We start from the raw sequence: 57,671 nt of genomic DNA on the forward strand, positions 1-57,671 counted from the left end.
ACTCCGCGAAGTGTCGCTACAGAGAATGGATTCGTAATGTCGGCTACAATAAACCCAATGACCTTGCTTTTTCTTACTTTCAATCCTTGAGCGAGCTGACTCGGACGATAATGCAGTTCCTCAATGGCTTTCTTGATTTTTTTTACCTTATCAGCAGAAATTTCATTTGTTCTGCCATTGATATATCTAGATACAGTTGATTTTGAAACACCTGCATAAGCTGCCACTTCGTTGATGGTGACTTTCGTTTGCTTTTTCTCTTTCATTCAAAAAACTCCCACAATCGATATCTTCTCATTTGTTTCGAAACCGATTTCAAATAACTTAAAAAGAGCATATCATAATTTCATGCATTTCAGAAGATTTTTTTGCATGAAGAGGGCAAAAAAATCATCTAAATAAATAAAAAGAAAACGATTTCAAAATAACGGTTGACGGCGTTCTCTTTTTACTCTAGAATTTTCCTTGAAACCGATACCAAATAAAACATCAATATTTTGTTTCAGATGGAAAGGGAGGCTTATCTCAAATGGAAAATCGTTATGCTGTACACCCTGAGCAGGTCAAACGTTTTACAACAGAGGAACTTCGTCGTCATTTTCATATTCCTACGCTATTCGTCAGTGGTGAATTAAAGCTCTACTATTCGCATGAGGATCGCGTGGTGATTGGCGGAGTCAAGCCGGCAGCAGAGCCGCTCAAATTAGATGCCGGAGACTTTTTACGTACGGAATATTTCCTTGAAAGACGAGAGATCGGCATTGTAAATGTCGGCGGTCAAGGAACGGTCACTGTCGATGGTGAAGCCTTTGTACTGGAGCACAAAGATTTCTTATATATTGGGCTTGGACACGAAGATGTACAGTTTGCTAGTTCATCAGGCGAAGAGGCCAAGTTCTATCTTGTATCAGCCACGGCTCATCAAGCTTACCCTACACAAAAAGCAGCCATCGCTGAATTAACACCGAATCACTTAGGAGAAGCGTCTGCTTCAAACGTACGAAACCTGTATCAAGTCATCCACGCAAACGGCATCCAAAGCTGTCAGCTCATGATGGGAATCACTCAGCTGGAAACCAATAACACGTGGAATACGATGCCCGCTCATATTCATGATCGGCGTATGGAAGTGTACTTATATCTTGATATCGAAGAAGATGCTCGTGTCTTTCATTTTATGGGAGAGCCATCTGAAACAAGACATCTCGTTGTCGCAAATGAGGAAGCGGTCATTTCTCCTGCCTGGTCCATTCATTCAGGCTCGGGTACAGCGAATTATTCATTTATTTGGGCGATGGCGGGCGAGAACTATACGTTCAAAGATATGGACTTTGTCCCAATGGACCAGCTGAGGTAATGTGATGACGACGACATCCTATGTAGCGTCCCTCTTTTCTCTTGAAGGTAAAACAGCCCTTGTGACAGGTCCAGGAACCGGCATTGGGCAGGGCATTGCTGTGGCGCTTGCCCGATCAGGCGCAGATATCATCGGCACATACCACCACACACCGCTTGAGGAAACGAAAGCGCTTGTCGAACAGGCAGGCCGCTCGTTTCATGCGGTTCAGGTTGACTTTTCCGATCCTCAAACGGCAAAGCAGGCTGTCAATGCCATGTTAAAAAAGCATACGATCGATATTTTAATCAATAATGCTGGAACCATTAAAAGAGAGCAGGTCGCTCATTATTCAGAGGAAGATTGGCATACGGTCATGGATGTGAATATCAATAGTCTCTTTTTCCTCACTCAAAGGGTTGGACAGCAGATGCTGAAAAATGGGCAAGGGAAAATCGTCAATATCGCCTCCCTTCTATCGTTTCAAGGCGGCGTCTTTGTCCCTGCTTATACAGCGAGTAAGCATGCTGTCGCGGGGCTGACGAAAGCTTTTGCAAACGAATGGGCGAATCAGCATATTCAGGTGAATGCGATCGCTCCTGGTTACATCGCGACCAATAACACGCAAGCCATTCGAGACGATGAAAATCGAAATGAAGAGATCCTCAAACGGATCCCCGCCGGGCGCTGGGGTAAGCCTGAGGATCTAGCCGGCGCTGCTGTTTTCCTTAGCTCACCAGCCTCTGATTATATGAACGGTCATATTTTAGCTGTTGATGGCGGCTGGCTTGCGAGATAAACAGACGAGAGAATTCCTATTTGCAGGGATTCTCTTTTTTTCTATTTGCATAATTCTCCTCATTCCGAGTCACTCTATAAAAAACATGACATGAGGGTGAGGTATTATGAAAAGTCGTATTGAACAAGATATAGCGTCCGTCATCAAGCGCGTCAAAAGCTTTGCCGGGAAAAGTGATGATATCGTGTTCCACTCTTTTTCATTTGGCCCTTCTGCTATCTCTGCATGTCTCATGTACGTTGAAGGACTCACAGAATTTGAGATGCTTTCCAAGCAAATCATTTCACCCATGCAAAAGGAACTGAACATCACCGAGGTTGATTCTACTACGCTTCCGTCCCTGTCTAAAACGTTCTTTGGCATTCAAAATGACGTGCTGGAAGATATGAACCTTGCCATCGAGCAGTTATATAACGGCAGGGCTATTTTATTTGTAAATGGGGCAACACAAGCGCTTGCGCTCCAAACGAATCTTTTTCAATTTAGAGAAGTAGAAGAGCCGCAATCGGAAGTCCTTGTAAGAGGGCCGCGGATCGGTTTTATTGAAAATCTTGAAAAAAACACAGCTTTAATCCGTGAGCGGGCAAATGACCCTAACCTTGTCATTCAAAAGGTAAATGTAGGTACTCGCAATAAAAAGTCTGCTGCCCTTGTGTACGTTCGTGATATTGTTGATCCCAAATTAGTAGAAGATGTTCTATCACGCATGACCGAAATCAAAATGGATGACATCCCTGAAACCGGCTATATTGAACAGCTGATTGAGGACAGCCACATCTCCATTTTTCCGCAGATTCAAAATACAGAACGTCCTGACCGGGTGATTGCATCTGTGCTTGAAGGCAAAGTCTCCATTTTGCTCGACGGCACACCTTTTGCCCTCATCATGCCTATGACACTTACAGCCTTGATGCAATCACCGGAGGATTATTATCAAAGATGGACAAGTGCGACTCTTTTGCGCCTACTCCGTTATTTTGCCGTACTGTTAACGATTTTTTTACCAGGGCTCTACATCGCTCTTGTCTCATATCACCCCGGTTTATTACCAACACGAATGGCAATCACCATCGCAGGCAGCCGGCAGAATGTTCCGTTTCCTCCTGTTGTCGAGGCGATTCTTATGTCTTTTACGATTGAGCTGCTGCGAGAAGCTGGACTTCGGCTTCCTAGAGCCATCGGGCAGACAATTGGGCTCATTGGCGGCGTCATCATTGGTCAGGCGGCTGTCCAAGCCAATATCGTCAGTGCCTTAATGGTGATTATTGTGTCGCTGACCGCCTTGGCCGATTTCACTGCCCCTTCGTATGACTTTAGTTTCCCGCTGCGCATCTTGCGCTTTATGGCCATTTTCAGTTCAGCGATGTTTGGGTTATATGGCTTGATCATGTGTTATTTATTTGTGCTTTGTCACCTGATGCAATTAAAGACCTTTGGTTTTGACTATTTCACACCTGTTTTGTCTTCACCGTTTTCAGATTTAAAGGATACGTACGTACGTTTACCAATTGGGCTATTTAAATCGAGACCGAAAACAGCAAAAATAAAAAATCTCAAAAGACAAGGAGATTAAACGATGTACAGAGCTGAGAAGCTATCATTGTTACAAGTCACCATTCTGTGCAGCTCTACAATGATAGGCGCTGGAATTTTAACTATTCCACGCAGTTCTGCCAATTCAGGGTTCCCTGATGGCTGGATCATTGTATTAATACAGGGAGTCATCTTTGCTTTCGTTGCTTTTTTGTTAGGATGGATTGCTGAAAAGAATGCACCAGACACCATTTTTGAGTCAAATACTAAAGGAGCCGGTGCAATCTTTGGCACGTTCTTTAATTTAATGCTGATTGCCTATTTACTAGGCATTGTCGGCTTTGAAGCGCGTGTTCTCGGAGAGGTTGTTCAGTTTTTCCTGCTGCAATCGACTCCCATGGCAGTGATTGTGATGATTTTTCTTCTTGTGGCGATCTATCATTTGAAAAGTGGTATCTTTCCAATAGTGAAAATGGTGACATACATATATCCGATGACGATGATCATTTATATTGGGCTCATGCTGTTTAGTTTGAAAATATTCGATTTTGATTACTTACGCCCGGTGATGGCGAACGGGTTTAAAGATTTCAGTAATTTGTTCTCTCAAACATTTATTCAATTTACAGGCTTTGAGGTCATTTTGTTTGTTGTACCACTCATTTATAAAGACAAATGGTCGAAGGCGAAATGGGCCGCTGCGATCGGGGTCGGAATTACCTCACTTATCTACTCTCTCACGCTCTTTATTGTGATTGGTTCCATGACCGTTGGAGAAACGAAATCCCTCACCTGGCCCACTGTCTCACTCATTCAAGCACTAGAACTTGAAGGGGTCTTCATTGAACGATTTGATATTTTTTTACTGACGATCTGGACTTGCCAGCAGTTCATTTGTATGCTTGGCTTTTTCCAATTTGCGATTAAAGGCTGTCACACGGTCTTTAAGACAACCAGTATTACGAGACTGCTATGGCTGCTGTTTTTAATTACCTCTGCACTCTCCCTTTTTCCGAAAAATATCAATGAAGTCTTTTACTACTCTACTTTACTCGGCTACTCATTGTTCGCGGTTTTAGCCATTCCTTTTATTACAGCTGTTCTGTTGATGATACGTAAAAAATGGGGAGGTCGTTCTGCATGAGAAGAAGGCGTTTGTTGTTATTTTTTTTGTCCTGCTGTCTTTTCCTTCTATCAGCAGGGTGCTGGGATTTAAAGGATATTGAAAAATTATCATTTGTGCGCGGCATTGGCATTGACGAGGAAGATCAGAAAGGAGTCAAGCTCACCTACCAAAACCTGGTTCCGAAGATGGGTGGGACACAAGAGGCTGATTCTCCTGGCCATGTGAATGTCGTCTCAAAAGGGAAAAATGTGCTGGAGGCTGTCAGTAATGTCGCCTTAAAGGACCCGCCGATCTATAGTGATCATCTAAAAATTTTCTTGTTCGGCAAAAATCAGGCAGAGCATCACGATATTCAAGGAACGCTCAACCACTTTATACGAGATGATGAGGTTCGGCGAAGCAGCTACCTTCTCGTGTCACGAGATGATGCGTCAAAAGTGATCAACCAAAAATTGAAATCACAGCAAAAGGTTCCGGTTGAACATATCTTTGAAACATCCAAAAACCGAAGCTTTAACGGAAAGATTTTGCTGCCAACCCGTATTGGCCGGGCATCTGATTACTTCCAGATGGGCGCTAGCTTCCTTGTCCAAAGTGTAGATGCGATAGACGGTGAACTGATTTATGATGGAGCAGGAATCATTGATGGAAAAACACGAAAGCTGATCGGCTTCATCCCTGCGAAGGATGTCCAATCTTTAAATTGGGTGATGGACCGAATTTCAGGCGGCGTTGTACCTGCCACCTACAAAGACTTTCCGATCACGTATGAAATTAAGAAATCAAAAACCAAGATTGAACCCTATCTGAAGGATGGACATATTTCCTTTAAAATTAATGTCAACACCCAAGGAAAGCTCTCTGAAGATCAGTACCCTGCAGAAAATTCATACGATGAGCAGTACATCAAAAGATATGAGCTTCTTTTTGCGAATAAAATCAAACAGCGAATTCAAAAAGCAGTCCATCATGTGCAAAAAGAGGTGGGCGTTGATCCCATATTTTTAAGCCGGCAGTTTCGTATTAAATACCCTGACTATTGGGAAAAGCATCGAAACGAATGGGATACGCTCTTTCAAGAAGCGGATATCGAATATGATGTCAAAGTCAGCATTTTAAACTTTGGGGCAGAAGGCGCAACAAAAAGCTTCAAATGGTAATGCAAAAGGCGGTTATCTCGAAGGGGAGCCGCCTTTTTTACGCACGACAATTAAAAGCTGATATAGGGTCACTTGATCAGACAACGCTTTTGTTTGAAAGCCAAGTGACGCTCCTACTCTCGCCACCTCGTCAAAAAACAATTGGACGTTCTGATCAATCTGAACATTGATGCGCTGCTCGATCACCCGTTCAAACAAATGGTTTGGGAAAAGCGCACGCATCGTGTTTGGTGTGAAGAACCTCAGATGGGTTCGGTCTAAAATCCCTACATCTTGATACGTAAAATCCCCTGTCATTAACGGGAGAAGCACCTCCGCATGCATCATGTTTGGCAGGCAGCAAATGATCACGCCGCCCGGTTTTAAAGATGCGTGCGCTTGTTCAATGATGTTCCAAGGATCTGACACATGCTCTAAAACATCAGAAAAAATGATGGCATCAAAAAAGGCCTCTTTCTCTAACCATGGGTACTCATCCGCTTTTGCCTCGATGACTTCTTCGTAATATGCCTTTGCGATTGCTGCTTTTAATGGATCGGCCTCTACCCCGTACATGTCAACAGACTGCCGATTCATTAGTTCAAGCCCTGTGGCCCCTGCGCCGCATCCCACATCAAGTACACATGCAGCGTCTTCAGGCAGCAGAGCCGCAAAGTACGGATGGGGGGTCATCAGATTGAGATCAATGCCCCATTTATCTAAAAACCGAAGCCTGTTCTCAGCAAACAGTGTAGAGATGTTCGTTTCTTGATTCGCACGAAAGGTTGCATGACCGTGATGATGCACAAATGAATCGTGGACGATTTGCAGCTGATATCCCTTGAGCAAGGATCTCAAACAAAGATCGTCATCCTCAAATGATCCATACACGAACCGCTCATCAAATAACCCCACCTCTTCAATGAGCTCTCTTTTCACCAGCAGACAAAACCCCACAAGCCGATGTACATATGTTCTCTGACCTTTTCTCGCAGCCGTATAATTTTTCGCAAAGGCTGGGAGCTCCTTCACATCTGTATACGATGGCTCGACCATTTGAGGACCGCTCACATAATTGGAGACAGGTCCTACCATCCCAATACGTTCTGATGCAAATAACGCCTCTTTTAATGGAGAAAGCCAGTTTTCCGTTACGATCGTGTCGTTATTTAAAAAGAGAATGGTATCCCCTGTCGCTTTTTTCGCTCCTTGATTACAGCCCTTTGCAAAGCCTCGATTTTCTGCATTTTCTATGAAAATCACATCGTTCAGCTCTCTCACATATTCCTTCGTCCCGTCGGTTGACGCATTATCAACGATGATGAGTTCATATTGGTCACTTCGGGTATGCTGCTTGATGCTGTCGATACATTTTTTTGTTAAATGCAGTTCATTGTACGTCAGCATGACAATGCTCGTTTTCCCTTTCATCTCATTTCCACCTTTCGCTCGCCTGTTCCATATGTATGTCATATGCAGCACGTTCAGAAGATGAGAGATTGTCCTTTCTTGATTAAACGTTTGTTTAACAAAGAAAAACCAGCTGCATGCGGGCAGCTGGTCGTTGTTCACACCGTTTTTCCTTCCTCACCTGTGACGGCACGGTTCCTCTTTTTTAAATCTTCTTCAATTTCTTCAAGACTTTTCCCTTTCGTTTCAGTCACCATATATTTCACAAACAAGAAGGCGCCTACGCCGATGACCGCGTAAATGAGAAAAAGATTACTGATACCCATCGCGCTTAATAGAGCTGGGAATGTAAGCGAGATGATTAAATTCCCTGTATGAAGGAGGAAAGTAGAGACGCCTGTACCGATTCCTCTTACATGTACCGGGAACAGCTCCGGAAGCATCACCCAAACGACTGGACCCCAGCTGACAGCAAAGATGACGATGAAGAGTCCTAAACAAATAATGGTTGTCCATCCTGCAGCTGTTGACCCCTCGAAAAATCGATTGACCACTGACAGGACAATTAAACTTAGGACCATGCCAGCATTTCCAAATAAGAGCAGCGCTTTACGCCCTACACGGTCAATGATTTTAATCGCCACAAACGTCATGACGACATTCACTGCCCCAATTCCGACGGTTCCTAAAATTGCCGCTGAATTACCAAAGCCAACGCTTGTGAATGTTTTTGGTGCATAGTAAATAATCGTATTGGTTCCGATAAACTGCTGCAGAAAGGCAAGACCGACACCAGCAATTAATGCTGGGCGTACCCATGGCTCAAATAATTCCTTAAAACCGCCTTTTTCTTCACTTTCTGCCTGTTGAATATCTGAAATTTCTTCTTCAACTTCTTGCTTACTCTTTCTGAGTTTAGATAATATCTCTTTCGCACGGTCTGCCTGTCCATGGACAAACAGCCAGCGGGGACTTTCCGGCATAAACAAAATCCCACATAATAAAAGCACAGAAGGCACGACCGCAATTCCAAGCATCAGGCGCCATGCCTCTGCATCCGCTAAAGCGTAGTTCACAATATAGGCGAGAAGAATACCAAATGTGATCATGAGCTGGTTTAATGAGGACAGTGCACCTCGAGATTCCTTTGGAGCAAGTTCAGATAAATATAATGGAACAATCGTTGTCGAGCACCCGACAGCAAGCCCTAGCACAATTCGGAATAAGACCATCACTTCCGTATTCGGAGCAAGGGCTGTACCAAATCCACCGATAATAAACAAAATCGCTGCGGCGATGATGGCTTTTTTCCGCCCGAATTGGTCTGTCAGCTTTCCAGATAGAGAGGAACCGAGCATCGCCCCGATTAAAATCGAGCTGACAACAAGTCCCTCTGTAAACGCGTTTAACCCTAAATCCTCTTTCATAAATAAGATGGCGCCAGAAATGACACCTGTATCATAGCCATATAAGGCGCCGCCAAGTGCGCCGAAGAAATAAAGCCATCCATTCCGATTTTTCATGTTCATAACCCCTCTTTTGTTCTGTATGTACTGGATGTTTCTCTATGGAAAATCATTTTCCTCACTTCCTGTCATTTCAAACATTTCAATGTTTTATGACAAATATATTTCATTTGAAGTATCATTGAAACTTTTTACGATAAGGAAACGTCAATTAAACGTTAGTGAAAAAAATGTCGCACTATATCCCGTTTTAAGGTATATTTGTTTTAGTTTGTAAGCAAGAAGAAGGACATCTTTACTATAAAAATCATAGCGAGGGTTTAAAATATATGGATCAATCAAGAACTAAACGCAAAGGAAAAAAGCGTTTAAAGCCATGGGTGAAAGTCACTCTGTTTATATTCGGTATTCTTTTACTGACAACCGCTTCTGTCACAGGCTATGCCTACTACAAAGTGACAAATGCTGCCAAAAAGGCGCAAGTATCTCTGGATCGCGGTGCACAATCTGTGAAACGGATTGAAGCATTCGATCCTGGGAAAGACAGCTTTTCTGTCTTGCTGCTTGGCATTGACAGCAGACCGGGCGAAACAGTGAAACAAGCACGAAGCGATGCGATGGTCTTAGCAACAGTCAATCGTACAAATAAAACCGTAAAATTATTAAGCATTCCAAGGGACTCATATGTGAATATTCCAGGGCATGGCTATGACAAAATTACACATGCACACGCATTTGGTGGTGCAGATTTAACCTTAAGTACAGTCGAAGATTTACTAGATATTCCGGTTGATTTTGTGATCCAAAGTAATTTCAAAGCATTTAAAGAGATCGTCAATGAACTAAACGGAGTCTCTATTAACGTCAAGGATGAATATGTGGTCAAACAGGTTCTAAAAGATACAAAGGGCAAGGTACAGCTTCAAACAGGAACTCATACACTAGACGGTGATCAAGCTCTCGCATATGTGAGAACAAGAAAGGCAGATAGTGATTTAATGCGCGGACAGCGTCAAATGGAAGTATTAAAAGCCATTTTTGATAAATCAAAATCGTTAACGTCTATTCCGTCATATGACAATATCATTGATACACTTGGTGAGAATGTCTCAACCAATCTTTCAATGAAAGAGCTAGTCGGGCTGTTCCCGCTTCTGACGTCATTGAAATCGGTCGATACCATTCAGCTTAAAGGCTCTGATTACCAGCCAAACGGGGTTTATTATTACCAATTGGATCAAAACCAGCTAAACGAAGTGAAGACTGAATTGAAGAAGCAGCTTGAATTATCATAAACAGAAAGCGTCCCTAAGGGGGCGCTTTTCTACTTGTTGACGATGATGTTGATTTTAGCCCTTTGTTTTATTCTCTTGATCATTCGGTCATTTTTGTTTAGCCTTGATAGAGAGGAACAACCATCCTATTGCTCATGAGAATGAAGGAAATCGTACATACTTTGAAGAGGCTATTGCATGCATGAAGGAGGATTTGACAGCGATGAAAAAAATGATTGCGATTGATTTAGACGGTACACTTTTAAATACAAAAAGTGAAATATCTGCTCAAAACCGGGAGGCATTGATTCGTGCGAAGGAATCGGGATATATTGTCACCATCTGTACAGGGCGGGCGACTTTTGATGTAAAGGAACTGCTTGGCAATTTGGACATCCCCATTATTGCAGCAAACGGCGGAACCGTTCATACCGAAGGATACGAACTTTTCAGCCGTATCACACTTGACCAAGAAGCAGGAAAACGAGCGGCTAAGGCATTAGTAGAACGAAACATTTACTTTGAGGTCTATACGGACGATGCGCTCCTCTCTCCTTTTGATGGAAAAGAGAAGCTGAAAGCAGAATTTGATGTCATCAAAAGTGCGAACCCAAATGAGGATGTAGCTGATTTATGGGAAGGAGCGATGACTCAATTCAAACAATTTGGCATCAAACCAGTAGATGATATTCGCCAGATTTTTGAGTCGAATGAAGCGACCTATAAATTACTCTGCTTCTCTTTTGATATGAACAAGCTACAGGAAGCACGAGATCTTCTCGCGGAAATGCCTGAGCTTTCATTGACCTCTTCTGGAAAACATATCATTGAGGTACTGCCAAAAGAGTCTGGGAAAGGACATGCTCTCAAAAAGCTCGCAGCTCATTATGGCGTAGACCGCTCACATATTTATGCGATTGGCGACAGCCCCAACGATCTATCCATGTTTGAGGAAGCAAGCCACCGCATTGCAATGGGGAATGCCGTAGATGTTATTAAAGAAAAGAGCACCTACATCACAAAAGGCAATCATGAAGACGGTGTTGCTTACTTTATTGATCTGCTTTTACAAAATCAATTCCACGAAAAAAAGACGCTAGTCTGATCAGCGCCTAGAGAGAAGTCTAGAAGTCCGATACGAGCGTGGATCGGGCTTTTTCTTTATTTTTTGATTCTAACAGCCGTCTCATACTTATTCTTCCAGTACGTACTTGTTTTCATATTCGTAAGCACGACACCATTTGAGACGGTCACATGAATGACTTGATTTGACCCTGCATAAATCGCCGGCACCAATGACGTTCCACTAAAGAAAACGAGATCTCCCGGCTTCAGCTCCGAACGTTTCACAGGCGTACCTGTCTTGACTTGACCTGACGCATAGCGAGGCAGATCAATACCAAGCACTTCTCGATACACGTATTGTGTGAACCCTGCTGTGTCAAATCCCTCTTCTGGATTCGTCCCGCCTTTGACATAAGGGACTTCCCCAATATACGTTGCCGCTTTTGATACAACCGGATCTTCTTTTGATAATTTCAGGTCCGTTAATCGTTTCGCACCTGTCCATTTCTCGCGCCAATACGATTCAGACAAATAAGAAATCGTGACACTTTCCGAACGGCTCGCATGAATAAAACGATCGCCCCCAATATACATCCCTACATGAGAAATACCTCGCTTATATGTGTTGCTAAAAAAGACAAAATCCCCTGGACGTATATCCGCTAATGCCACTTTTTCTCCAACCATCCACTGCTGTTCAGCACTTCGAGGTAAATAAATCCCTAGTGATTTTTCAAATAAATATTGTAAAAAGCCTGAACAATCAAAGCCAACCTTAGGGTCTGCTGCACCAAATACATAAGGAATACCTAAATATTTCATCGCATCTTTCACAAGACGGTCATCAGAGATTTCCGGTGTACCGGGCAGTCGTTTGACTGCATAAAATCGGTCTGTCCAGTATTTGCTTTTGCTGACATCTGTTTTCACCACACCTTGACTGAGCGTGATGTGGATGATCTGATCGTTACCAGCGTACAACGCCACATGTGTCGGGATATCCTTTGTTTCTTCAAGGCTGCGGAAATATACAAGGTCACCGGGCTGCGCTTTGTCCCATGATACCTTTTCCCCAATCTGATACTGGTCGATCACCTTCCGCGGCAAATCAAATGCTCCTGATGTCTTGTACACATATTGAATCAATCCAGATGCGTCAAAGCCCGTTTTTGGATCGGTTCCTCCTTTATGATAAGGTGTTCCGATCAGCTTTTCCGCTTGCTCCAAAGGAGACGCTGTTTGAGCAGATACTTCTGATTGAGACATGAACATCAGCCCTACGAGCGCACACCCACCAATCAATATTTCTTTCCATTTCATGATCTTTCCCCTCCTTTCTTCTATAGTTTCGGCATGACACCTTTCATTTTACACCTTTTTTCGACAAAAAAGAGCACGCAATGCGCGCCCTCTATGCTCTTTAAAATTATTTACTTGCTTCCGTTTTTGACTGCTTTTGCTGTTCGATTTTCTGCATTTCAACCGAGATCTTTTGTTTTTCATGATCTGTGAGGCTGTCACTAAATTTAAAAGCAGACATAAAGACAAAGACTAAAATTAACGCAACAAACGGCCAGCTTGCTTTTAGGAATTTCATTTCTTCTCTTTCCCTCCGTTTTCTTTTAAGTGTTTAACTTTATCAGCGTGATCTACTTCAAAGAAAATGTGTCCGTCTTTTTCTTTCCAATCCGCATTCGTACCATTTGTCAGCATACGGATAATGGATTTTGATTCAAAAGATCCTGCTTTAACCGGAGCAGGTGTTGCTTCCTTGATGTACATTGGGACAACTTCAAATGTCGCTTTTCCATCTTCATTCAGATGATACTGAACAAGTGCAGAATCACGTGTTCTTGACCAGCCTTGGTCAAAAATAAAGTTCCCTAAGCTATAGAAGATCGCCGTACCGTTATAGACTTCCATTGGCTCAAGAACGTGCGGATGAGCACCGATAATGATATCAGCACCAGCTTTTGACATCGCTCTTGCCAATTCTCTTTGTCTATCGTTTACCTCATTGTTGTACTCCTGTCCCCAGTGAGCATGAACAACGACGATATCTGCCTTTTCAGCAGCCTGCGAGATCATCGGAATAAAGATAGATGGATCGGCTGGCAAGATACCCGCCTGGCGATTCGTTGCTTTAAAATCTTTCCCATACACATCAGTAAAACCAAGTGTAGCGATTTTGACACCATTTACTTCTTTGTACGAAATGTTCTGCTTCGCATCCTGAAGGTTACGGCCTGCGCCTGTATAATCCATGCCAGCATGTTCAAAGGCATCAATCGTATTGTTCAGCCCTTTTTCACCATAGTCTGCCGCATGGTTATTCGCAAAGTTTAATACAGAGAAATTCAAATCCTTCAATGCTTTGACAGAATCTTCGTCTGTTTTCAAATGAATATTCTTTTGTGCCGCTTGTTCTTTATCTGATGCGACTGGATGCTCAAAGTTACCTGTCACATAATCTGACACATCAAAATATGGCTTGGCGTAGCGAAAGAGATGCTGTTTTCCATAGCGGTCTGTTACTTTCTCTACGTTTCTTCCAAACATAATGTCACCGACAAACGAAGCGGTCAGGATGTTTTCTGGATTCTTTTGTACAGTTGGCACTTGTGCTTTCCCGATAAACGTAAATAGAAATGTACAAGCAATGACGATCGGTAAAGCAATCAGTACGTGTTTATTCGTCTTTTTCTTTTGGTTCTTTGTGATTTTCAGCAGCTTTTCCTGAAAGCTCAATTTTTTATTCATCATTGGACACACCTTATCTTAAAATAGATAGTAAACATACATGATGGCAAATGTTGCACCACTTAGAAGTAACGTGCTTCCAAGGGTAATCGTAAGACCCTGCTTTTGAATCGTATTTGCAATCAATCCAGGAACGATAATACCGATTCCGCGGAATTCTGCTATTTCAAATGGGACCACTGGATAGAAGAAATCAAATACAAGCTTTAAGGCGATCCCTGTAATTAGCATCGCAGCAAACTTTCTGCGTCCGTATAAAATCATAAATTTCGATAGACCAAAGCGAACGATGACATACGTAAGCAAGCTGACAGATAAGACGACTAAAATAAAGACTGGCTGGTTAAATACAAGCGCCAGATAACCTGGGACAACAAGTCCAGCTGGTACGATTCCTGTTTTTTCTGCAAAGATTAAACTAAGTAGAACACCTAAAATTAACGAGATATAAAGATCTGATCCGAACATTTTCTATATTTCCTCCTAGCTGACAAGCTGCTTAATTTTGTATTCTTGAATTTTTTCGATTAACGGTTCAGCGGCACCATGAATATTGCCGACTCCATAAACCACTCGATTATGAAGCTTTTTCTCAAGCATATTCATAATTTCTTCTGTAGATTGATATTCAAGGTTGTGTAAGTGGTCAGCCGGAATTTTCCCATCCTCATATGCCTTCACAATTGGATCTGTTGTTTCACCAATCAAGACAAGATCACTTGCTTCAATATAAGGAAGTACATCCTCCGCAAACTGGATCGTTCTATCTACACGATCCGCACGGCAGTTCATGATAATAATCGGTTCATCTGTTGGATATCCAATCTCTTTCACACGCTTCCAAATGTTCAATGTAGATGATGCGTCATTTGCCGCAAAACCATTTACAAAGTGTCCAGGTGTTTTCGCGTCCATTAATGGAAGAATTCTCATCGCTCCTGGATCAGGTGGCGCATTTAACATTCCTCTGAATGCTGTATCTTCATCAATTCCTAATGCCTGTGCAACACCAAGTGCAAGTGAGGCATTATCTGGGAAGACCATGTACTCAAATTTCCGTAAATACTCATCAGAAATCTTGGAATTATCTGCAACAATGACTTCTGTGTTGCGTTTTTTCGCAATCTCTTTAAAGAATTCCGTATATTCACTATCCGTAATAACCAAGTGTCCATTGTAAGGAATTGTCGCTGTAAAGGCTTCTGCTATTTCATCAAGTGTCGGCCCCATTACGTCCATATGATCTTCAAGAACGTTTACGATCACGCCAATATTCGCTTGAAGCAGCTCTTCCTGAAAGATAATTTGGTAATCTGGATTTACTGCCATACATTCACTGACGATGGCATTTGCTCCTCTTTCAACGGTTTCTCTCATAACTTCCTTCTGCTCACCGATATTTGGTCCTTGCGGTTTCCTTTTAATCGGTTTCTCCTCTGGCGTATCCCAATAAATCATTCTTGCATCTGTTCCCGTTGTTTTGCCGACAGTTTTATAACCTGCCTCCATTAAGATACCGGTTGTCAATCTTGTAACGGTAGACTTTCCGCGAATACCATTAATATTGACGCGCACCGGCAAGGCATCGATATTTTTCTGGTGACGCTTCTTTTCAATAAAGCCAATCCCTAACATGATGACACAGGCTATAACGATTAACCACATCGCTTATCTACATCTCCTTTTTTTATGAGTGTGATATGTAAATTCAATCAACAGTATATATGTTCAGCATAAAATCACAATCGGTATTATGTAACATAATCTTTCACTTCCTCGTATGCCAAATTCCTCTAATCAGAAGGCGGATTTGCCTAGCTCTTCTTTAAATGAAAAGGCCAAAAGGCGGACAAAAATTGGTATGAATTTCAGCTTCAATCAAGAGAAAGCGTTACCATCAAGCATCGGAAAATCTTTTGTCCTTTTCTCCCTAAATTTTTTGACAATTATTAAGATGTATTTTGAATCAATGTTTTAAAGCCCTTTAAACTCTATAACATCAGTCATATCAGTGCTTTAAATGAATAGTGCGTGTTTTGGAATGTTTTCGATTTTTGAAGGAACAGGTTAGAAAGTCATCCTCATCGGTCAGAATGCTACGCGTTGACCTATGACAAAGGTCACCTCTAAAAAAATCAAGTCATATGCTTATTTTCGGGTCACAAAAAATTGGGATAAGATGTAAACTATTGATCATTTCGGAATACCTGCTTTTTACGATATTCGCTCCTTATGACCTAAACAATGAAACATTATTCATTTGTTTTTATCAAGATTCATCATTTCTTAACATTTTTAATATGATTTTAGTTGAAAGTTGTCAATTCATGTCATGCTTTCCCCAAAGATGACGAATAAAATCAGCTTCTCCGCTTACACTAAGGTTAAAAAATCTGTGAGAGGAGGCTAAAGATGCCAAACAGCAATGAGCAAACACGGTTGCATTTTTTATCAGGCAGCTTCGAGGAAAAAATCCGAATTCTGAAAAAGACATTTCAGCAAAGCGGGGATTTTGAATACCGAGAGTTAATGGTGAATGAAACGAAATCTGTCCTGTTTTTTATTAAAACAAGAGTAGATGAAGGCAAACTAAATGATTTCATTATCGGCAACTTGTTAGGTCCTCCTGGAAAGCAGGAATATACGAAATCTCTCAGCACACTCGAAACAGGTGACTTGACGCTGATCACTGACAGTATTATTGCTGGAAGCATTGCGTTTCTTGATGAAAATTCCTCACAGATCAAATTGTTTTCTGTCGGTCAGCCGCCGCTGCGCTCTATTTCTGAACCTTCATCTGAAAGTATTATTGCTGGAGCACATGACGGATTTGTTGAAAGTCTTGATACCAACATCTACTTACTGCGTTCGCATTTAAATGATCGAAAGCTCGCCATTCAGTATCATAAGATTGGTACAAAATCTGAAACAAAGCTTGCGACTGTTTATATATCTGATATCGCTAATCAAGAAAAGGTAGAAGAGGTAAACAAACGGATTTCTTCTATTAAAGTAGACACGCTGCTAAGTCCTGGCTCTATTGTTGAGGCGATTGAGGATGATTCATTTTCTATTTTCCCGCAGCTTATTGATACAGAGCGCCCTGATAAGGTGAGATCTGCAATCCTTGAAGGGCGAATTGTGGTGATGATGGATGGCAGTCCGATGGCCATCATTCTTCCTGTCACCTTCTTTAGCTTCTTTCAATCACCTGATGATTATAATAGCCGCTGGATTCCGGCTACGTTTATCCGTGTTCTCCGCTATCTTGCCTGTATCATCGCAGTCATTTTGCCATCTTTTTATATCGCTGTCATTGGCTTTCATTATGAGGTCGTCCCAGATGAATTAGCCATAACGATGAAAAATTCAATTATCGGTATCCCATTTCCTCCTTTGATAGAAGCGATGCTAATGGAAATCACCATTGAACTCATTCGTGAGGCAGGGGTGCGTCTACCTAGACCAATTGGTCAAACCATTGGTATCGTAGGTGGTTTGGTCATTGGGGATGCTGTTGTACAAGCAGGACTCATCTCAAATGTTCTTGTCATCGTGGTCGCCGTGACCGCTGTCGCTTCCTTTGTCCTTCCATCATTTGAAATGACGGCCACCATTAGGATGCTGCGTTTCCCGCTCATGTTCATGGCATCAATGTTTGGTTTTATTGGCATTTCATTTGGATTATCCATCATTCTCATGAATTTATGCCGCCTTGAATCACTAGGGGTACCATACTTATCACCTGTTACTCCATTTAACTGGCAGGATTTAAAAGATACTGTAATCCGCCTCCCAATGTGGATGTACAAAAATCGCCCTGTTTATTTAAATCCGCAAAAGAAAAAGCAAATTGAACATTTGAGAGGATGGAAAAAGAAAAATGAAAAATAAAATATCTCCACCTCAAGCTGTCTTTTTTCTCATTCAATCTCAAATTGGTGTCGGTATTTTATCGCTCCCCCACTTTTTGATGAAAGACATGGGACACGATGGCTGGATGGCGATCATTGTCGCCTGTTTTTTTATCCAAATCATCAATACAATTTTCATTTACATCATTCATAAATATCCAGAAACATCATTCTTCCAAGCATTAATTGATGTATTTGGTCAATGGATTGGGAAATTACTGATTGCACTGTATATACTGTATTTTGCCTCCGTCTGTATTGTCGTTTTATCCATTTTCACCAGAATTATTGGTATGTGGGTTCTGCCGCTGACGCCAAACTGGGTCATCAATCTATTACTCATTACTTCCATTGTTTATATTGCGAAGGAGCAAATTACAGCCATTGTCAGGTTTAACTTTATCTTAACTCCCCTTCTCCTTTTGCTTTCCTTGCTGATGTTCTATTCATTAAAAGGGACCAATATCGATTATCTGATGCCTTTTTTTCAAACAGACATTTCTCAGTTTCAGCTTGGGCTGAAGGACGTCGTCCTATCGATGAATGGATTTGAGATGATCCTTATTCTTTCTCCCTTTATGAAAGGCACTATTAAGGAACGGTATAAAATCATGACCATTTCAAATATATGCACGACGCTTTACTACCTATTTATTACATTGATTTGTTTTATGTTTTTTAGTCCAATTGAGCTTGATGTGATTCCCAACCCTGTTCTTTACTTATTAAAAACCATTTCCTTCGGTATCATTGAGCGGACAGATTTAATTTTTCTTAGCTTCTGGGTGTTTATTATTCTTGCCACATTGAGTAACTATCTGTACTTTTGTGCAAATGGCATTTCCAGTTTACTGAAGAAAAAGGATCACAAAAAATATGTTTATTGTTTCGCCATTCTGATATATGCGTCTAGCTGTTTTTTGGCAGTCGATAACTTTCGCATTCAGCGTTTCAATGATTTTACAACGATTGCTCAGTATTCGTTCATTTACACACTTCCAGCATTCATGGCGATCGTTATCTTTATCAAACAACGTAAAAAGAAGGTGAAATCACATGCGTCATAAATATGTCCTGACTCTCCTCATGTGCGTGTCTCTCACCATGATGCCTGGCTGCTGGGATCAAAACCTATTAAAAAACATCTCCCTTGTCCTTACTTCCGCCATTGATCAAGGGGAAGATGATAACGCAAAAGTATCGATTACCTACCGAAAAGTACAACAGTCTCAAAGTATGCAGCAAGGAAGTTCAGGTACTTATTCAACCACTGTACTGACAACCAATGCTCCAACTTTACGTAAAGCGGGAACAGACTTCGGCCGAATGGTTGACCAAAAGATTGATATGTCAAAAATGAGGATTTTACTGATCGGTGATGAATTCTCTCAAAATCAACTTCTTCCCTACTTAGACATGTTCTATCGCGATCCGAAAAGTCCTTTGCTTGCCAATTTAGCCGTTGTGAAAGGCGGTTCAAGTATTGATGTGATCAACAAATTACTAAAAGAACAGCTCATTGTCAGTGACTATTTAAACAATCTCATTACAACTGCCTCAAGAGGTTCACAAGTGACCGCTGGAAATATTCAAAGCATACGCTCAAAGATGCTCCAAACAGGAGAAGACTTTACCCTGCCTTTAATTGTATTTGATCAGTCTAAACAACTAATCAAAGTAGCAGGTGTGGCTTTATTCGATAATGAGAAAAAAACTGGTGAGCTTTATGGTCAAGATGCCATGCTTCTCAATCTCATGAATAATAAAATCGGGAAATATGCAAATTTCACTAAAAAGATCAGAAATGATATGGAGTTGAAGGGAAATAACTATATTACCATCCAAGTCACCGACTTAAAACGAGATATTCGTATTCTCAATTCTGATCATCGAAACGTGACAATTGGGCTAGATTTCGAATTCAAAACAGCTGTCGTTGAATATCCGAAAGACAATTTAGATAGTACGAAAAAGATCGATGAACTAAACAAACGATTATCAGCTATTTTCACAAAGGAAGCAGAAAAAGTAATCTCTGTTTTGCAGAAATCAAACTCCGACGTGTTAAGTCTTGGAAGAAAGTATCGCGTTAAAAATTATGATGAATATGTAAAAATGAATTGGAAAACTGATTATCCAAATGTAAAAATCATCCCAAAAATCAAAGTGAATATTACAGAAACAGGGATTACTAGTTAATAAAAGGAAGATAGCATCTTTCTTTTATTTTTTTATTTTTTTAAGATTGTCATTTTAATGCTTTCATGATAATCTATCTGTGTAAACGGTTACACATTCACGAAGGGAGGCACTCCATTGGCTACAATTAAAGATGTTGCAAAAGCTGCACAAGTGTCTGTTGCCACTGTTTCACGCGTGCTTAACGATACTGGATATGTCCATAAAGATACGAAAACCCGCGTGACACAAGCGATGCAGGAGCTGAACTACTTTCCCAATGAAGTGGCTAGATCCCTTTTCAAAAGAGAATCACGCTTAATCGGTTTGATTTTACCTGATATTACGAATCCCTTCTTCCCTCAGCTCGCTAGAGGCGTTGAGGACGAAATTCATGCGCATGGTTTTCGATTATTATTCGGAAACAGTGATGAAGATCGAGAGAAGGAAATGGCCTATTTACAAACCTTTAAACAAAATCAAGTGGTCGGTGTCATCGCTGTCACAAACGAACCTGAATCAGATATATACAATGATGATGAATTACCGGTTGTGTTCTTAGATCGAACCGTTCCACATGCACCTTCTGTGTTTGCAGATGCTGCAGCTGGCGGGAAAATGGCCGCAATGGAATTAATCAGACGCGGCAGCCGGCAGATCACACTGCTAAAAGGACCTGCCCACCTTCAAACAGCGAGGCAGCGATTCAAGGGCGCACTCGATGTACTGACGGAAAAAGGAGTCGACTTTCATGTGATGTCTAATGCTTCATTTTCCTTTCAAGAAGCCCGCAAGAGCGCCAAGGCTCTTTTCCAGCTGTACCCTGAAACAGATGGCATCATTGCCAGCAATGACATCGTCGCAACAGCGGTCATACACGAAGCGCTTCGGATCGGAAAAGCCATTCCAGATGATGTTCAAATCATTGGGTTTGATGATATTCCGCAAAGCGAGCTGCTCTTCCCTTCCTTATCTACGATTAGGCAGCCTGCCTATGAGATGGGAAAAGAAGCGGCACAGCTGTTAATCAAAGCGATTCAGAAACAACCTATAGATCAACCAGTTATCCAAATGCCCGTCTCTTTTATTGAACGAGAGACCACAAGAAAGGTGGATTCACAATGAGTCATATTGTCGTAGTAGGAAGCTGTTCTATGGATTTAGTCGTCACATCGGATAAACGGCCAAATGCCGGTGAAACGGTGTTAGGCGAATCATTTAAAACCGTCCCAGGGGGAAAAGGCGCCAATCAAGCAGTCGCAAGTGCCAGACTCGGTGCAGATGTATACATGGTCGGCCGAGTCGGTGATGATGCTTATGGTCAGGATATTGTCAGCAATCTACAAGATCAAGGGGTCCGCACCCCATATATGAAACCGGTTACCGAAATGGAAAGCGGCACCGCTCATATCATTTTAGCAGAAGGTGATAACAGCATTGTCGTGGTCAAAGGAGCAAATGACGAGGTCACTCCTGACTATGTTAGAGAGGCACTTTCTACAATAGATGATATTGGGATAGTTCTCGTTCAGCAGGAAATACCTGAAGAAACAGTCGAAGCTGTCTGCTCCATTTGCAGCGACAAAGAAATCCCTGTGATTTTAAACCCTGCACCTGCCCGCAAAGTATCGCAGCAGGTTTTAGACCAGGCTGCCTATATTACACCGAATGAGCACGAAGCTGTTCTCATGTTTGATGGACTCCCAATTGAAGACGCCTTGCGTCAATACCCTAACAAATTACTCATCACAGAAGGGAAAAATGGGGTTCGATTTTTTGACGGATTGAAAGAAGTGCTAGTTCCAGGCTTTCCTGTTGAAGCAGTTGATACAACAGGAGCAGGCGATACCTTTAACGGAGCCTTGGCTGTAGCCTTAACAGAGGGCAAATCTCTCTATGACGCACTTGCCTATGCCAACCTTGCAGCATCAATGTCTGTCACAAAGTTCGGTGCACAAGGCGGCATGCCAACAAGAGAAGAACTGGAGAAAAAGAAATGAAAAAAAACGGCATCTTAAACAGTCATATCGCCAAGGTACTTGCTGACCTTGGTCATACAGATACAATCGTCATCGCAGACTGCGGTCTTCCTATTCCAGAAGGTCCAGTCAAAATCGACCTGGCGTTATCAATCGGCACACCGTCCTTTCAGGAGGTCACCTCCCTCCTTCTTCAGGAAATGGCGGTTGAACACATTACTGTGGCTAGTGAAATCAAAGAAGCCAATGAGCGAGATCATCTATTTCTAAAGAGAGCGTTCTCACAGCCATTACATGATGTAGACCACGAGACGTTCAAAAACATGACCAAGCAGGCAAAAGCAGTCATTCGCACGGGTGAAGCCACCCCATACGCAAACTGCATTCTTCATGCCGGTGTCATCTTTTAAAAGGAGGAGCCAGATATGAACATTGAGATGCATAACATCCATAAGGCCTTTGGAAAAAACACCGTTCTTTCCGGGGTCTCCTTTGACCTCGTCACAGGTGAGGTCCACGCGCTCATGGGCGAAAATGGCGCGGGAAAATCAACTTTAATGAACCTGCTCACAGGTCTTTATTCATTAGATCAAGGAACGATTCAAATCGACGGAAAAGAAACCGCTTTCAAAAATCCGAAGGAAGCGGAACAACACGGCATCGCCTTTATTCATCAGGAGCTCAACATATGGCCGGATATGACCGTCTTGGAAAACCTATTCATCGGGAAAGAAATCTATACGAAGTTTGGATTGCTAGACACAAAGAAAATGAAGGTTCTTGCCCAAAGCCAGCTGGACCGATTGTCTGTGAACCTCTCGCTTGATCAAGAGGCAGGCAGCTGCTCTGTTGGACAAAAACAGATGATTGAGATTGCAAAGGCATTAATGACTGATGCGAAGGTGATCATCATGGATGAGCCAACAGCAGCTCTAACAGACCGTGAGATTGAAAAGCTCTTTCAGGTCATTGAATCTCTCAAAAAAGAAGGCGTATCCATTGTCTATATTTCTCACCGTATGGAGGAAATCTTTGCGATCTGTGACCGGATTACAATCATGCGCGATGGGAAAACAGTCGATACGAAAGCCATACCTGAAACGAATTTCCATGAGGTCGTTAAAAAAATGGTCGGCCGCGAATTAACAGATCGATACCCTGAGAGATTACCTTCTCTAGGAGATATTGTCCTTGAGGTGAAGCAAGCGACAAGAAAAGGACAATTCCATGATATCAGTTTCTCAGTCAAAGCTGGAGAAATCGTCGGTGTTGCAGGCTTAATGGGCGCTGGCAGAACCGAAATGATGCGGTCGCTGTTTGGTCTTGATCCTCTTGATCAAGGTGAAATCTGGGTCCATGGGAAAAAGGCTGTCATTAAAAAACCAAGTGATGCCGTCAAGCTCGGCATCGGCTTTATCACAGAGGATCGCAAAGATGAAGGACTCATGCTGGATGCATCCATCCGAGAAAACATTGGACTGCCAAACTTAGAAAGCTTCTCTCCAAAAGGACTGATTGATAAGAAAAACGAACAGGATTTTGTCGCCCTGCTCATCAAAAGACTGACAATTAAAACGGCTTCCTCTGAAATTTCTGCTCGAAGTCTCTCTGGTGGAAATCAGCAAAAAGTCGTCATCGCCAAATGGATCGGCATCCAGCCGAAGGTCTTAATTTTAGATGAACCGACAAGAGGTGTCGATGTCGGAGCGAAACGAGAAATCTACCAGTTAATGAATGAACTGACTGATCGAGGTGTTGCCATTTTAATGGTCTCCTCTGAGCTCCCAGAAATTCTAGGGATGAGCGATCGAGTGCTTGTCATTCATGAAGGAACCATCAGCGGAGAATTAAATAAATCAGACGCAACACAAGAACGAATTATGACACTAGCTACAGGAGGGAAGTAACATGAAACCACTTACTTCAAATGGACGATTTGACAACATCATGCAAAAGCTTGGGCCATTCTTAGGACTCATCATCCTTGTCGCCATTGTTTCTATTTTAAACCCAGCCTTTTTAGAGCCATTAAACATCTTAAACTTACTGAGACAAATCTCCATTAATGCCCTCATTGCCTTTGGAATGACGTTTGTTATTTTAACCGGAGGAATTGATTTGTCTGTCGGTGCCATTTTAGCACTTTCTAGTGCTCTGACTGCCGGATTTATCGTGTCTGGTATGGACCCGATTTTAGCTATTATCGTTGGCTGTATCATCGGCGCTATTCTTGGGATGGTCAACGGTCTTTTAATTACAAAAGGAAAAATGGCTCCTTTTATCGCAACACTTGCCACGATGACCATTTTTAGAGGATTAACACTTGTTTATACAGACGGAAACCCGATTACAGGACTCGGTTCTAACTATGCCTTTCAGTTATTCGGCCGCGGGTATTTCTTAGGCATTCCTGTTCCAGCAATCACGATGCTTCTCACCTTTATCGTACTTTGGGTGCTGCTTCATAAAACACCTTTCGGCAGAAGAACGTATGCCATCGGCGGAAATGAAAAAGCTGCGCTCATTTCAGGAATCAAAGTACCGCGCGTAAAAATTATGATCTATTCACTGGCAGGTTTCATGTCTGCTTTAGCGGGTGCCATTTTGACCTCTCGCCTAAACTCAGCTCAGCCAACAGCTGGCACATCCTATGAGCTTGATGCGATTGCTGCTGTTGTACTTGGCGGGACAAGCCTGTCTGGCGGAAGAGGGCGAATTGTCGGCACACTGATCGGGGTGCTCATCATCGGTGTCTTGAACAATGGTATGAACTTACTTGGTGTATCATCATTCTATCAATCTGTTGTGAAAGGGATTGTCATCTTGATTGCAGTCCTACTAGACAGAAAGAAATCTGCTTAAGGAGGCAGCTGCTATGAAAAAATATCTCATTCTCATTCTGACTCTCTCATTATTCATGCTTTCTGCCTGCTCGCTAGAACCGCCAGAGTGGGCCAAATCAACAAAAGATGGAAAGAAAAAAGACATCAAAATCGGGCTCTCGATCTCGACCTTAAATAATCCATTTTTCGTTTCTCTCAAAAATGGTGTGACGAAAGAAGCGAAAAAGCTTGGCATCGAAGTGGTCATTGCAGATGCACAAAATGATTCAGCTAAACAAACCAGTGACGTAGAAGATTTAATTCAGCAAGGGGTTGACGCATTACTCATCAACCCAGCGGATTCATCTGCTATCTCAACCGCTGTCGAATCAGCGAATGCTTCAGATATTCCTGTCATCACATTAGACCGTTCAGCAGAAAGCGGTAAGGTAGAAGCACTGGTCGCCTCAGATAACGTCAAAGGCGGCGAAATGGCAGCTAACTTTATCATCGACAAGGTCGGTAAAGGAGCAAAAGTCGCTGAACTAGAAGGTGTACCAGGCGCTTCCGCTACACGTGAGCGCGGAAAAGGATTCCATCAAATAGCGGATAAAGATCTAAAAGTGACAGCAAAACAAGCGGCTGACTTCGACCGGACAAAAGGACTGAATGTCATGGAAAACCTCCTTCAAGGAAACCCTGACATCAAAGCCGTTTTTGCCCATAATGATGAAATGGCACTTGGCGCTCTAGAGGCGATTCAAAGCTCTGGAAAAGACATTCTCGTCGTTGGCTTTGACGGAAACGAAGATGCACTCAACTCGATCAAAGCAGGAAAACTATCTGCCACAGTCGCCCAGCAGCCAGAGCTGATCGGGAAACTGGCAGTCGGCGCTGCAAACGACGTCCTAAAAGGGAAAAAAGTAGAAAAGAACATCGCAGCTCCACTGAAACTAGAACAGAAAAAATAAACACAAAACCCCCGATAGCTCTCGGGGGTTTTTCCTATTATTCCGGTCTTTTCAACACAAATGACGTCCCTAAATGGGCGTAATCATTTCCCGCTAAACGGGCGACTGGCTTTAGTTCATGAGTCGAAACATATCCTTTTTCTGCATCATACACATCCTCATCTAAATGCGCACACACAACCCGGCCAATGATATGATCGACCGTGATCTCTCCTTCATCATTTTGAAAGGTAAGATGCTTTTCAAGCTGACATTCAAAGCGAATACGTGCTTCCTGAATTCCCGGCACTGACACGACATGGCTCTTCACTTGATGAAGACCGGTTCGATCCAGCTCACTCTCTTCCTGTGGCAGCGTAGCAGCTGTTTCGTTTATATCTTCTATTATCGCTTCATCACTCACATGGACCACAAATTCTCCCCTGTCAATCATATGCTGCGCTGTATCTTTCATCTGACCTTCGCGTCGTCCGATAGAAACTGCGAGGAGCGGCGGGTGTCCGCTGATGACATTAAAGAAACTAAATGGTGCGGCATTGACGACATCATCTTTAGACAGACTTGTAATAAACGCAATCGGTCGTGGAACAATAGAGCCCGATAATAATTTATATGCTTCTTTTCTTGACAGCTGATCCATTTGCAACGTAATCAATTCAGACACACCTCCTTTTAGCGTAACGACATCATACCATACCCCTTTTTCTATGCCTCTGATTCCGGCTCGGTGCGATGCAGGATATGGTGGACAAGATGAAATAAAGCAGGATTATGATTCTCTCGTCTATAGGAAATCGTCCATTCCGCCAGAAGCTGTTCACCTTCAATGGACCGATATACAACATCTAGATTAAATAAACGCCGGGCTGATTTTGGAATGACCGCAATACCGATACCAGCTGTGACAAGGCCAATCACCATTTGATATTCCGCTGCTTCCTGCACAATATTCGGAGAAAATCCGTACTTTTCACATAGCAGGACAAAGTGTTGATAAAGGGACGGCCATGATTCCTTTGATAAAGAAATGATCGGTTCATGACGGATATCTTCGATCGTGACCGCCTCTTTTTTCGCCAGCGGATGATTTTTCGGAATCGCAAAAATACATTCACTTTGCTTCATCAAACGGCTGACAAGTTCTTCATGCGGAGATGTAGGATGTAAAAAACCGATATCAATCTCCCCATTTAAAAGCGCCCCTAGCTGCTGCGGAACAGAAAGCTGCTTCAGCTCAATACTGACAGAGGGATACAGCTCTCTGAATTCGCGTACAACTGGCGGCAGAATATCATACGTCGCTGTTCCAACAAACCCTATGATGATTTTCCCCAGCTCTCCTCTTGCTGTATGCCGTGCATGATCAACGGCTTTATCAAGCTGCTGCAGCACACCACGCACCTCATGTAAAAAGACCTTTCCAGCAGCTGTTAACTCCACCACTCGCTTCGACCGGTGAAACAAAGGAAACCCCAATTCTTCTTCAAACTGCTTAATTTGCTGACTAAGTGGAGGCTGTGTCATATTCAACCGTGCGGCTGCTCTGCCAAAATGCAGCTCCTCCGCTACTGTGACAAAATACTGCAAATGTCTCAGTTCCATCCTTTCACTCCTCGCGCACTTATTCGTGAAACATATTAAAACCACGTTAAACATATATTGGAAAATTTTCTTTTTGAAATGTATAGTAAATCATATCATGAAAATATATTTTCATAAAAAATTTTACTTGCCGAAAGGAGTGCGGGGTAAATGAATTCTCAAGCACAACCCCTAACAAGACGAGGAGCAGAATTGATTGTCGATACGCTGATTGCTCAAGGTGTGACCCATGTTTTTGCGATTCCAGGTGCAAAAATTGATGCCGTATTTGATGTATTAAAAGACAGAGGTCCAGAACTTGTCCTATGCAGACACGAACAAAATGCAGCCTTTATGGCAGCCGCCGTCGGCCGCTTAACCGGCAAACCAGGTGTTTGTCTCGTCACATCAGGTCCTGGCGCATCTAATTTAGCAACAGGTCTATTAACAGCCAATACAGAAGGTGACCCTGTTGTCGCAATCGCTGGAAACGTCATTCGTGCGGATCGGCTGAAACGAACACATCAATCACTCGACAATGCGGCATTATTCAAACCAGTCACAAAATACAGTGTTGAAGTACAAGACGTTCATAATATACCTGAAGCCTTAACAAATGCTTTTCGCGCGGCACAAAAGGGGCAGGCTGGAGCAGCATTTATCAGCTTTCCACAAGATGTCGTGACAGAACACACCACACAAACACCAGTGTCTGCTCACCCTTCTCCAGAACTAGGTCCTGCACCGGATGCTCTCATCAGTTCGGCCATCGCCAAAATTCAAAATGCACACTTACCTGTTGCGATTGTGGGAATGAAAGCAAGTCGTCCAGCTGCTGCAAACGCCACTAGAACATTATTGAAAACACTTGGGATTCCATTTGTCGAAACGTACCAAGGAGTCGGCGTTCTCTCAAGAGAGCTTGAGTCTCAATATGTAGGCAGAATCGGCTTATTCCGGAATCAGCCGGGGGATCTACTCATTGAACAAGCAGATGTCCTTTTGACCATCGGCTTTGATCCAATCGAATATGATCCGAAGCATTGGAATATTCAGCCGCAGCAGCGCCAGATCATCCATGTGGATGACATGCAGGCAGATATTGATCATTTTTATGAGCCAGCGCTTGAGCTTGTAGGCAATATAGCTGAAACCGTTAAACATCTAGCCCATGACAGTGTTCCACTTTCTCTATGCAAAGAACAAATTGATTTAGTCACTGAATTACAGGAGCTGTTAAGCGACATTGAAAAAGCACCAGAAAGAGACAGTCATCTATCTCACCCGCTGAATGTCATTCATACATTAAGACGCCTAATTCCTGATGACACGAAGGTCACGTGTGATATCGGATCTCACGCGATTTGGATGTCGCGTCACTTCCGCGTCTATGAGCCGAACACATTCCTGGTGAGCAACGGAATGCAAACATTAGGCGTCGCCTTACCATGGGCAATTGCGGCTTCCATACTGAATCCAGATGAAAAGATCATTTCGGTCTCAGGTGATGGCGGTTTTCTCTTCTCTGCAATGGAGCTTGAAACAGCCGTCCGCATGAAAACAAATCTCGTTCACCTTGTTTGGAATGACAGCACATACGACATGGTGGCGTTTCAGCAGGAAATGAAATATGACCGCACATCCTGCGTTGAATTCGGACAGATCGACTTAGTGAAATATGCGGAAAGCTTTGGAGCGACTGGATTACGGGTTAACTCACCTGAAGAGCTTTCAACTGTCCTTCAAAAGGGTATAAACATAGAAGGACCCGTTATTATTGATATTCCGATTGACTATCAAGACAACCCAGACCTCGCCAGTCAAAAATGGCCAGAAGTCTTTCGTGAAAAACACACATTGAACGTCAGATAAGATGTCCATACATTACATCAAAGGAGTGAGCGGATATGGGTATGATGCACCCAATGAATCAACAGAACGACACAAGACAACATGACAAACAGCAAGAGGTTTATCAAGTATCGACGATGACCTCTTTGCTGGAAGCCGTATATGATGGAGATTTCTCCCTTGCACATATTCCCAAGCACGGTGATTTCGGCATTGGTACATTCAATCAATTAGATGGAGAGCTGATCGGCTTTGACGGCGCATTTTATCGACTGCGCTCGGATGGAACAGCGACACCGGTTACCGATCAAGACTATTCACCATTCTGCTCTCTAGCATTCTTTGAAACAGATATCGTTCATCGCATTGATGCAGCCATGACGTCCAAAGAGCTAGAAGAAGAAATCGACCGCATTTTACCTAGTAAGAATGTTTTTTATGCGATCCGCATTGATGGATCATTCAAAAAGGTTCAAACACGTACGGTCGAAAAACAGGAAAAACCTTACGTTCCGATGGTGGAAGCAGTCAAGTCACAGCCTATTTTCGATTTCGAGGATATTCAAGGAACGATCGCTGGTTTCCGTACACCGCAGTACGCACATGGTATTGCGGTGAGTGGATATCATCTTCATTTCATTGATAATGATCGAAGTGTCGGCGGACACGTATTTGATTACACCGTTGATCAAGTGACCATCCGAATTTCTCAAAAACGTCATATGAATTTACATCTGCCAAATACGCAGGAATTCTTCCAAGCAGACATTGATCGAGCTGACCTTGCACAACAAATTGCCAGTGCGGAAAGCAGCCCAGATCAATAAAATGAAGACACCCCGTTGATTCCGGGGTGTCTTTTTATGCAAAAAGACTACTTATCACTCCATGATATTTCATTTCGTTAGTAAATTGAAATTCATTCATTCTATTCGTAATGAAATATGATAAAATACCAACAGAAGAAAGGTGGTTATACGGTGTCAAACGACTATAGCATTCCGAACCTAACATTAGATGAAAGGGATAAACAAATTTTATCCCTATTACACGAGGACGGGCGTATGTCCTATACAGATCTCGGGAAACAAGTCGGTCTTTCACGTGTAGCTGTGCAAGCCCGCATGCAGCAGCTGATTGAAGCAGGCGTCATTGAACGATTCACCACTGTGATTAACCCTGCTAAGATCGGCATTCACGTCTCTGTCTTCTTTAATGTAGAAGTGGAACCGAAATTTTTAGAAGCAGTAGCCCTTCAACTTGAGCAGGAAACAGCTGTCACAAGCCTTTATCACATGACAGGGCCAAGCAAGCTGCATATGCATGGCATTTTTCAAAATGAACAGGAAATGGAGGCATTCCTGACAAAAAAGCTATACCCGCTAGAAGGCGTCGTGAGTGTGGACTGCCAAATGCTCATTAAACGATACAAAAGCCGAATGGGCATGAAATTGTAGACAGGAGTTGAAGCACTTGCAATCATATATTGAACTCATCATCGCTATGGTGCGAACCGGTATTCTCGGTTTTGGCGGAGGCCCTTCCGTCATACCGCTCATTCGCCATGAAGCGGTGGTGAAATATCAATGGATCAATGATGACGAGTTTGGAGAAACACTCGCCATCGCCAATGCATTACCAGGTCCGATCGCGACCAAAATGTCGGCATATCTCGGCTATCGATTGAAGGGCGTATCCGGCGCAATTGTCGCAACAGCTGCTCATATTTTACCAACATGTCTCGCCATGGTGGCACTCGTCACACTTGTCAGCGTCTTAAGCTCCTCACAAATCATTCAAAATATGATTGGCGCCGTGACACCAGTTATTGCCGTCCTGCTCGGGATCATGGCATACGAGTTTGGACAAAAAACGATGAAAGGCTTTGGAATGATCTTCGGTATCGCTCTATTCCTTCTTGCCTTTATCGGACTGCAGGTGCTGTCCATTCATCCAGGAATCATTGTCATCATCTTTTTATTCTATGGCGCCTTTCATTTCAAACTGAAACAACGCTGGAATCGAACAAATAAAGAGAAAGGAGTGTCTTCATGATGCTGATTCTCTTTTTATTCTGGGCATTCTTCTTGTCCAATCTATTAGGATATGGCGGAGGGCCTGCATCCATCCCGCTCAATTATGAAGAAATCGTCAATCATTTTCATTGGATGACGAACGAAGGGTTCTCCAATATGCTTGCATTAGCCAATGCACTGCCAGGACCAATTGCTACGAAGATCGCGGCATATGTAGGCTATGACGTCATGGGCTGGCCGGGCTTTATCGTGGCACTGCTTGCAACTGTACTGCCATCAGCCATTGGATTGATTTTATTGCTCAAGTTGATTGACCGCTTTCGCCAATCCCCTGTCGTAAAAGGCATGACCTTATCCGTACAGCCCGTCATTGCGATGATGATGCTTTTATTAACATGGGAAATCGGCGGAGATGCAGTGAAAGCCATCGGCTGGACGCAATCATTCGCCATTGCCGCGATCTCCTTTTTCTTTATGACCAAATTCAAAATGCACCCCGCCTTTCTCATTGTGGCTGCCTTTTTATATGGCGGATTCATTCTGCCGCATTAAAAAAACCGATAACATGGCCTGTTATCGGTTTTCTTTTACATATAAATTGGAGAAACCGGTCTGCGCCCAATCGAATGATACTCGATCCCTGCTTGTTCTGCCGCTTCAAGCGTGTGACAGTTTCGCCCATCAAAAATAAGCGGCTGTCTCATCCATTCCTTGTAGGACGTGAGCGGAAACGTCTGAATCTCCGTCCACTCTGTTAATATACAAACTGCATGGACATCCTTTATCGCTTCTTCAATCGTTTGAGCAAACAAGACTTGATCCGGCAGTTCACGAGCGGCATGACGTGTAGCAACAGGATCATAAGCCACAAGCTCCGCGCCTAATTGATGGAGTTCATGAGCGATCGGAACCGACGGCGCCTCCCTCATATCGTCTGTATTCGGTTTAAAGGACAGGCCAAGAAGCGCAATTCGCTTCCCTTCAAGATTTGCCCCCAGTCTCTCCTGAATGCTTCGGATAAAACCAGCTCGCTGCTCATTGTTTACTTTAATGACAGCCTTTAGCAGCTCAAAATCGTGGGACACATGCCCTGCGATTTGGACAAGTGCATTTGTATCCTTTGGAAAACAAGAACCTCCGTAGCCAATCCCCGCCTTGAGAAACGAAGAACCGATCCGCTGATCGAGCCCCATTCCCCGCGCAACCCATTCAACATCAGCACCTGTTTTTTCACAAATGGAAGCAATCTCATTCATAAAGCTGATTTTAGTCGCAAGAAAAGCATTTGATGCATACTTGATCATTTCGGCACTTTTTCGGTCTGTTTTGACCACTGGCAGGTGGAAATCAGCATACATCTCCTCTAGCTGGTCTAATACGGCTTTTGTTTCAGCCCCAATGACAAGCCGATCTGCCCTCAAAGTATCTGAAATGGCAGAGCCTTCCCGTAAAAATTCTGGGTTAGATGCAATAGATAACGGCTCATTCCGTCCTAATTCTTGATGTATCATCTGATCGATTTGATCACCCGTTCCGACAGGCACCGTACTTTTCACCACAAGAACCGCACCTGATTTCGCTTTTGTGCCCATCTCCTTTGCAGCCCGAAACACATACTGTAAATCAGCTTGGCCGTCTGCCTGCTGCGGGGTGCCGACCGCAATCATTAACACATCAGCCCGCGGGTAGGCTGCCGCTCCATTTATGTAAAATTGAATTCGTCCTTGCTCAAGATTGCGTTTCAGCAATTCTTTTAATCCTGGCTCATACATTGGTGGATGTCCTTGTTTCAGCTGCATGACCTTTTTCCGGTCAATATCAATACACGCCACATTGTGCCCTGCCTCCGCTAAACACACACCTGTGACCAGCCCCACATATCCACAGCCTGCAATTGCAATATTCATGACACCATCAGCTCCCCATACGCCTTATGCTTGTAATGACATCGTATGCCGGGAGCTTTCGTTCCATTCATAAAAGCATACAAAAACCCCCTGCCATCACTAGCAGGGGGTCACTTTTATGAAACAAGACCATTTCGAATATGAGCAATCAGATTTTCAAGCATTTCTTTTGTGGTGACATCATTTGAATTCTCACCAATATCATGAGCGTACATCAAAATTTTTAAAAACTCTTCTTGATTTAAACCCTTATTGTCCATGTCTGTATCCTTTCGATTCCACTAATTTCATTATTATATGCTGTATGGTTGGTTTATGCAATACTCTAATACATCATTCGACAGCTTTTGAAATTTATGACCATTTTCATGAAAAACTTTTTTATAAATCACCATTGAGCTATAATAAAAGAATTGGAATCTTTTACTTGGTTAGGAGCGGATCAAATGCTTCAGCACAACATCAACGAAGAAGAAATCAAACAAACAGCCGAACAGCTCAAAGAACTTCTTCCTGCAACAGATGAAAACAAACAACTCATCAAAAAAGCATTGATTACTTATAGACAGGACAGTGTATATCGTCTCAAGCAAGAATCTGATACGGAATGGTCAGCTTATGTACATGATGTCGTGGCAGCAAGAGTCCACCTTCATGTGCTGTTTCCTGTGAGAAGCAGCTGCTCATGTCCGGCAGATGGACTTTGTAAACACATTCTCGCTGTCTTCTTTTCGCTATACGCTCAAGTAGAGAGTGTGACCGGATTTACAGAAAATTGGTCAGAAAAGGATGAATTACAACGTAGCAAAGAATTGATTCGCCAGCACTTCCAAGTGAAGCGCCCAGACGAACAATCACTCCAAAGCTGGCTGAATTTTTTCCAAGAGGAATTTAACCTCTGGCTGAAACGGACACCAAAGCACCAGCAAACACCGCAGCATTTGTATTACGGCTATTTATCAATCCTAAAAAAACACGCACCTCATTCACCTGAATTCAAGAGTTTGTATGCGATTCATACCTCAATCGATGTGTGGTTAAGGATTCATCAATTGATCGACCTCGACCGGCTTGATGCCGAGAAGGATTTTTATTCCATGAATCCATATGTAGAACAGCTCATGAACACCATTTTCGATTCAGTGGATCACTTGAAGACATACGCCCTTTCCTTTTCCCTCGATCCGTTTCTTGAAAACACACCAACTGCCGTTCGGGCACTTCTTCAAATAAACGGACCTTTCCAGCATGAACGAGTAGCGGTCTTTATGGAGATTTGGGGCACCATATTAAATAGAGGGAAATGGGTTAAAAAAGAAACAGAATTACTGAAGAACGCTCAGCAGCAAGAACAAACGGTTGAACGTACCATCGGGCTGATGCACATGGATTATTTACAGAAAGAAGACGAAAGCCTCTTTCAGCAATTACAGCTGCTCAATGCAGATATGCTGCCAAATGTGCTCAATTGGCTGAAGGATCTCACAAACCGCAAGGACTGGAAGCGGCTCAAGCTCTGGTATCATGAGATCACCTATATTTTAGAGGAATATTGCCAGCTCGACCTTTCCTATAGAGAACTGCGAGGAGCCGTCAGTGATTTCTTCTTTTATTTAGACGCATACTTTAAGCAGACGAAGGATCATCATTTATATGAACGCTACCTCCAAATCTGCATGCCCTATGCGTTTACTGAATATAGTCAGCTATTATATGCACAGCAGCGTTATGCAGAATGGATTGAGATTCACAGCCTTGTTGGTTTCTCCATCAGTGAACTGGAGAAGGATCTGATCAAACAAATTGCAAAAGAGGAGCCTGAAGCGCTCATTCCATCGTACCACCGTGAAATCTCACTGCTTCTCGATCAAAAGAATCGAAGTGCTTATCGAGAATCTGTGAAAATGCTAAAAAAACTACGCACCCTTTATCATAAAACGAAAAAAACCGCGATTTGGGAAAGATATGTCAAGCAGCTGCAGGATTCAACGAAACGGCTGCGTGCGTTCCAAGAGGAAATGAAGAAAGGAAAATTAATTGATGACACGCCATAAACAAATTGTCATTCATGCAGAACAAACAGAAGATTTCTCTTTCACCATTTCAGCGCAAGCAGAGGACGGACACCCTGTTCCACTTAATGAAATGAAGAGGCAGCTTTTCCAATGGCACGCATCGTCTTTTTACGGAACATTTTTAGAAGATGTGAGCTTTATTGGCACACCTGCCTTCCTGTTAAGCCCTTGGATGACCGTTGAATTGTTAGGAAAAAATTCATTTAATACCTTTAGTCATGTGACATTAACGGATGAAACGGAACCACTGATGAAGACAGCCTCCACCATTTACGAATTCATCGAGGACGAAGATTTCATTCCCGATTACGAGGCGTGGACAGAAGGTGTGCTTCGGTTTAAAGACAAAGAAGGACTATTAGATGGCTATACGGCTGATTGGTTCTCCTTTGCCGTACAGGATTACATTCAATATGATGATGCCTTGCAGCACAAATGGAACCGCATGACAGCACAATCGCCTGCGCTCTCATCCTTCCAAGGACACTTTTTAGATGAGCAGGATTTCTTGGAGACGATTGGCTGGATTGATGACGAGACGCCTTTCACTGTCGGCTTGCGCTTAAATGAACCGGATTTCGACGGAGATGATTGGAAAATCGAATTGTTTTTGCGTGATAAGAAAAACAGCGACCTTCACTTTTTTGAGGGTATCCGTTCATTGAAAAGGTCTTGGCATCCGTATCAAGATAAAATCTCAAGAGAGCTGGAGCGATTCAGTCAAATTGTACCTTGGCTCTCTTTCACATCTGGCACCACGCTCATGTCAGAAGACGAAGCATGGCTCTTCCTGTCTGAAGCAAGTGAAACACTTGTGAATATGGGCATTGAGATCCTGCTCCCATCGTGGTGGCAAATCGTCAAAGAAAGCACCATGATGCTAAAAGCAAGGATTTCCTCTACCCCGCGAGGCGAGTCGCATGTCGGAATGGATGCCTTGATGGACTTTAATTGGCGCTTTGCTACAAACGGCATCGAGCTGACAGAAGATGAGTTCAACGAGCTTGTCCAAAGTAAACGGCGCCTTGTCAACATTCGAGGGCAATGGATCAAAATCGATCCAACCTTCATCCAGCAAATGAAAAAATGGATGGAGCGCGCCGAAAATGAAGGGCTGCACATGTCTGATATTTTGTCACGCGAGCTGGCAGATCAAGAAGCATCCTCTGAATCGATACCAGAACTGCTAGACAGCTCAGCATTTGCACATATTCAATTTGAACTTTCGTCTCAATTAAGAGGACTTGTCCATCAGTTAAATGATACGCATGAGCTGCCTTCCTACGAAATGAGTGAGTCCTTCAAAGGCACACTAAGGCCGTATCAGCAGCATGGTGTCAACTGGCTGTTATTTTTAAGATCTCATGGATTCGGGGCTTGTTTAGCAGATGATATGGGCCTTGGAAAAACGATTCAAATGATTGCGTATTTCACATATCTGAAAGAGCAGAAGCAAAATGCCGCTCCATCTCTCATCATTGCGCCGACCTCTGTTTTAGGAAACTGGCAGCGAGAGCTTGAAACCTTCGCACCACATTTGAATGTCGCTCTGCATTACGGGCCATCGCGCCCTCAAGGGGAACACTTTACAAAGGCATACGAGTCAACAGATATTGTCCTGACGTCTTATGGACTCTCACATTCTGATCGTGATGAATTAACGTCAGCAAAGTGGGATACGATTTGTTTAGACGAAGCCCAAAACATCAAAAACGCCCATACGAAACAATCGAGAGCGATCAGACAGCTCAAAGGGCAGCATCACATTGCCCTTAGCGGGACACCTATGGAAAACCGTTTGACAGAGCTTTGGTCCATTTTCGACTTCGTCAACAAAGGATATCTCGGCAGCCTGACGAGCTTTCATAAGAAGTTCGTCCTGCCGATTGAAAAAGACCGTGATGAAAAAAGAATTGAACAGCTGCAGCAGCTGATAAAGCCCTTCCTATTAAGAAGAACAAAGCAAGATGAAGAGGTCGCCCTGAACCTGCCTGAGAAACTCGAAGAAAAAGAATTCATTCCGCTATCCGCTGAGCAGGCTTCTTTATATGAACAGCTCGTGAAGGATACATTCGAACACATGGCTTCGTTAACAGGAATGCAGCGGAAAGCCATTATTTTAAGTATGCTCGGCAGACTCAAACAGATTTGCGATCACCCGGCTCTCTATTTAAAAGAGAGTGGAACAGATGTGAAACTGCTGAAACGTTCATTAAAAATGGATAAACTCGCAGAGCTGTTAAAAGCAATACATGAGCAAGGAGAAAGCTGCCTCATCTTTACGCAGTATATTGGAATGGGGAACATGATCAAGCAGCTGGCGGAAAAGATGTTTGGAGAACCAGTTCAATTTTTAAATGGCAGTCTGTCAAAACAGGAGCGGGATAAAATGGTGGATCGCTTCCAGAAGAAAGAATTCAACATCTTAATTCTCTCTTTAAAAGCAGGAGGAACAGGACTTAACCTAACTGCCGCAAACCATGTCATTCACTACGACAGATGGTGGAATCCTGCTGTGGAAAACCAAGCGACAGACCGTGCTTATCGGATCGGACAAAAACGATTTGTTCACGTCCATAAGATGATCACAACGGGCACGATTGAGGAAAAAATCGATCAAATGCTCGAAACAAAACAAACGTTAAATGATCAAATTATCCAAAGTGAAAGTTGGATTACTGAGCTATCGACGAACGAACTAGAAGATTTATTCACATTAAGTGCGGCCGCTCAATCATCTTAATCCCAGCAAAAAGAGGACTTTTCTCAAACATGATGAAAAGTCCTCTTTTTTCATTTCATATGAACATAGGTTAAATGTGCAGCTTTTTCAATGCAGATTTCACGTTCATATACGTATTCAATTCACGGAAGTCCTCTCTCATTTCTCCCATTTTCATCGCAAGATTCGGTTTAATTCCTGTCACAATGAGTTCAGTACCAGTCATTAAAATTAAATCGTTCAGCTTAAAAATTGCATCTGCCACAAATGAATCCACTTCTAATAAACCAGACAGATCGACAATAAAATAATCGTCCTTGGATTGAGAGATATAGGTGGAGACTGTTGAGATAATTTTATGAAATCTTGGCGCTGTTAACGTACCAATGATCGGTAACACAGAAATACCATCTTTCACAGGAACAATTGGAACAGAAATATTCAGCACTTCATCAATCGATTGCTCAAGAAGCTCCTGCTGTTCCTTCTCTTTCGTGACATCTTTTTGCAGACCAACGAAATAAAGACGTTTTCCTTCATTTTCGTCAATCCAAAGAGGAGCCACACTTAGCTCATTCCAAAACATCTGTCCAGATTTTTTATAATTTTTCAGCTGAACAGTGACAGCTTCTTTGTTCTCAATAGCTGTTCTAATTTGATTGAGAGCGATTTGCTCGGTTTCATTTCCTTGAAGGAAACGACAATTTTTCCCCAATACCTCGGGTTCTTGATAGCCTGTCATATCTAAAAAGCCCTTGTTCACATATATTAAAGGATTATCAGGTAAAGACGGGTCCGTCACCGTCAGGCCAACCTGAGTATAATCTAAGGCTTCCTTGATTAAATGCAGATTTTCGGACTTATAAGATTCCAGCGCCATTCGTTTACTCTCCTTAATTTCTTACAAGCGGGTTATGTTCATAATTAAATTATATGATGTTCCACATCAGGTGTAAATAGAAGTAGTTCTGAATTCCTCTTTTGTAGAATGCGCTTTATCCTATGTGATTTATACAACGACATCCGATTCATCTATTTCAAAAGGTGTCGAATCATATGCGCCACACCATGTTCATCATTTGTTAACGTGACATGATCAGCGATTTCCTTCATATCCTGTCTCGCATTGCCCATCGCAACCCCAACACCAGCTGCTAGAAGCATCGATTCGTCATTTAAACTGTCTCCTACAGCCGCTGTCTGGCTTAAAGGAATACCAAGTCGTTCTGCCAGCCTTGTTAATGCCTGCCCTTTAGATGCTTCCTTTGAACCAATTTCAAAGTTATGATCGGCTGAACTAACCATTGTGACATCTGAATCATCACCAAACATATCCCATCCTGCCTTCAATCTGTCTTCAAAGAAAGAGAAACCTAAGATATTGTAGAATGAAAGCTTTCGATCCTCACGGAACAATTCTTTATATGTATCAATATAAGAAAAACCTGACTGACTGTATTGAACTTCTGCCGCTTGTTTTAAAATATTTCGATCCGTTTTTGGATTAGCACTTTTTAAGCGGTCCATTTCAATCGCAAGAAGCTCTCTGCCGCGATTCGGTGTGAAAATGGCTTCGTTTGTAAAAACTTCATAATAATAGTCACGTTCTTCAAGCCATGACAATATATGTTTGGCCTTTTCTTCGTGTAAAACAGCTGAATGGTACACTTGTCCAGCCGGATCATGAATCACAGCTCCATTGGCACTAATCACCCATGTATTCATACCAAGCTGATCAAAAATAGACCTCACATCAAAATACGCTCTTCCTGTTGAAACGACAACTTCCATTCCATTCGCCACTGCTTCCTTTAATGCCTGCTCATTTTCCCGACTCACTTTGTGTTCACTGTTCAATAAAGTTCCGTCTAAATCCGTTGCGATCAATTGAATGTTTGTCATCGTTCTCTCCTTTTTGTCTCCATTTTCGGCTATCATACTGCTGATAAAATCCATCATCATTATGAAATGAGTATCCACTATTTGCAAGAGGTGATCGGTTTATCAGTGAATAAAAGGGTACCCGGCCATGCTACATGACCGGATACACACAAGGGGATTTACAGGGGACACATGACCTATACAAAGAAGCTATGGTTCTATTACGCAGTGTTCTTATGCACAAGGCAGCGTCTATCAGCTTTAGCTAGAGGGGGGCTGTCAGATGCTAGACGTTACCTTTTGTTTCAGACCGTACCTCCTTTCCTTTCAACTGCCCTTAGTCTACTGAGAAAGGTCGTATGTGACAAAACATGAAAATGACAAAATGATCTCTCAAATTCTCTATTTCCTCTTTAATTTCTGTTTTTTACCGCTTGAGTATAAAACATCATCTTGTTTTGTTTGATGAAAAACTTATTTTTCATAAATTGATAAAAAACGTCTGAATGAATCCAATTACTAGAAGGCATGTGAATATAATCAGAACCGTCCCACGCAAACCAATAAAAACAAAGCTGTCCGTCATGAATCGACAATTGAAATTCAAAGCAGTCCATTTGATCCTCGGTGACGTATTGAAACGTGAGTGACTCGCCTTCTTCCATGTACACATCACAAAATGAAAGAATGTCTCCCCACGAATAAACGCGAATTGTGCTCTTTGCCTTCTCCTCGCCAATATGTATGTTTCGCAATTGATAGGACTCCATAAAACATCTCCTTTCACTCATATGCAGCTCGTTCTAAGCAGGCAGCGGTTTCATTTATAAAGATGTTGTATGCTATAATAATACTTACGAATAATGAACGCTTGTGAGGTGATAAATATGAAAACCTTTAGGCTGATTGATTTAAAAATCGAACTTGATCCAAAGCAAGATAAAATGTCCAGCATTCCCCTTCGTGACGGTTTAATCATTAATAAAGAAGATGGTGAAAATCACTGGATGATCGAGGCACTCATTCCAAAGAAACATAGACAGGTGTTTGAGGTGCTTTTTCAGCAGCACACTGAAGTGAAGATTCTTGTGACGATCACAAAAGAAAACAACCGCCCTGTTCATCTATCTGTCCAAGTCAAAAACATTGTTGCTTTAGAAGAAAACATTTCTGTGCTGCTCGATGGTAAAATGATTACAAACCGTTACAGAACAGAAACCGAAGAAGTACTAAAAGACCTCGTCAAAGAGGGGCTTTCCGGAGAAAAACTGCTGGATGCATTTAAACAAAACACATAAAAAAGAGCGGGATTAGCCGCTCTTTTTCTATTGCACATCTTTCGATTGGCTTTGATTTTTCAATAGATCTCTAATTTCAGTTAGTAAAACTTCCGTTTGATCCGGCGTTTCTACAACCTCTTCTTCCTCTACCTTTTTCCGTTTTAATTTATTCAAATAACGAATAAAGATAAAAATGGAAAACGAGATAATCAAGAAATCAATCACTGTTTGAATGAAGCTCCCATATAAAATTTGAGCAGATCCGATCTTAATAGATAGACTGCTAAAATCATGTCCCCCAATAATAATACCGACGAGCGGCATGATCAAATCATTCACAAGAGAAGTGACAATTTTGCCAAATGCTCCCCCAATGATGACACCTACAGCCAAGTCAATTACATTTCCCTTGACTGCAAATTCTCTAAATTCTTTCAGCATCTTTTATCACCTTCATCTTTTTTTGTCTAATATGACGTTTTTTTGTCAAAAATGCAAGTCCTGATCCGTTCAGGCTGGTCGTTTCCATATAAAAAGCGATTCATCCTTGATGAACCGCCAGGCAAATCATGATACTTTAGGACCGATAGAAAATGTTAGTTCTGCTTCACATGCAACTTCGCCATCTACTGTAGCTACTGCTTTTCCTTTTGCAACCGGACCTCGGAGACGCGTCACTTCAACCTCTAAACGAAGCTGATCGCCAGGCTTCACCTGTCTTTTGAAACGGCAGCCGTCAATTCCTGCAAACAAACCAATTTTCCCTTTGTTTTCTTCTTTACCTAACATAATCACCCCAAACACCTGTGCAAGTGCTTCTACAATAAGCACACCCGGCATGACTGGGTATCCTGGGAAATGACCATTAAAAAATTCTTCGTTCACTGTGACATTTTTAATCCCAACCGCTCTTTTCTCTCCCTCAACCTCTAAAATACGGTCGACCAATAAGAATGGATAACGGTGTGGAATAATGTCTTGAATTTGCTGAGCATCAAGCATATCTTGATCTCTCCTTTTTTCTATATCGATGATCTTCATTTGATTCCTATAGAAGTATATTATGAATGCTCGTATTTTTCAACGTCCGCTCTGCATATATGGTAAAAAATAGAATATATCATTACCTATTGTCATCAAATATAATCCACACTACACTCATTGTTTTTTCACAAATATGGTAATATATATTACATCATTGATTGAATAAGAGGGTAAAAATGAATTTTATGAGTGATAAATCCATTAAAAAACTTCTCCATTCGTGGTATACAATGCTGAAGCATCGACATTTTTCGAAGGCTGAAGAAATCAAAACAACTCTATTAAAGCATAAACGTAAAATATCAAAAAAACAGGAACTCTATTTACATTATCAGCTGATGCTTTTTCGCCATCAGCTCTGGATGAATCAGACAGAGGACCTAGAAAAAATCAAACATGAACTGATGCAGCACAAAGATGATATGAACGAAGAACTGGCCTATTACTTTTACTTCTTTCTAGGGCTCTACGAAGCTTTAAACAGCGATCAAAATGATGCGATCTACTATCTCGAAAAGGCGGAAGAACGCCTGTCATTCCTTAACGATGAGCTGGAGGAAGCAGAGTTCCATTTCCGAACAAGTGGTGTTTATTATAACAACCGCTATTCGTTGTTATCAATTCGTCATGTTCAAAAAGCCATGGATATCTTTGCAAAGCATGGGGATGATCATAGCCTCTATCGTTGTAAAATTGTGCTCGGCCTTAATTATAGCGATCAAAAAAAATATGAGGAAGCAGAAGCTATTTTTATTGAGATCATCGAATACGTGAAAATCATTGATGATCAAGAATTGCTCGGTATCGTTTATTATGACGCTGGCTTTATTCAGTCGAGACAAAATCGTCACAAGAAAGCGCTGGAATACTTTAAAAAAGCACTTCGTCTCCCAGCATACCGGAAGTCCGCACACTCCTATATATCGTGCCTCTACGAAACGGTGCGTTCTTGTTATAAAGAAAATTTAACCGATGAAGGAATGAAGTATATTCAAAAAGGATTAAAAGAAGCCGTTGTTTCTCAGTTTGATATTTTAAGAATCAAGTTCCAAATCTTATTTCTTCTCTACAGCCAAACGCCAAAGGCAGATGAGCAGATCGCAAGGCTCGTCACATGTCTTGAACGAAAAGAAGCTTGGATTGATCTTGAGGATCTGCTTGCCGATGTCTCAGATTTTTATAAAAAAAAGGGCGACTTTGAGCGAGCCGCCTTTTTTATCATGAGAGGCTGATGTCAACCTGCTCATTATCGAATTGTATTCACTAATCCAAGCATCTGATCACCCATCGTAATCGTTCTTGAGTTCATCTGATAGGAGCGCTGTGTTGTCATGAGATCTGTTAATTCTTTAGACATGTCCACATTCGACGTTTCAAGTGCACCTTGCTGAAGTTGAATCGCTTGGCGGTTTGCTCCATTTAGTGCCGTTAATGCACCTTGATAAGTACCGTCAACTGAGAACAAATTATCTCCTTCAGAGACAAGTGCTGAAGAGTTATTGACTTGTACAACACCTAGATTCACTTGCTGATTCGGTTGATTATCTCTTGAAATGGCTGTCAGACGTCCATTTTTATCAATTGAAATATCACGGAAATTCGCATTTAAGACGATTTCATTTCCGTTTTCATCAAGAATCGGATGGCCTTCGCTAGTGACAAGCTGCACTTGATTACGATTATTGCCTGGCTGTAAGTAAAGAGAACCATCTCTTGTATAACGGATATTACCGCCGACATTGACCTGCATATACTGAGATGGCGCTCCAAATGCAACATCAAGATCACGGCCTGTTTCTTTAATCGAGCCTTGCAGCGAGTTAATGGACGCATTGACCATCGTACCCGTACCAAGCCTTAGTCCATCAGGTGTCAGACGACTGTTTGCCACCTGCGCATTTTTTTCATCCACCTGGTTGAACTGTTGTCTGATCAGCTCTGAGAAACGGGTATTTTTCGCACGGTACCCTGTTGTTTCACTGTTCGCGATGTTATTACTGATAATATCAAGCTGCTTTTGCACTTCGTTCATTGATACAGCTGCATTGATCATCGTTCTAAGCATGAGAATCCTCCTTTCTTTGTCATTTCTTGATTAGTACACTCTGCCAATTTCATTTACTGCTTTTTCTAAGCTTTTATCATACGCCTGAACCACTTTTTGGTTTGTTTCAAATGCTCGATAGGCGGTTGTCATTTCTGTATATGATTTTGTCACATCCACGTTCGACAGCTCCGATACACCTTGACTTAACGTATAGGACATTTGACCGTTATTGACTGCGCTTGGCAGGGGCTGGTTATCAGCTGTACGGTATAAATCATTTCCTTCTCTCGCTAAGTTCCTTGTATCCATCGCAACACGTACATCAATTTGCCCGAGATTTTGTCCATTTTCACTCACAGTTCCATCTGCGTTCACTTTGAAATTCTCACTCTGAACCGTGATTGGCTGACCTGTCACAGAAAGAAGGGCACGCCCATTGATAGTCAACTGATTTTGTGCGTTCATTGTAATTGAGCTGCTTTTCGTATAACGAACGCCTTCTGGGGTATTGACCGCATAAAAGAGCGCTGATTTCTGATTGGTCTCCGGATTGATCGGCACATTATTTTCGACTAGTGCTACATCCGTTGTTTGATCTGTTGTTTTTAAAGTTCCTTGTGTAAATTGAGGGATTAGTTCCTGCATATATGTTCCCGTATTAATGCCGCCAATCGGCGTTTGCTGCGGAACACTAAAACCTTTTCCTGAGGAAGTTTGAAAACGTCCTGACTCCATTCGGCTTAGCAGCATTTCTGGAAATGCCCGCATGGTCCCCTCATCCGCTTTATATCCTGGCGTATTCGCATTTGCGATATTATTTGAAAGCATTTCTGTCCGCCGCTCTTGAGCGATCATGGCAGATGTTGCGGTGTATAGTCCTTTTAACACGTGCTCACCTCATTAAAATTCTTTCACATGACCTAAACACAATCTTCTATGAAATATATCGGCATATTTGCAGGGTTCTTTAATAAAAATCCCCCATTCTTTCGAAAAAGAATGAGGGACATCATTAGCTGAGTTTACGCTTTGGCAGCTTGTCCATATTATCAAGCATGACGCCAGTACCAACAGCTACACAATCCATCGGATTCTCGGCAACGAAAACTGGTACTTTCAGCTCTTCTGCAAGCAATTGATCAAGCCCGTTTAGAAGAGCTCCGCCACCTGTAATGATGACGCCGCGATCAATAATATCAGCTGATAATTCAGGCGGTGTTCTCTCAAGAACTTGCTTCGCAGCCTGAACAATCGCAGATACAGATTCACGCAATGCTTCTTCTACTTCTTTGCTTGTGACGGTAATCGTTCTTGGTAATCCTGTCACCATGTCTCGTCCACGAATTGAAATCTCTTCGTGACGTGCGTCTGGGAATACCGTTGCAACTTGGATCTTAATATCCTCAGCCGTGCGTTCACCGATCAACAGCTTGTACTCTTTTTTAATGTAGTTGAGAATTTCCAGATCAAATTTGTCTCCAGCCATTTTAATAGAAGAGGCGGTTACAATGTCACCCATTGAGATGACAGCGATATCTGTCGTTCCGCCTCCAATATCTACGACCATGTTTCCACTTGGCTGAAAAATATCCATACCAGCACCAATAGCTGCTACTTTTGGCTCTTCTTCAAGAAATACATGCTTACCGCCGCTTTTTTCAGCAGCTTCTTTGATCGCCTTCTGCTCAACAGATGTAATGTTTGTCGGGCAGCAGATGAGCATACGCGGCTTAGAGAACAGCCCTTTCACATTTAATGAATTAATAAAATGCTTGAGCATCGCTTCAGTTACTTCAAAATCAGCGATTACGCCATCTTTTAATGGACGAATCGCAACAATATTCCCAGGCGTACGTCCAACCATACGTCTAGCCTCTTCTCCAACAGCCAAAACTTTCCCGCTGTTTTTGTCAAGAGCTACAACAGATGGTTCATTTAACACAATTCCTTTTCCTTTGACATGAATCAGTACATTGGCAGTACCAAGATCAATTCCAATATCCCTAGCAAACATCTATATATATCCTCCTTGAAAATCTGTTTCCATAGCAAATACCACATTCTGCCCTAATTATATATTCTATCATAATTTGCAGAAAAAAAGATATTTCTTTACAAAAGTCTTTACAAAATTTGTGGTTAGAAACTACCGATATGAGGAAGATATATATGTCATGTTTATGAACAAAGAACTAAGCTTACTGTTTCACAGGCTCGCCTTCTAAAATTTCTTCTTTTTTATACTTTAATTTAGTGGCTTCTCCTCCTCGCAAGTGGCGGATTGATTTATGATAATCCAGTATCTCCTTCACTTCATTAGCCAGATCTGGATTAATTTCTGGCAGTCTTTCTGTTAGATCCTTGTGTACAGTACTTTTAGAGACTCCAAATTCTTTCGCAATTACACGAACGGTTTTCTTTGTCTCCACGATATACTTTCCTATCTTGATTGTTCGCTCTTTGATGTAATCGTGCACACCACTCGACCTCCCTAAAATGGATGTGAGAAGTGTGAAATGAGATCCGTATCAATATTATCCATTTTCAGGGGCGCTTGTTCGTCTTAATTTCTCATCCATTAGGTAGTAAATGCCAAACACGATCCCTCACCTCAAACACTCTCTTTGTCAGGTTTGTAACAGTGTATTAGCATTGCATAGGGAATATGCTAAAAATGAAGATGGGACAAGGGATTTATCAGAAAATGCAATCATTTCGAGTGGCGAAAATTTTCACTTTACAAGAATGGGTCGAGCACGTAAAATAGGAAAGGTGATTTTATTTACCTAGCTAAATATTTAAAAAAAGGTGAGCATATGGATACGTTAAATAGAGAGTGTTTACATCAAATACACCAAAGCGCCAGGTTGCTGTCTAAAAAGGCGAACGAAGCGCTTGTTGCTTATGACTTGTACATGTCCCAATGGACTGTACTTTTTTGTTTGGATACATTCGGCCCGAAAACCCAAAAAGACATTTGGACATATTTGAACGTCGAAGCCCCAACCATTACCCGAACCGTAACCCGTCTAGAAGCTAATGGCTGGGTGAAACGTGTACAAGGAAAAGACAAACGTGAAAATCTGATCGTGATGACAGATGATGCTAAGGCCCGATTTGAAGAAATCAAACGTACGATGGAACAATTTGAAGAAGAATGTCTTTCAGATTTCACCCACGAAGAAAAACAACTCCTCCATACACTTTTACACAAATTATCAACTGAATAGGAAGTGACATACATCATGAACGAACGCATTTGGACAAGAGACTTTATCATGATTGTCCTGGTGAATTTATTTACGTTCACCTCTTTTTATGCCCTTTTGACCTTGCTGCCTATTTACACAATGGATGAACTAAATGGAACAGAATCACAGGGTGGCCTTCTTGTGACGGTTTTCTTATTGTCTGCTATTGTGACAAGACCGTTTTCTGGAGCCATTATTGAGAAATTCGGCAAAAAACGGATGGCGATTTTCTCGTCAACGGCATTTGCCTTACTCACTTATTTATACATTCCGATTGATCAATTCCATACGCTTCTCATGCTGCGTTTCGTGCAGGGCATCTTTTTTAGCATTTTGACGACAGTAGCCAGTGCCATTGCGGCAGATATGATTCCAAAACATAAACGCGGGGAAGGACTCGGCTACTTTGTCATGTCCATGAACCTTGCTGTGGTTATCGGTCCATTTATTGCATTGAATCAAGTAGGAAAAGTAGGATTCCATTCCTTATTCCTTCTCTTTTCCATTATCGTTACCATCGGTGCCGCTTTTACGATGCTGATCAGACAGCCAGAGCTTGAAGATGGGGGTAGTGTCGTCTTTCGATTTACTTTTTCTCATCTGTTTGAAAAAGGTGCATTAAAAACAGCGGCAGTCGGCATCATTATTTCCTTCTGTTATTCGCCGATCATTTCATTTATTTCAGTCTATGCCAATTCCCTTCACTTGATGGGGGCAAGCAGTTATTTCTTTATTGTGTTTGCGGCAGCCATGCTTGGATCACGTCCTTTTACAGGCAGACTTTTTGACCGAGTAGGACCTCACATTGTGATCTATCCTTCGATCGCTCTTTTTGCGATTGGTTTATGGATGCTGACAGCTACACATTCAGCTACAATGCTTCTTTTATCAGGTGGTGTCATTGGACTTGGCTATGGATCGCTAGTACCATGTTTACAAACACTTGCCATTCAGCACTCACCAGCTCACCGTACAGGCTATGCGACGGCTACTTTCTTCACTTTATATGATACGGGGATTGCTGCTGGCTCATTTGTATTTGGTCTTCTTGTCAGCTTCACCGACTTTTCAAATGTATATCTCATTGCAGGTATTGTTGTCTTGCTCAGTATGATTGTTTTTTATTGGAGCGAACGAAAGCCCCAAGAAGCAAAAGCACAGAAGGTCTCCCTATCAGAATAGGATACTATTTTAAACTTCATCGGAAACATGCTAAAATATAGGATATTTCAAATAGACGATTATTTGAAAAATAGTTGGCATTAAGCGAAGGTATAGGTGATGTTTTGAATTACGAATTGTTTAAAGTCATACACGGGATGGCTCATCATTCTGAGTTTTTAGATCAGGCCATGATTTTCATTACGAAAAAGGCCATTCTTGTGTATGCCCTTGTCTTATTGATTTGCTGGTTTTTAGGTAATCACAAATTTAAGAAGCATGTCTTCTTTTCGGGTGTAACGGGTATCGCGGCACTTATCGTCAATTTTGCGATTACACTGTTTCATTATGAGGAGCGGCCGTTTGTGGCGCATAAAGTCGACACACTCATTCCGCACTCAGCAGACGCTTCCTTCCCAAGTGACCATACAACAGGTGCACTGGCTCTTTCACTTGCCATTCGATCTCGTAATAAAAAGCTTGGCAACATCTTGCTCGTCTTTGGATTACTCACAGGATTCTCCCGCATCTGGGTCGGTCACCATTATCCATTAGATGTCTTAGGCAGCTTAGTCGTATCGATCGTGGTTGTCTTTATCATGAATAAATTATGGAAGTTCTTTGACTCTCCAATTGACCGCATTGTCACTTTCTATGAGACAATTGTAGGGAAAATATTCAGAAGGAAGCAAAAGGATCAGGGCTCTGACCTGTCTAACTCTTAAGCGGCTTGCGATAATGTGATGAAGAATCTTCTTCCACTTATCGCGCCGCTTTTTTTATTGGCTGTCCTCCTCTGACCTTGTTCGAAAAATAAAGACTGACACCGATGCCGGTAAGGGAAATCATGATCAACGTCCAGCCTAACTGCTCAAAATGAGGACCAGCAATTTCATCCCCAAACAGCATACCGAGGACAGCAGACGACAGAATGGAACCAAGGTAACGGCATGTTTGAAAAAGCCCAGAGGACGTGCCAATCATATGCTGAGGACTTGCCTTGAGCATCGCAGCTTGCAGCGCAACATTCCCAATCCCGTAACTCAGTCCAAGCAGCGCTAGAACCACCCCTTTTCCCCATAATGGTGCCGGAATAAAAAAGAAGGTCATCGCAGACGCTCCAGCCAGCATCAATACCGCACTGGCTAATACTGGATGACGTTCATCCCCGCGATCCACCCACTTTCCTGTTAGCGGCGACACAATGATGCTCACCCCAGACATGCACAGCATAAAAAGACCCGTCATTTCCACACGCCAGCCTAATTCATCCTGGAAATAGCTCGGCAAACCAAAGAAAAGACAATAGAAAAATATATTTAAAATGATAAATTGCACATACACAAGTGACAGCCGCTGCTCCTGTCTGAACATTCGAATTTGAATAAACGGTTCATCCACCTGATACTCCCACCAGATAAAAGCGCCTGCACTCACGAGACAAAGAATCCCCTGTACATATTGAATCCCATCACCTAGTGATAATAAAAACGAAAGCAGAAGGACAATACAAACTGTAAAAAGAAGCATCCCTGGCAAATCGAGCTTCCGTACCGTTTCACCTATACGAAGCTTTCTCTTTTTCTGCTCCTTTGGAAACAAAGTTAGTCCAAGAAAGAAGCTGATCAAAATAAAAGGCAGGTTCACTAAAAAGATAGCCGGCCAGCCGCCGATTGTCATCAAAAAGCCGCCAAGCGTCGGTCCAAGTGCCGTCATCGCCGAAGCAAAAATGGACAATACCGCTAACGCCGAAGCCTGCTTTTCCTGAATATGATCCCGAATGAGTCCGACACCAGAAGGATAAATGGCACTGCTCCCAATCGCCTGCAGCAGCCGGATCACAATCAGCACTGCAAACGTTGGGGCAAACGGCGCACAGATGGCTGACACCGCCACAAGACCTAGCCCGAATAAAAATAATGTTCTCCGGCTCATCACATGATCCCCAATCCGGCCGCTCACCGGCTGCGTCACCGCACTTGCTAAATAAAAAGACGAAATAAGCCAAGATACAGTCGTAAATGACAAACCGAATTCATGCTGAATTTGATGCAAGGCCAAAGAAATCATCGAGGAATTCAGTGGATTTAACATCGTTCCAAAGGCAATAGCAGTTAAAAAAACCTTTCGGCTGTCTCTCCACTTGTTCATACACCGACCCCCTTTTTGTGATCTGGCATGTTTTTTGCCAATCCTTCCGTTATTATGATATTCATTTCCCTTTTTTACCCTAATCAATTCAAGTTCTCTCTCGGAAAAGCAAGACATACATTTTAAAAAGGGCGAGTGTTGGAAAAACACATATAAAATTGAGAATATGAGGAACAAATGGTAAGATGCTACACATATTTAAAAGCCTACTTTCTCCTTATATGGAGAACGGCTGAAAAGGAGGAGAAGCTTATTATTAAAAAAAGACGGTTTTGGGTCCCAGCCCTTTTCTCGGTTGCAGTATTACTTCTGTCTTCGTGTGGTTCAAATGAAACAAATGGGAACGGAGATAAACGTAATTCTACAGCGAAAGGGTCGCCAATTTTGGAGGATGGAAAATTTATATTTGCAGCATCAGGTGAATTTCACCCGTTTAGTTACATGGATGGAAATCAGATGTCAGGCTTTGATATCGATGTAGGCAATGCGATTAGTGACAAACTAGGCCTCGAGCCTATACAGAAAAAATATAAATTCGCAGGCATCGTCGAAGGTGTGAAAGCAGGAAAATTTGATGCGGCAGTTGCAAGTCATACCATCAATGAGGAACGAAAAAAACACGTCCTTTTATCTAAGCCCTATTACTACTCTGGTCCGCAAATTTTCACAAGACCTGGAGCAGACATTCAACATGCTGATGACTTAAAAGACAAAGAAATCGCTGTATCAAAAGGCTCGTCCTACGCTGATATTGCAAAGGAACATAGCGGGCAGGAACCAAAATATTACGACAGTGATGTAGTCGCTTTAGAAGCACTGGCCAACGGAAAACACGATGCAGTCGTGACGGATTTCGCCACAGGTGCGGAAGCCATGAAGAAAAAATTAAAAATCGAAGCGCAGGAAAGACTCGGACAAAGTGAGCAGGCAATCGCTGTATCTAAAGAAAATGAACAGCTCATAAAAGAGATCAACGATGCGATTGACGCACTAAAAAAAGACGGAACATTAAGACAAATTAGCGAGAAATACTTTGACGAAGACATCACGGTCAAACAAAATTAAAACCACGATTGTGCGCCTTTCTTAGGCGCACTTTCTTCAAATGGAGATGATTGTTTTGCCTACTCTATCACATTTTTTTCAGACGCTGATTGATTCTAGAGGTATTTTTTTAGAAGGAATGCTGCTCACCTTACAGCTCACTGTGATCAGCATCTTCATCGGCATGTTCATCGGACTCTTCTTTGCTTTATTGAAAATATCACGCGTGGCTGTCTTCGGTTATATCGCCAACGCCTATATCTTCCTTGTACGCGGAACACCACTGATTGTTCAAATTTTCATCCTATATTTTGGACTGACCGAATTAAATATCCCCGACTTCTGGGCTGCTTCCATTGCGCTCGCCTTTCATAATGGAGCATATATAGCAGAAATATTCAGAGGCGCCATCCAATCGATCGATCAGGGGCAAAAAGAGGCAGGACGCTCTCTTGGCATGGGACGTTTCCTAACAATGAGACGCATCATTCTCCCGCAAGCAATGCGGCGCGCACTCCCCCCTCTTGGCAACCAGTTCATTATCGGCTTAAAAGATTCATCACTCGCCGCCTTTATCAGCGTCAATGAACTATTTAACGTCGCCACGACCCAAGGCTCAAACAGCTTTGACAATATGACCTATTTACTTGTTGTAGCCGTCTATTACTTAGTTCTTGTCTTGCTATTAACATTTGCTGTCCAAACCTTTGAGAAGAAATTATCAGTCAGTGACCATTAGGAGGAGAAACATGACAGAATCAAAGGAACTCATTCGTGTTGAAAAACTCAATAAACACTTCGGAGAACTGCATGTTTTAAAGGATATCGATCTCACTGTTTATGAAAATGATGTGGTCGTCTTAATTGGAGCCAGTGGCTCTGGAAAAAGCACCTTGCTCCGCTGTATGAACTTTTTAGAAATCAAAAATGATGGAGAAATCATCATTGATGGCAGCCCTGTTCACCCAAAACGCGATCAATTAAACGAGATGCGGCAAAAAATAGGCATGGTGTTTCAGCATTTTAATCTCTTCCCGCATAAAACTGTGCTTGAAAACATCATCGAAGCGCCTGTCATGGTGAGAAAAACAAAAAAGGCTCAAGCTGTATCAGAAGCCAACGTCCTGTTGAAAAAGGTCGGACTTGCGGATAAGGCCAACGTATATCCTTCTAAATTATCAGGTGGTCAAAAGCAGCGTGTGGCCATTGCAAGAGCTCTCGCCATGAAGCCAGATGTCATGTTATTTGACGAACCTACGTCGGCCCTCGATCCAGAGCTTGTAGGCGAGGTACTGCAAACAATGAAAAGTCTCGCAAAAGAAGGCATGACGATGGTCATTGTCACACATGAAATGGGCTTTGCGAAAGAAGTCGCCGATCGTGTCGTCTATATGCACGAAGGCCGCATCGTCGAAGAAGGCATCCCATCAGAATTGTTCGATTCTCCTCAAGAGGAACGAACCAAGCTGTTTCTCAGCTCCATTTTATAGGTCAAACGCCCTTTATCTTTGGTGCTCAATGCACGTTTTTTCTCTTTTTTTACGAACTTTTCATCCATTTATATTGAATATAACCAAAAACTATGTAAGATTAACTTACACGGTTATGTTATATATGACTTTTCTCTCTATAATGAAGAATTAAGAAATCAATTAATTCTGAATGATTCAGGGGGAATGCAGCATGCAAATGGGTGATACAGTATTTATGTTCTTCTGCGCACTACTCGTGTGGTTAATGACACCGGGTTTAGCCTTATTCTACGGAGGACTCGTGAGAAGTAAAAACGTCTTAAGCACAACCATGCACAGCTTAACTTCACTAGCAATCGTCTCCATCGTATGGATCATGTTTGGCTATTCCTTGGCTTTTGCGCCAGGCAATGCATGGATCGGAGGCTTAGACTGGATTGGACTAAAAGGCGTTGGCTTTGAACCTGGTTCCTACAGTGAGACCATTCCACATTCATTGTTCATGATGTTCCAAATGACCTTTGCCGTCTTAACAACAGCCATCATCTCAGGTGCCTTTGCTGAACGAATTCGCTACTCAGCGGTCGTCGTGTTTACACTCCTTTGGGTCACATTTGTATACGCGCCAGTCGCACACTGGGTATGGGGCGGCGGTTGGATTGGCGAAATGGGTGCACTTGACTTCGCTGGAGGAAACGTGGTTCACATTTCATCTGGTGTTGCGGGTCTAGTCGTGGCGATTGTGCTCGGGAAGCGTAAAGAAGCAGCAAACTCTTCTCCTCATAATTTGATCTACACCCTTCTTGGCGGAGCTGTCATTTGGTTTGGATGGTTTGGCTTTAACGTTGGAAGTGCCCTTACATTAGACAGTGTCGCGATGTATGCCTTTATTAGCACTAATACAGCTGCTGCTGCAGGAATCATCGGCTGGCTGTTAGTAGAGTGGATGATCAACAAAAAGCCGACCATGCTCGGCGCGATTTCTGGAGCCATCGCAGGTCTTGTCGCGATTACACCTGCCGCAGGTTTTGTCACCCCATTTGCTTCTATTATCATCGGAATCATCGGCGGAATCGTCTGTTTCTGGGGAGTCTTCTCACTCAAAGCCAAATTTGGCTATGATGATGCACTGGATGCATTCGGGCTTCACGGAATTGGCGGGACTTGGGGAGGTATTGCAACTGGATTTTTCGCAACAACCTCTGTCAATGACGGCGGAGCCAATGGCTTATTTTACGGAGATGCCAGCTTACTTTGGAAGCAAGTAGTCGCTATTGTTGCCACCTACGCCTTTGTAGCCGTTGTGACATACGTGATCATCAAAGTGGTCAATCTCTTCTTCAAGATTCGTGCAACCGAAGAAGAAGAATCAGTGGGCCTTGATTTAACCATGCACGGTGAAAAAGCCTATCAAGATTAAAGAAAAAGGGGTGTCTCGATGAGCAAAATGTATAAAGTGGAGATTGTCACACGTCCAGCCAATTTTGAAACATTAAAGGTGGAGCTTGGAAAGATTGGTGTCACCTCAATTACCTTTTCGAATGTGCACGGCTGCGGCCTACAAAAGGGACATACAGAGCTATACCGCGGCGTCAAAAAGGAAAGCAATGTGTACGAACGATTAAAGATTGAAATCGTCCTAAGCAAAGTACCTGTCGAACTGGTCGTAGAAACAGCTCAAAAGGTACTTCGTACAGGCGAACCAGGGGATGGGAAAATTTTTATATATGAGATAGAAAATACAATCAACATTCGGACAGGTGAAGAAGGGCCTGCCGCCCTATAAACCATCCTCCGCCAAGTGCGGAGGATTTTTTTAAGACAGAAAAAAACCTCTGCATAATTCATACACAGAGGTTGCAAGGCTTTAAGATTGTTTTGTTTCTTCAGATTGACTGCTGTCTTTAGAGGAATCAGAAGACTTTTCTTGATCAGAGGATTTCCCCTTCTCATCAGACTTTTCTTCAGATTTTTCTCCAGCAGGCTCTTTGGCCTTATCTTCAGCAGCAGGTTCCTTCGTTTTTTCATCAGCTTTTGGCTGAGCAGGTTCTTTTGCTTCTTCCGTCACTTCTTGCGCGGCCTTTTCAATAGTCGAAACAGGCTTGTCAATGAAGCTAAGTGGATTAAGCGCTAAACCTTCCATACGAATTTCAAAATGCACATGGTTGCCGCTTTCAGCACCATAAAGATTTTTACCAGAAGCACCGATGACATCATTCTGCTTCACTTCATCGCCTTCTTTGACACTCACTTGTGACAACGATTGATAAACAGTCGATAATCCATCTTCATGTTCAATTTCAACGACGTGACCGAGAACTGGATCTTTTTTCGCTTGAACCACTGTTCCACTAAGAGCAGCTGTGACATCAAACACTTTGCCATCTTTATCTGCAAGATCAATACCTTTGCTCAAGGTATAGGTGTTATTATAGTTTACAAGTGCTGCTTCTTTTTCTTTTTGATCAGCATCTGCTTCATAGAACTTTTTCACGACAGAAACATTATCAGAATTCTGGACCGGCATTGCAACATTTTCAATTGGCTTTCCAACTTCAACGGCATCATCACGCTGTTCTTGCCCTGTTTGATTTCCATCAGATAGTTGGTCTTTCACATCTTTTGATACAGCTTGGTACCAAAGAACGGCTGTTAACACGACCGCTGCGCTGACCAAGTAAATAGCAGGGAATACCCAGCGCTTACGGAAAAATTGCTGAACTTTTGTGATTTTGGAAGTACGTTTCTTTTCTTCCTCTCTCATTTTTCATCACCTCAGCAACATTCTGAACACTTTTCAAAAAATATATACACACGAAATCATTTTTCTTTTTATTTTGCGCAATCGCACCAATAATATGTATGATGAATGAAAAAAAGATGGGGGACTTTATTGTGAAAACTTTCAACCGCATAGCAACAGAAGATGATCTCAAAGCGATCGTTGATATTTACAATTCAACCATTGCTTCAAGAGAAGTAACCGCCGACACAGAACCAGTTTCAGTTGAAGACCGCCGGCAATGGTTTTTGAATCATACAGAGAAAAGACCTCTCTATGTGAAAACAGATGAGGATGGACATATCTACGGCTGGCTCAGCTTTGAAACGTTTTACGGAAGACCTGCATACAACGGGACCGTTGAAATGAGTATTTACTTAAACCAAGACGATCGAGGGAAAGGCTTAGGGTCACTTTTCTTACAAGAGGCCATTGAGTTGGCACCTTCATTAGGCATTCGAACGTTACTTGCCTTTATTTTCGGGCACAACGAAGCCAGCATTCGATTATTTAAAAAGCACGGCTTTGAGACATGGGGTCACCTGCCACGTATCGCAGAAATGGACGGCAGCAGGTACGATTTAGATATTCTAGGAAAAGAATTATAAAACGAGCGTCTCTCCAACAAAGAGACGCTTTTTTATGAAGCATGTAACAGCTGTTCAAATTGTTTCGCATTTTGAAGAGATTTTCTTTGCAGGATGATGCCATGTTCATCCATCAGAATCGCTTGCGGAACAACAGTTACCCCATACAGCTCCATGATTTGCGAAGAGCGCACATACACAGCTTGATCAGGCAGCAATTGAAGAAGCGATGCATCATCTCCTTGTTCATCTCCATTGATCAAAATGAATTGAGTATCGTCGCTAGAGATGTGCTGCTTCATATCAGACAAAATGCTTTTGCATGTCATACAAGTAGAGTTCACAAATAACAGCATCACGGCTCTTCCGCTCTGCAAATATTCCTTTAAAATGACCTTATCCCCTAAATGTGTATAGCTTCGAAATAACGGCGCCGCATCACCAACATCCGCTTCCTTTAATTCAATCCCATCAAGGTTTTTGATTTTATTCATAAATTTTCCGATAAAGCGGGCAAGCAAAAACACCACAGCCAGCTGAGCAATGACAATGAATAACACAATAATCAGTAGAATATCTGTCATTTCACTTGGTCTCCTTCTATAAATGATTCAAATTGATTCCACTTTCTTTTGAACATCATGATGTCTTTTCCCACCGCTATAATGAAACAGACAGCCACTGCAATCAGAAAACAAATAATGTGAAATTGCCATGGAATTGTTTCTACATAGGAATGCACATAAAACAAGCCAATCACAAGAGCCAGCATCGACACATTACGAATCACAATTCCCCAGTGAAGACGGTCATTTTCAAGTAAACCTCCACAGCCGCATGAAATGTTACGATGTCCTCTCAATAAATTGAAAGTGACCGCTCCAGTATAGGTACATAAAAGTGCTGTAAGACCAATCGCAGGTACAAGAGACATGTTCCATACGAACAATAGACCAGTACAAGCCAATTCAATAGTCAAAAACAAATAAAACATTGGCGCCGTGAGCGCAGAAGGCAGCATCCGATA

The 57,671-nt window shown here is 42.4% G+C and carries 59 protein-coding genes (2 of these 59 running past the window's edge); 34 read left to right on the forward strand and 25 right to left on the reverse strand.

The genetic code is table 11. From position 1 onward, the window contains the following. Positions 1–266 carry the 5' portion of a LacI family DNA-binding transcriptional regulator gene (locus C6Y02_RS02385; RefSeq protein WP_106030583.1) on the reverse strand. The gene continues 745 nt to the left of window position 1, outside the view, so the window shows 266 of its 1,011 coding nt (coding positions 1–266); it begins with the start codon at positions 264–266; the stop codon falls past the left edge of the window. 263 nt (positions 267–529) lie between these two features. Here C6Y02_RS02385 and kduI point away from each other — a divergent pair, with 263 nt between their 5' ends. From kduI to C6Y02_RS02410, 5 genes are all read left to right on the forward strand, one after another. Next, positions 530–1,357: a 5-dehydro-4-deoxy-D-glucuronate isomerase gene (kduI, locus tag C6Y02_RS02390; RefSeq protein WP_106030584.1), complete on the forward strand. Its 828-nt coding sequence runs from the start codon at positions 530–532 to the stop codon at positions 1,355–1,357. Between the two features lie 4 nt (positions 1,358–1,361). After that, entirely contained in the window at positions 1,362–2,135 is a 774-nt protein-coding gene (gene kduD / locus C6Y02_RS02395) for a 2-dehydro-3-deoxy-D-gluconate 5-dehydrogenase KduD (RefSeq protein ID WP_106030585.1), read from the forward strand. 106 nt (positions 2,136–2,241) lie between these two features. Then, the gene (locus C6Y02_RS02400; RefSeq protein WP_066031642.1) at positions 2,242–3,708 is read left to right on the forward strand and encodes a spore germination protein; all 1,467 of its coding nucleotides are present in this window, start codon (positions 2,242–2,244) and stop codon (positions 3,706–3,708) included. A gap of 3 nt (positions 3,709–3,711) precedes the next feature. Then, on the forward strand, positions 3,712–4,812 hold the full coding sequence (locus C6Y02_RS02405; RefSeq protein ID WP_106030586.1) for a GerAB/ArcD/ProY family transporter: 1,101 nt from the start codon (positions 3,712–3,714) through the stop codon (positions 4,810–4,812). Then, positions 4,809–5,954 (forward strand): Ger(x)C family spore germination protein, encoded by a 1,146-nt coding sequence (locus C6Y02_RS02410; protein ID WP_106030587.1) that lies wholly within the window; start codon positions 4,809–4,811, stop codon positions 5,952–5,954. The genes C6Y02_RS02405 and C6Y02_RS02410 overlap by 4 nt, the downstream gene beginning before the upstream one ends. Positions 5,955–5,966: 12 nt before the next feature. Here the strand turns inward: C6Y02_RS02410 and C6Y02_RS02415 are convergent, their stop codons facing one another. Together C6Y02_RS02415 and C6Y02_RS02420 are read right to left on the reverse strand one after the other, a co-directional pair. Continuing rightward, positions 5,967–7,364 carry a bifunctional glycosyltransferase family 2 protein/class I SAM-dependent methyltransferase gene (locus tag C6Y02_RS02415; protein ID WP_106030588.1) on the reverse strand — a complete coding sequence of 466 codons (1,398 nt, stop codon included), beginning with the start codon at positions 7,362–7,364 and terminating at the stop codon, positions 5,967–5,969. 137 nt (positions 7,365–7,501) lie between these two features. After that, positions 7,502–8,866: a sugar porter family MFS transporter gene (locus C6Y02_RS02420; protein WP_095285705.1), complete on the reverse strand. Its 1,365-nt coding sequence runs from the start codon at positions 8,864–8,866 to the stop codon at positions 7,502–7,504. A gap of 272 nt (positions 8,867–9,138) precedes the next feature. Here C6Y02_RS02420 and C6Y02_RS02425 point away from each other — a divergent pair, with 272 nt between their 5' ends. Both C6Y02_RS02425 and C6Y02_RS02430 read left to right on the forward strand, forming a co-directional pair. Further along, positions 9,139–10,104 carry an LCP family protein gene (locus C6Y02_RS02425; RefSeq protein ID WP_106030589.1) on the forward strand — a complete coding sequence of 322 codons (966 nt, stop codon included), beginning with the start codon at positions 9,139–9,141 and terminating at the stop codon, positions 10,102–10,104. Positions 10,105–10,306: 202 nt separating this feature from the next. Continuing rightward, positions 10,307–11,188: a Cof-type HAD-IIB family hydrolase gene (locus tag C6Y02_RS02430; RefSeq protein WP_189318228.1), complete on the forward strand. Its 882-nt coding sequence runs from the start codon at positions 10,307–10,309 to the stop codon at positions 11,186–11,188. 56 nt (positions 11,189–11,244) lie between these two features. Here the strand turns inward: C6Y02_RS02430 and C6Y02_RS02435 are convergent, their stop codons facing one another. From C6Y02_RS02435 to pgsB, 5 genes are all read right to left on the reverse strand, one after another. After that, positions 11,245–12,468 carry a C40 family peptidase gene (locus C6Y02_RS02435; RefSeq protein WP_106030591.1) on the reverse strand — a complete coding sequence of 408 codons (1,224 nt, stop codon included), beginning with the start codon at positions 12,466–12,468 and terminating at the stop codon, positions 11,245–11,247. Between the two features lie 106 nt (positions 12,469–12,574). Continuing rightward, positions 12,575–12,745, reverse strand: coding sequence for an extrachromosomal elements maintenance protein EdmS (gene edmS, locus C6Y02_RS19245; protein ID WP_003213661.1), 171 nt, complete (start codon positions 12,743–12,745; stop codon positions 12,575–12,577). Beyond that, a complete protein-coding gene (locus C6Y02_RS02440; RefSeq protein WP_034660209.1) occupies positions 12,742–13,908 on the reverse strand; it encodes a CapA family protein in 1,167 nt (388 codons plus the stop codon). The genes edmS and C6Y02_RS02440 overlap by 4 nt, the downstream gene beginning before the upstream one ends. 18 nt (positions 13,909–13,926) lie before the next feature. After that, positions 13,927–14,376 (reverse strand): poly-gamma-glutamate biosynthesis protein PgsC, encoded by a 450-nt coding sequence (gene pgsC / locus C6Y02_RS02445; RefSeq protein WP_012011488.1) that lies wholly within the window; start codon positions 14,374–14,376, stop codon positions 13,927–13,929. A 15-nt stretch (positions 14,377–14,391) separates the two neighbouring features. Further along, positions 14,392–15,573 carry a poly-gamma-glutamate synthase PgsB gene (gene pgsB, locus C6Y02_RS02450; protein WP_034660210.1) on the reverse strand — a complete coding sequence of 394 codons (1,182 nt, stop codon included), beginning with the start codon at positions 15,571–15,573 and terminating at the stop codon, positions 14,392–14,394. Between the two features lie 747 nt (positions 15,574–16,320). On the opposite strand from pgsB, the gene C6Y02_RS02455 reads away from it, so the two are divergent. The 9 genes from C6Y02_RS02455 (at position 16,321) to rbsB (ending at position 25,772) form a co-directional block, all read left to right on the forward strand. After that, positions 16,321–17,802 (forward strand): spore germination protein, encoded by a 1,482-nt coding sequence (locus C6Y02_RS02455; protein ID WP_066031637.1) that lies wholly within the window; start codon positions 16,321–16,323, stop codon positions 17,800–17,802. Continuing rightward, positions 17,792–18,889: a GerAB/ArcD/ProY family transporter gene (locus C6Y02_RS02460; RefSeq protein WP_060597449.1), complete on the forward strand. Its 1,098-nt coding sequence runs from the start codon at positions 17,792–17,794 to the stop codon at positions 18,887–18,889. The genes C6Y02_RS02455 and C6Y02_RS02460 overlap by 11 nt, the downstream gene beginning before the upstream one ends. Further along, the gene (locus C6Y02_RS02465; RefSeq protein ID WP_066031636.1) at positions 18,879–20,021 is read left to right on the forward strand and encodes a Ger(x)C family spore germination protein; all 1,143 of its coding nucleotides are present in this window, start codon (positions 18,879–18,881) and stop codon (positions 20,019–20,021) included. Before C6Y02_RS02460 ends, C6Y02_RS02465 begins: the two co-directional genes overlap by 11 nt. 117 nt (positions 20,022–20,138) lie before the next feature. Then, positions 20,139–21,125: a LacI family DNA-binding transcriptional regulator gene (locus C6Y02_RS02470; protein WP_106030592.1), complete on the forward strand. Its 987-nt coding sequence runs from the start codon at positions 20,139–20,141 to the stop codon at positions 21,123–21,125. Next, complete coding sequence (gene rbsK / locus C6Y02_RS02475; RefSeq protein ID WP_060597453.1) at positions 21,122–22,000, forward strand: ribokinase; 879 nt, start codon at positions 21,122–21,124, stop codon at positions 21,998–22,000. Before C6Y02_RS02470 ends, rbsK begins: the two co-directional genes overlap by 4 nt. Then, on the forward strand, positions 21,997–22,389 hold the full coding sequence (gene rbsD, locus C6Y02_RS02480) for a D-ribose pyranase (protein WP_034660217.1): 393 nt from the start codon (positions 21,997–21,999) through the stop codon (positions 22,387–22,389). The genes rbsK and rbsD overlap by 4 nt, the downstream gene beginning before the upstream one ends. A gap of 15 nt (positions 22,390–22,404) precedes the next feature. Beyond that, a complete protein-coding gene (locus C6Y02_RS02485; RefSeq protein WP_106030593.1) occupies positions 22,405–23,886 on the forward strand; it encodes a sugar ABC transporter ATP-binding protein in 1,482 nt (493 codons plus the stop codon). 1 nt (position 23,887) lies between these two features. Continuing rightward, positions 23,888–24,841, forward strand: coding sequence for a ribose ABC transporter permease RbsC (rbsC, locus tag C6Y02_RS02490; RefSeq protein ID WP_003215300.1), 954 nt, complete (start codon positions 23,888–23,890; stop codon positions 24,839–24,841). Between the two features lie 13 nt (positions 24,842–24,854). Then, positions 24,855–25,772, forward strand: coding sequence for a ribose ABC transporter substrate-binding protein RbsB (rbsB, locus tag C6Y02_RS02495; RefSeq protein WP_095285700.1), 918 nt, complete (start codon positions 24,855–24,857; stop codon positions 25,770–25,772). Between the two features lie 37 nt (positions 25,773–25,809). On the opposite strand, the gene C6Y02_RS02500 is transcribed toward rbsB, so the two are convergent. After that, positions 25,810–26,412 (reverse strand): flavin reductase family protein, encoded by a 603-nt coding sequence (locus C6Y02_RS02500; protein ID WP_375567733.1) that lies wholly within the window; start codon positions 26,410–26,412, stop codon positions 25,810–25,812. A gap of 65 nt (positions 26,413–26,477) precedes the next feature. Beyond that, complete coding sequence (gene alsR, locus C6Y02_RS02505) at positions 26,478–27,374, reverse strand: acetoin biosynthesis transcriptional regulator AlsR (RefSeq protein ID WP_060597460.1); 897 nt, start codon at positions 27,372–27,374, stop codon at positions 26,478–26,480. A 150-nt stretch (positions 27,375–27,524) separates the two neighbouring features. Between alsR and alsS the strand changes: the two genes are divergently transcribed. From alsS to chrA, 5 genes are all read left to right on the forward strand, one after another. Beyond that, positions 27,525–29,225, forward strand: coding sequence for an acetolactate synthase AlsS (gene alsS / locus C6Y02_RS02510; protein ID WP_106030595.1), 1,701 nt, complete (start codon positions 27,525–27,527; stop codon positions 29,223–29,225). Positions 29,226–29,260: 35 nt separating this feature from the next. Continuing rightward, positions 29,261–30,031 (forward strand): acetolactate decarboxylase, encoded by a 771-nt coding sequence (budA, locus tag C6Y02_RS02515; protein WP_106030596.1) that lies wholly within the window; start codon positions 29,261–29,263, stop codon positions 30,029–30,031. Positions 30,032–30,184: 153 nt separating this feature from the next. After that, positions 30,185–30,661, forward strand: a complete 477-nt coding sequence (chrS, locus tag C6Y02_RS02520) for a chromate efflux transcriptional regulator ChrS (RefSeq protein ID WP_106030597.1) — start codon at positions 30,185–30,187, stop codon at positions 30,659–30,661. Positions 30,662–30,668: 7 nt separating this feature from the next. Continuing rightward, a complete protein-coding gene (chrB, locus tag C6Y02_RS02525) occupies positions 30,669–31,259 on the forward strand; it encodes a chromate efflux transporter ChrB (protein ID WP_181185423.1) in 591 nt (196 codons plus the stop codon). Then, a complete protein-coding gene (chrA, locus tag C6Y02_RS02530; protein WP_060597737.1) occupies positions 31,259–31,792 on the forward strand; it encodes a chromate efflux transporter ChrA in 534 nt (177 codons plus the stop codon). Before chrB ends, chrA begins: the two co-directional genes overlap by 1 nt. Positions 31,793–31,827: 35 nt before the next feature. On the opposite strand, the gene C6Y02_RS02535 is transcribed toward chrA, so the two are convergent. Next, positions 31,828–33,147, reverse strand: a complete 1,320-nt coding sequence (locus C6Y02_RS02535; protein WP_066031633.1) for a UDP-glucose dehydrogenase family protein — start codon at positions 33,145–33,147, stop codon at positions 31,828–31,830. Positions 33,148–33,263: 116 nt separating this feature from the next. After that, positions 33,264–33,407: a YwzD family small protein gene (locus C6Y02_RS19250; RefSeq protein ID WP_003214884.1), complete on the reverse strand. Its 144-nt coding sequence runs from the start codon at positions 33,405–33,407 to the stop codon at positions 33,264–33,266. Between the two features lie 186 nt (positions 33,408–33,593). Between C6Y02_RS19250 and C6Y02_RS02540 the strand changes: the two genes are divergently transcribed. Both C6Y02_RS02540 and C6Y02_RS02545 read left to right on the forward strand, forming a co-directional pair. After that, positions 33,594–35,201, forward strand: a complete 1,608-nt coding sequence (locus C6Y02_RS02540; RefSeq protein ID WP_060597465.1) for an SWIM zinc finger family protein — start codon at positions 33,594–33,596, stop codon at positions 35,199–35,201. Continuing rightward, positions 35,188–37,965 (forward strand): DEAD/DEAH box helicase, encoded by a 2,778-nt coding sequence (locus C6Y02_RS02545; RefSeq protein WP_106030599.1) that lies wholly within the window; start codon positions 35,188–35,190, stop codon positions 37,963–37,965. Before C6Y02_RS02540 ends, C6Y02_RS02545 begins: the two co-directional genes overlap by 14 nt. A 70-nt stretch (positions 37,966–38,035) precedes the next feature. On the opposite strand, the gene ytvA is transcribed toward C6Y02_RS02545, so the two are convergent. From ytvA to C6Y02_RS02560, 3 genes are all read right to left on the reverse strand, one after another. Beyond that, a complete protein-coding gene (ytvA, locus tag C6Y02_RS02550; RefSeq protein WP_034660232.1) occupies positions 38,036–38,824 on the reverse strand; it encodes a YtvA family blue-light photoreceptor in 789 nt (262 codons plus the stop codon). Positions 38,825–38,976: 152 nt separating this feature from the next. Beyond that, on the reverse strand, positions 38,977–39,837 hold the full coding sequence (locus tag C6Y02_RS02555; RefSeq protein ID WP_223256487.1) for a Cof-type HAD-IIB family hydrolase: 861 nt from the start codon (positions 39,835–39,837) through the stop codon (positions 38,977–38,979). A 401-nt stretch (positions 39,838–40,238) separates the two neighbouring features. Further along, complete coding sequence (locus tag C6Y02_RS02560) at positions 40,239–40,595, reverse strand: hypothetical protein (protein WP_106030601.1); 357 nt, start codon at positions 40,593–40,595, stop codon at positions 40,239–40,241. Positions 40,596–40,712: 117 nt separating this feature from the next. On the opposite strand from C6Y02_RS02560, the gene C6Y02_RS02565 reads away from it, so the two are divergent. Further along, on the forward strand, positions 40,713–41,123 hold the full coding sequence (locus C6Y02_RS02565) for a YwpF-like family protein (RefSeq protein ID WP_003215215.1): 411 nt from the start codon (positions 40,713–40,715) through the stop codon (positions 41,121–41,123). A 27-nt stretch (positions 41,124–41,150) separates the two neighbouring features. Here the strand turns inward: C6Y02_RS02565 and mscL are convergent, their stop codons facing one another. Then, a complete protein-coding gene (gene mscL, locus C6Y02_RS02570) occupies positions 41,151–41,546 on the reverse strand; it encodes a large conductance mechanosensitive channel protein MscL (protein WP_034660234.1) in 396 nt (131 codons plus the stop codon). Positions 41,547–41,672: 126 nt separating this feature from the next. Continuing rightward, a complete protein-coding gene (fabZ, locus tag C6Y02_RS02575; RefSeq protein WP_012011512.1) occupies positions 41,673–42,107 on the reverse strand; it encodes a 3-hydroxyacyl-ACP dehydratase FabZ in 435 nt (144 codons plus the stop codon). A 218-nt stretch (positions 42,108–42,325) separates the two neighbouring features. Between fabZ and C6Y02_RS02580 the strand changes: the two genes are divergently transcribed. Continuing rightward, positions 42,326–43,381, forward strand: coding sequence for a tetratricopeptide repeat protein (locus C6Y02_RS02580; RefSeq protein ID WP_060597469.1), 1,056 nt, complete (start codon positions 42,326–42,328; stop codon positions 43,379–43,381). 14 nt (positions 43,382–43,395) lie between these two features. Here the strand turns inward: C6Y02_RS02580 and C6Y02_RS02585 are convergent, their stop codons facing one another. From C6Y02_RS02585 to spoIIID, 4 genes are all read right to left on the reverse strand, one after another. Next, positions 43,396–44,214, reverse strand: coding sequence for a flagellar hook-basal body protein (locus C6Y02_RS02585; protein WP_003215031.1), 819 nt, complete (start codon positions 44,212–44,214; stop codon positions 43,396–43,398). A gap of 30 nt (positions 44,215–44,244) precedes the next feature. Beyond that, the gene (locus C6Y02_RS02590) at positions 44,245–45,084 is read right to left on the reverse strand and encodes a flagellar hook-basal body protein (RefSeq protein ID WP_003215293.1); all 840 of its coding nucleotides are present in this window, start codon (positions 45,082–45,084) and stop codon (positions 44,245–44,247) included. Between the two features lie 124 nt (positions 45,085–45,208). Further along, the gene (gene mbl / locus C6Y02_RS02595; protein ID WP_012011515.1) at positions 45,209–46,210 is read right to left on the reverse strand and encodes a cell shape-determining protein Mbl; all 1,002 of its coding nucleotides are present in this window, start codon (positions 46,208–46,210) and stop codon (positions 45,209–45,211) included. Between the two features lie 184 nt (positions 46,211–46,394). Next, positions 46,395–46,673 carry a sporulation transcriptional regulator SpoIIID gene (gene spoIIID / locus C6Y02_RS02600; protein ID WP_008343327.1) on the reverse strand — a complete coding sequence of 93 codons (279 nt, stop codon included), beginning with the start codon at positions 46,671–46,673 and terminating at the stop codon, positions 46,395–46,397. Between the two features lie 339 nt (positions 46,674–47,012). Here spoIIID and C6Y02_RS02605 point away from each other — a divergent pair, with 339 nt between their 5' ends. The 3 genes from C6Y02_RS02605 (at position 47,013) to C6Y02_RS02615 (ending at position 49,333) form a co-directional block, all read left to right on the forward strand. Continuing rightward, complete coding sequence (locus C6Y02_RS02605) at positions 47,013–47,426, forward strand: MarR family winged helix-turn-helix transcriptional regulator (protein ID WP_060597470.1); 414 nt, start codon at positions 47,013–47,015, stop codon at positions 47,424–47,426. A gap of 15 nt (positions 47,427–47,441) precedes the next feature. Next, positions 47,442–48,629, forward strand: coding sequence for an MFS transporter (locus C6Y02_RS02610; protein ID WP_060597471.1), 1,188 nt, complete (start codon positions 47,442–47,444; stop codon positions 48,627–48,629). Positions 48,630–48,733: 104 nt separating this feature from the next. Continuing rightward, the gene (locus tag C6Y02_RS02615; RefSeq protein ID WP_034660243.1) at positions 48,734–49,333 is read left to right on the forward strand and encodes an undecaprenyl-diphosphatase; all 600 of its coding nucleotides are present in this window, start codon (positions 48,734–48,736) and stop codon (positions 49,331–49,333) included. A gap of 37 nt (positions 49,334–49,370) precedes the next feature. Here the strand turns inward: C6Y02_RS02615 and C6Y02_RS02620 are convergent, their stop codons facing one another. Continuing rightward, on the reverse strand, positions 49,371–50,759 hold the full coding sequence (locus C6Y02_RS02620) for an MFS transporter (RefSeq protein ID WP_034660246.1): 1,389 nt from the start codon (positions 50,757–50,759) through the stop codon (positions 49,371–49,373). Positions 50,760–50,936: 177 nt separating this feature from the next. On the opposite strand from C6Y02_RS02620, the gene C6Y02_RS02625 reads away from it, so the two are divergent. The 5 genes from C6Y02_RS02625 (at position 50,937) to C6Y02_RS02650 (ending at position 55,061) form a co-directional block, all read left to right on the forward strand. Continuing rightward, a complete protein-coding gene (locus C6Y02_RS02625) occupies positions 50,937–51,824 on the forward strand; it encodes a transporter substrate-binding domain-containing protein (protein ID WP_106030602.1) in 888 nt (295 codons plus the stop codon). 40 nt (positions 51,825–51,864) lie between these two features. Further along, a complete protein-coding gene (locus C6Y02_RS02630) occupies positions 51,865–52,542 on the forward strand; it encodes an amino acid ABC transporter permease (protein ID WP_078061638.1) in 678 nt (225 codons plus the stop codon). Positions 52,543–52,552: 10 nt separating this feature from the next. Then, positions 52,553–53,293 carry an amino acid ABC transporter ATP-binding protein gene (locus C6Y02_RS02635; RefSeq protein ID WP_106030603.1) on the forward strand — a complete coding sequence of 247 codons (741 nt, stop codon included), beginning with the start codon at positions 52,553–52,555 and terminating at the stop codon, positions 53,291–53,293. A 193-nt stretch (positions 53,294–53,486) separates the two neighbouring features. Further along, entirely contained in the window at positions 53,487–54,695 is a 1,209-nt protein-coding gene (locus C6Y02_RS02645; protein ID WP_106030604.1) for an ammonium transporter, read from the forward strand. 18 nt (positions 54,696–54,713) lie between these two features. Next, positions 54,714–55,061: a P-II family nitrogen regulator gene (locus C6Y02_RS02650; protein ID WP_034660252.1), complete on the forward strand. Its 348-nt coding sequence runs from the start codon at positions 54,714–54,716 to the stop codon at positions 55,059–55,061. An 81-nt stretch (positions 55,062–55,142) separates the two neighbouring features. Here the strand turns inward: C6Y02_RS02650 and spoIIQ are convergent, their stop codons facing one another. Then, a complete protein-coding gene (spoIIQ, locus tag C6Y02_RS02655; RefSeq protein WP_003214850.1) occupies positions 55,143–56,039 on the reverse strand; it encodes a stage II sporulation protein SpoIIQ in 897 nt (298 codons plus the stop codon). A gap of 116 nt (positions 56,040–56,155) precedes the next feature. Between spoIIQ and C6Y02_RS02660 the strand changes: the two genes are divergently transcribed. Further along, positions 56,156–56,665 (forward strand): GNAT family N-acetyltransferase, encoded by a 510-nt coding sequence (locus C6Y02_RS02660; RefSeq protein WP_189318229.1) that lies wholly within the window; start codon positions 56,156–56,158, stop codon positions 56,663–56,665. Positions 56,666–56,697: 32 nt separating this feature from the next. Here C6Y02_RS02660 and C6Y02_RS02665 read toward each other — a convergent pair whose 3' ends face one another. Both C6Y02_RS02665 and C6Y02_RS02670 read right to left on the reverse strand, forming a co-directional pair. Next, entirely contained in the window at positions 56,698–57,228 is a 531-nt protein-coding gene (locus tag C6Y02_RS02665) for a TlpA family protein disulfide reductase (RefSeq protein WP_106030605.1), read from the reverse strand. Next, positions 57,225–57,671, reverse strand: partial view of a MauE/DoxX family redox-associated membrane protein gene (locus tag C6Y02_RS02670; RefSeq protein ID WP_106030606.1) — the 3' portion only. It continues 108 nt past the right edge of the window; the window shows 447 of its 555 coding nt (coding positions 109–555); its start codon lies beyond the right edge, outside the window; its stop codon occupies positions 57,225–57,227. Before C6Y02_RS02670 ends, C6Y02_RS02665 begins: the two co-directional genes overlap by 4 nt.

The organism is Bacillus sp. NMCC4 (assembly GCF_002998555.1).
Taxonomy (GTDB): domain Bacteria; phylum Bacillota; class Bacilli; order Bacillales; family Bacillaceae; genus Bacillus.

Bases quoted from the DNA above. Each gene is read 5' to 3' on its own strand.
- kduI (WP_106030584.1), top strand. From the start codon at position 530: ATGGAAAATCGTTATGCTGTACACCCTGAGCAGGTCAAACGTTTTACA.
- kduD (WP_106030585.1), top strand. From the start codon at position 1,362: ATGACGACGACATCCTATGTAGCGTCCCTCTTTTCTCTTGAAGGTAAA.
- C6Y02_RS02400 (WP_066031642.1), top strand. From the start codon at position 2,242: ATGAAAAGTCGTATTGAACAAGATATAGCGTCCGTCATCAAGCGCGTC.
- C6Y02_RS02405 (WP_106030586.1), top strand. From the start codon at position 3,712: ATGTACAGAGCTGAGAAGCTATCATTGTTACAAGTCACCATTCTGTGC.
- C6Y02_RS02410 (WP_106030587.1), top strand. From the start codon at position 4,809: ATGAGAAGAAGGCGTTTGTTGTTATTTTTTTTGTCCTGCTGTCTTTTC.
- C6Y02_RS02415 (WP_106030588.1), bottom strand. From the start codon at position 7,364: ATGAAAGGGAAAACGAGCATTGTCATGCTGACGTACAATGAACTGCAT.
- C6Y02_RS02420 (WP_095285705.1), bottom strand. From the start codon at position 8,866: ATGAAAAATCGGAATGGATGGCTTTATTTCTTCGGCGCACTTGGCGGC.
- C6Y02_RS02425 (WP_106030589.1), top strand. From the start codon at position 9,139: ATGGATCAATCAAGAACTAAACGCAAAGGAAAAAAGCGTTTAAAGCCA.
- C6Y02_RS02430 (WP_189318228.1), top strand. From the start codon at position 10,307: ATGAAAAAAATGATTGCGATTGATTTAGACGGTACACTTTTAAATACA.
- C6Y02_RS02435 (WP_106030591.1), bottom strand. From the start codon at position 12,468: ATGAAATGGAAAGAAATATTGATTGGTGGGTGTGCGCTCGTAGGGCTG.
- edmS (WP_003213661.1), bottom strand. From the start codon at position 12,745: ATGAAATTCCTAAAAGCAAGCTGGCCGTTTGTTGCGTTAATTTTAGTC.
- C6Y02_RS02440 (WP_034660209.1), bottom strand. From the start codon at position 13,908: ATGAATAAAAAATTGAGCTTTCAGGAAAAGCTGCTGAAAATCACAAAG.
- pgsC (WP_012011488.1), bottom strand. From the start codon at position 14,376: ATGTTCGGATCAGATCTTTATATCTCGTTAATTTTAGGTGTTCTACTT.
- pgsB (WP_034660210.1), bottom strand. From the start codon at position 15,573: ATGTGGTTAATCGTTATAGCCTGTGTCATCATGTTAGGGATTGGCTTT.
- C6Y02_RS02455 (WP_066031637.1), top strand. From the start codon at position 16,321: ATGCCAAACAGCAATGAGCAAACACGGTTGCATTTTTTATCAGGCAGC.
- C6Y02_RS02460 (WP_060597449.1), top strand. From the start codon at position 17,792: ATGAAAAATAAAATATCTCCACCTCAAGCTGTCTTTTTTCTCATTCAA.
- C6Y02_RS02465 (WP_066031636.1), top strand. From the start codon at position 18,879: ATGCGTCATAAATATGTCCTGACTCTCCTCATGTGCGTGTCTCTCACC.
- rbsK (WP_060597453.1), top strand. From the start codon at position 21,122: ATGAGTCATATTGTCGTAGTAGGAAGCTGTTCTATGGATTTAGTCGTC.
- rbsD (WP_034660217.1), top strand. From the start codon at position 21,997: ATGAAAAAAAACGGCATCTTAAACAGTCATATCGCCAAGGTACTTGCT.
- C6Y02_RS02485 (WP_106030593.1), top strand. From the start codon at position 22,405: ATGAACATTGAGATGCATAACATCCATAAGGCCTTTGGAAAAAACACC.
- rbsC (WP_003215300.1), top strand. From the start codon at position 23,888: ATGAAACCACTTACTTCAAATGGACGATTTGACAACATCATGCAAAAG.
- rbsB (WP_095285700.1), top strand. From the start codon at position 24,855: ATGAAAAAATATCTCATTCTCATTCTGACTCTCTCATTATTCATGCTT.
- C6Y02_RS02500 (WP_375567733.1), bottom strand. From the start codon at position 26,412: ATGGATCAGCTGTCAAGAAAAGAAGCATATAAATTATTATCGGGCTCT.
- alsR (WP_060597460.1), bottom strand. From the start codon at position 27,374: ATGGAACTGAGACATTTGCAGTATTTTGTCACAGTAGCGGAGGAGCTG.
- alsS (WP_106030595.1), top strand. From the start codon at position 27,525: ATGAATTCTCAAGCACAACCCCTAACAAGACGAGGAGCAGAATTGATT.
- budA (WP_106030596.1), top strand. From the start codon at position 29,261: ATGGGTATGATGCACCCAATGAATCAACAGAACGACACAAGACAACAT.
- chrA (WP_060597737.1), top strand. From the start codon at position 31,259: ATGCTGATTCTCTTTTTATTCTGGGCATTCTTCTTGTCCAATCTATTA.
- C6Y02_RS02535 (WP_066031633.1), bottom strand. From the start codon at position 33,147: ATGAATATTGCAATTGCAGGCTGTGGATATGTGGGGCTGGTCACAGGT.
- C6Y02_RS19250 (WP_003214884.1), bottom strand. From the start codon at position 33,407: ATGGACAATAAGGGTTTAAATCAAGAAGAGTTTTTAAAAATTTTGATG.
- C6Y02_RS02540 (WP_060597465.1), top strand. From the start codon at position 33,594: ATGCTTCAGCACAACATCAACGAAGAAGAAATCAAACAAACAGCCGAA.
- C6Y02_RS02545 (WP_106030599.1), top strand. From the start codon at position 35,188: ATGACACGCCATAAACAAATTGTCATTCATGCAGAACAAACAGAAGAT.
- ytvA (WP_034660232.1), bottom strand. From the start codon at position 38,824: ATGGCGCTGGAATCTTATAAGTCCGAAAATCTGCATTTAATCAAGGAA.
- C6Y02_RS02560 (WP_106030601.1), bottom strand. From the start codon at position 40,595: ATGGAGTCCTATCAATTGCGAAACATACATATTGGCGAGGAGAAGGCA.
- C6Y02_RS02565 (WP_003215215.1), top strand. From the start codon at position 40,713: ATGAAAACCTTTAGGCTGATTGATTTAAAAATCGAACTTGATCCAAAG.
- mscL (WP_034660234.1), bottom strand. From the start codon at position 41,546: ATGCTGAAAGAATTTAGAGAATTTGCAGTCAAGGGAAATGTAATTGAC.
- fabZ (WP_012011512.1), bottom strand. From the start codon at position 42,107: ATGCTTGATGCTCAGCAAATTCAAGACATTATTCCACACCGTTATCCA.
- C6Y02_RS02580 (WP_060597469.1), top strand. From the start codon at position 42,326: ATGAATTTTATGAGTGATAAATCCATTAAAAAACTTCTCCATTCGTGG.
- C6Y02_RS02585 (WP_003215031.1), bottom strand. From the start codon at position 44,214: ATGCTTAGAACGATGATCAATGCAGCTGTATCAATGAACGAAGTGCAA.
- mbl (WP_012011515.1), bottom strand. From the start codon at position 46,210: ATGTTTGCTAGGGATATTGGAATTGATCTTGGTACTGCCAATGTACTG.
- C6Y02_RS02605 (WP_060597470.1), top strand. From the start codon at position 47,013: ATGGATACGTTAAATAGAGAGTGTTTACATCAAATACACCAAAGCGCC.
- C6Y02_RS02610 (WP_060597471.1), top strand. From the start codon at position 47,442: ATGAACGAACGCATTTGGACAAGAGACTTTATCATGATTGTCCTGGTG.
- C6Y02_RS02620 (WP_034660246.1), bottom strand. From the start codon at position 50,759: ATGAACAAGTGGAGAGACAGCCGAAAGGTTTTTTTAACTGCTATTGCC.
- C6Y02_RS02625 (WP_106030602.1), top strand. From the start codon at position 50,937: ATGGTAAGATGCTACACATATTTAAAAGCCTACTTTCTCCTTATATGG.
- C6Y02_RS02630 (WP_078061638.1), top strand. From the start codon at position 51,865: ATGGAGATGATTGTTTTGCCTACTCTATCACATTTTTTTCAGACGCTG.
- C6Y02_RS02635 (WP_106030603.1), top strand. From the start codon at position 52,553: ATGACAGAATCAAAGGAACTCATTCGTGTTGAAAAACTCAATAAACAC.
- C6Y02_RS02645 (WP_106030604.1), top strand. From the start codon at position 53,487: ATGCAAATGGGTGATACAGTATTTATGTTCTTCTGCGCACTACTCGTG.
- C6Y02_RS02650 (WP_034660252.1), top strand. From the start codon at position 54,714: ATGAGCAAAATGTATAAAGTGGAGATTGTCACACGTCCAGCCAATTTT.
- spoIIQ (WP_003214850.1), bottom strand. From the start codon at position 56,039: ATGAGAGAGGAAGAAAAGAAACGTACTTCCAAAATCACAAAAGTTCAG.
- C6Y02_RS02660 (WP_189318229.1), top strand. From the start codon at position 56,156: ATGGGGGACTTTATTGTGAAAACTTTCAACCGCATAGCAACAGAAGAT.
- C6Y02_RS02665 (WP_106030605.1), bottom strand. From the start codon at position 57,228: ATGACAGATATTCTACTGATTATTGTGTTATTCATTGTCATTGCTCAG.